Source organism: Mesorhizobium sp. M0676 (assembly GCF_040320535.1).
Lineage (GTDB): Bacteria > Pseudomonadota > Alphaproteobacteria > Rhizobiales > Rhizobiaceae > Mesorhizobium.
The window spans coordinates 1-55,057 of record NZ_JAMYPU010000034.1; the positions used below are offsets into that span (position 1 = coordinate 1).

Here is a 55,057-nt window from a genome sequence, read left to right on the forward strand (position 1 = left end):
CAACTACGCCCTCAAGCGCGGTCGCCGGTAATGTCCGCTGTCAGGTGGTGGCACAAGTCAACTTTAACGGCCGACATGGGGCGCATTACGGTCGGCAACTTCTGGGCCGAAAGCGGACTAGCTGCTTTGAAGGAAACTTAAGCGATTCAGGTCGCTCAGCTGGCTTGCGTAAGCCGCTCTGTGGGGTTGATCTTTCATTCGAACCGACTGTCGTGATCACGATATTTCGTCGCCTGATACTTGCCTCGGCACTTAAGAAAAAGCACTTTAACTAAGACTAACCAAAGTCGTTAACATAGTTATTTTTCAGTGTATGCTAGCTCCGATCAAGGCGTAAAGTTGCTTGGTCGGGGGCGAGTAGAATGCGAACTGTGATGAGCCAAAAGCTGGCCAGCTATGGCCAGTGGACCTACCGTGGCGCCTGGGCCCTTGAGGTCGCGGCCGCAGCGATTGGGCTCACGACCGGCGTAGCCTTGGGTGTTCAGGCCTTTTCTGCCAGCGAATCCGTGACCGCCATGGATTTAACACTCGCAAGCGCACCCTTTCTCATGGTGGCAATCGCTGAGCTTACCAAAATACCCATAGCCACGCTGCTCTTCAGTGCGTCGTGGCTCTGGAAGCCCATAATATTGGTCTTCCTCCTCGTTCTGGCGGGCATCACTTTCGAGACTGTGTTCATGGGAATGGAGAGAGCGGGTGCGTTGCGCCAGCTCCGGTATGAGGAACTTGTGAACAAGATTGATGCCCTTGAACAGGAAGCGACAAAGTTGGCCTCTGCCGACGAACTTGGTAGAAAAGCCGATCAGGTCGATCAGGCCCGTTCCGAAATTGAGCAACTGACGTCTCTTGCAGGAAAATCCCGTGCGACCTTTCAGTCGCAGATCGCCGAGATCAATACGGAATTGGAGGTAACGACAGCCCTTACTCCAGAGGCCTCGCGCGTTCGCGACCAAGTCGACGAAAAAAGCGCGGTTCGATCGGCACTAATTCAACAGCGCGATGGTGAAGTTAGAGACGCCGTCGATCAGTTCGAGCGCCAGCGCGACAGCTTTGTTGAACGTATCAAAATGGCTCGGGATTCCGGCGATAGTGACTCAGCGAGAAGGCTGGAATCGGAAGTGGCGAAACTTGCCAATCCCCGCATTAAAATTATCGCCAAGTTCGACACACAAATTGAGCCACTCGATGAAGAGATTGCCGCACTGCGCGAAAATTTCGATCGTCTACGGGCAAACAGCCCTCCTATGACTACTGATCAGAGGCAGAAGCTTGTCGATAGGCGTTCGTCTCTGGAACAAACGCGCGAAAGTGATGCCGAGGCTTGGCAGCGTCGATTGGACGAAGCGGGCAAACGGCTCGCAGATGCCCAGGCGGCAGAAGCCAACAAGGCAAACACGGCGGCGCAAAACCAGGTCAGACAGGACCAGATCGCCAAAGATCTCAGCGCCTTGGCGAAGGAGCGGATTCCAATGGCTCGGACCGATCAGGTTCGCCGCATTGCCTCACGGTGGTACGGCAGCAAGCCTGAGCTGGTGACCGAGGCACAGGCCGGAATAATCTCTGTCATTTGGTTTGGTTCGCTGGCGCTCATCGCCGCGCTCGCGGGACCAATTACGGCAATGGTCGCTCTAGCGCTCCAGCGCATTGCCGCCCGAGAAGAGGACCATTCGGAAAGCAAGACTTCCAGGCTGCTCCGCAGAGCACTGCTGAGTTGGCGTTGGCGCCGAGTTCGAACGGTTAAGGTACCAGTCGAAGTTATGATCGAGAAACAGGTTGAGAAGCGGGTTGAGGTGCCCGTGGAAAAGGTGGTCAAGGAGATCCTCTATGTTCCGCTGTTCACCGATGATCCCGAAGTCCTTCGCAAGGCTCTCGATCAGGATTTGCCCCCCGAGGTCGCTGACCTGGTGAAGGTATCAATGAAGGGTCGCAAAAGTGCTCGTCAGGCATAATACGTCCCTGCTGGAGCAAGCAGTCGATCTCGCCGTCAAGAGATCGGCAATTCCGACCCTGCAGGCTCAGGCCGCGGCTCAAGAGAAAACGGCGCGAGCGACTGCCTTTCGCCGGATGGCGACTGGCGGGGCTATTGCAGTGGCTGCAGTTGGGATTGGTCTAGGGATTAAGCTTGGTCTCTGGGACAAGAACTTGTCGGAACCGGTGGCCTTGCCAAAGATAGAGAAGTCGAGCGCGCGCACTGTCACGAATGATGATCCCGCACCAATTCCTATTCCAACACCAAAACCCGTTCCGGAAGAGACGCCACAGGCTGAAGTGCCCACCAAGCCTGACGTCGTGACTGTCGACTTCAACAAGTTCGCTACCAAGAATGTGGAGTTCCAAGGCAGCACCTGGGAACTAATTACAGGTCATCACTTTAAGGATGAAAACGACGAAACCTGGGACCGGGCATGGTGCTACTCTCGCCGGAGTGTGAACGGCGTCGATGTCAATGTGTCATTGGCCGCTCGCTCTGCCCCAACCTCGTCACCAGCCGGGCCAGGCGCTGCTGCTCAAACGCTTCAATTGGTAGGCCTTAGTGATTCATCGGCTGTAGATCTTGCAACGAGATGCGCGTGGCTGGACGGTCGCACATTCGCGTCTTCAGACATCACCCCTGACCCGTCACGAGAACAGGCCACAACTGCCCCCCCAGAAACTCCTACGACAGAGGTCAATCCCGATAGTGGATTTGTTGTTGTGTCCGGGTGGGACGCGATCGGAAACGACCTGCCGAATATGCCAATTAAGAACGTGAGTTCTGAGCAGTGCCAAACCGCCTGCGACTCCGACTTCAGATGCTTGGCGGTTACCTACAACACAAAATTTCGAGCCTGCTTTATGAAAGGGGACGCATCCCTACTGGTCAAAAGCGAAGAGTCGATCATGGCTGCAAAGAAGGTGGTCGAGAGCAATTTACGTTACTCAAATTTGGTGTTCGCCACCAAAACGGAAATTTCTGGGAATGCCTATTGGAGCGCTCCGTTACGCTATCCCGACTGCATCTTACAATGCGCGAACGATAACTCGTGCTTAGGGTTCAATTTTCGCAAAAAAGAAAGTGCGTGCGTCCTTTTCAACAGCATTACCCAATCCGCCGACAATGCAGCGGTCGCATCTGGTATCAAGAGCGTCGCCAATTAACATTAACGTAACGCATGAAAAGATAAGGCTGTGTATACGTGGTGAGCTCGTTGCAGCGACACAGTTTTCCATAAACAACAATCGAATCGAATAGATCTTCTCTTTTTGGACGCCAATTGCTCTCTTTTACTTCTTAACTTAAGTAGTAGGTAGCCATGCTTTTCTCGCCTCAAGAACAAGGTATGAAAGCCCGGAACTATTTTAGCGGGAGAATCCAGAATGCTGATCCGTCACCAAAGCGGCAGGGGGCGTGCTTGAGTTTTCGTCGGCTAGGAGCGGTCACCCTTGGCTTCACGTCATTCCTCGGTTGCGCTCATGCCCAGGAACCCTGCGACCCTAACTACACGGGGGCCTGTGTCCCAATAGCCAGCGATGTGGATTGCTCCTCTGGAAAAGGCAATGGTCCCGCATATGTACACGGGCCGGTCACTGTCGTGGGCGAGGATATCTATGACCTCGACCGCGATCACGATGGGATAGGCTGCGAAAACGGCTAGAGCCGGCGCTCCACCCAACCGCAGAGATGGTTTCAATGGTGCACACGAGCCAATACGATGGCGGCTTTGAAGTGCGGAGCAGCCATGCCCGCTTTTGGGCCGCTTGTGGACTGGCAGCTTCTAGGTATTGAAATACCGTGAGAAGACATTGTGCTTATTTGCGAACGCCGCTGCCCAGTACCCTGCTAAGCTAGACGCCGGCACATTGGTCCGACCGAATTGGTCGGTCGCCACATGGTTCGGTCAACGACACTGAGGGAGACAGCCCGCCTCAGCTCGGCAGGCTATTGGGATGGGTTCGCGCCGAGTTCGATCGCCGATTTCCAGATGATGCGGAAACAGCCATCCGCGCGTCGGCGTACAGGGAAACGAAATAGGCGCGATCGAGTCCTCCTGCGCATTTTATTTGGGCGCGTTTGTCGTTACACATGCGCGGGGAGGTTTGCGAAAAATTATGGATGGCATCGATCTTCAAGCTGGCGTCGAAAAAGCGCTTGACGCCCTCTTTGCGGACCGTTTGGCACTTCTGTGCGGTGCAGGTCTCTCGATGGCGCCGCCAAGTTCTGTGCCGAGCGCAGCGGCCCTAGCTTGGAAAGCTAAGCAGAAATATGATTCGACTTATGGCGCATCGCGACCACCGCTCGCAGAGTCTATCGATGATCAAGCAGAATTCTTTTTCCAGCGGGGCGAACTGGTGGATGTATATCTTCGGACCTACATCGATCACGATGCGTTTGCCGGTACGCCCAATGACGGTCATCTCGCGGCCGCCGACCTGCTCCTTACCGGCGGAATCGGGACAGCAGTATCGACCAACGTCGACACCTTGATCGAAGCGGCCGGTAATCTGCTCTTCGGTCACGTCGGCGTCGGCGTGACCCGCGACAAGGTTGCGGCGCTGCCGCCGGGCAAGTCACCGTTGCTAAAGGTCCACGGCTGCTGGACCGATCCAGCGGGAACCGTCTGGGCCGCCGGGCAGGTGGTAGCGGAACCGATCCAGACGCGGTTGGCCGAAGGAGCTGCTTGGCTTACCCAGCGTCTCCTCGATCGAGACCTCGTCATCGTAGGCTATTGGACGGATTGGGATTACCTCAATGAGGTGCTCGAGCAATCGCTTGCCGCGGTCAGTCCGAGTAGGATCATCGTGGTCGATCCATGCAACACCGCAGTGTTCGAGACCAAGGCGAAGGCGCTATTCGAGCTTGGCCAGCGGGCAACCAGCGGCTTCTTCCACGTCCAGGAATCTGGCGCGGTCTTTCTGAATCAGCTTCGCGTCGAGTTTTCGCGCGCGCTGCTGCGACGCGTCTTGCACTCTGGGTCCGGAACCTACCAAGATCATATTGGAACGCCGCCCGACCCGGCGTGGCTTGAGCCCTCGACCGCAGATGCCCAGACGCTCTGGCGCATCCGGCGGGATCTTGAGGGCGCCATGCCCAACGAGCCAGCCAAGGGTCACCAACCCGTCGAAGAACCGTTATTGGGTATGACCTTCATCCAACTCCAGGCGAAGGGCGCGACACTCGAAGACATCTGCTGGAATTTAGGCGGCGCCCGGATACGTGTTCTGCGAGCGATCAACAGACCACTACATGAGGTCGAGGCAGCGTATGCACGAGAAACCGCGCCGATCGTCGCGCCAGAATATGTCATTGCTGTTGGCGCTGAGGCCTTAGCGCTGCCACCGAGCATTGCACGCGGCGCACCGACAGGATCGATCGCCCGGGGCGCGCCCATTAAATGGCGATCACGCCCAGACGCTATCGCGGAGTTGGGTCTGTGAACGGTTTGCAGTTCGTCTCGCAACAGCTGAGCGATGCCAACTATTCAGTGGCATCGCTCGACGACGTCCTCGGCAAGTATCTCGCATTTGAGGGCGATACAGTGCTCGGGTTCGTTCTGGCATTCCCAGATGCGGTCAGCCTCATCGTGAACTGGCGCACTCGCAGCCAGCAGGTGCTCAAGGCCTCACAGTTTGGGCTTCGTCGTTCAGAAGCGAAAGCTTGGAATGCATATCTCGTCCTTCTGGCGACTGAACCGGCAGATTATGGCGCGAGCATTACGCTGAGCGCAATCGAAGAGGACCTTACCGGAACGCGGAAGATCGCTCGCGCCGGTGTTGCGACTGAAGCTGACGCGCGCAGCGCGTTGTTGCCGTTGCTCGCAATGCAGAACGCCCCGCAGTTGGATGCGGTCGACATGGCTTCTGAGATCCGCCTTCGCACTTCGGAACTGCCGGTCGAACTAATCGACGCCTTCGTCAGCGGCGCGCCGGAGGCTACAATGCTGCAGATGCTGGAGGCCGGGCAGTGAAACTAAGCTACGTCCATCTCCACGGTTTCCGGGGCTATCGCAAGCCCGCCCGAATCGATTTCGCCGAAAGCTTCACGATCGTTGACGGGCGCAACGGCGTCGGTAAAAGCACTATCTTCGATGCAGTCGAATTTGCGCTTACCGGAACGATCAGCAAGTACCTGGACGCGAAAGCTGATGGGGAATCCGTCGAAGACTATCTTTGGTGGACAGGCCCAGAAGGCCGGGACGGGGAGTTGGCTAAGCATTTCGTGGAGGTTGGCTTTCGTGACGGCGACCGGCATTTCGAAATCCGGCGAACACCGCTCGATCCCAAGGACTTTGATGTTCGAGCGAAGGTTGAGAACCTCTTCCAGTTAGACGCCGCACCGCGCGAGGCGATCGCGCAGCTCTGCAACTCGACGATCATCCGTGACGAGCACATCGCCCGACTCAGTCTCGATCTGAAGGAAGGCGACCGCTTTACCCTGCTGCGCGATGCAATCGGAGCAGTCGATGCAGAAGATTGGATCAAGCGCGCGCAGGCTCTCCACTCTGCTGCTGCTGGCCGAACGAAAGCTGCCCAGGCCGAGGTCGAGGGTGCGACCGCCGCTCTAGCGACGGCGGCGCGACAGTTGGATCAGGCACGCGCCTCGCTGCCGAGTGCCGATCTCCTGGGTCAGGCAGGTGCCCGCCTTCAGCGGTCGCTTGGCATTTCCGCATCCAGTGCGCAGCTGCCCGACCTCGCTCGCCAGCGTCTCGCTGACATAACGGCGAAAATCGAGCGTCTGCGTCCCTTGATTGCCGACTTCTCGCAATATGATCGTGCCCGCGGGGACCTGCCGGCCATTAGCGGGCGCGCGTCCGACGCGGCTATGGCTGCCAACCTGGCGCAGCTTCGATATGAGGAAAGCTTAAAGCCATTGTTGGCCGCTCCCATTGCGACTGATCTTTCGGGGCAGGCTCGCCAGCTGGAGAATTTGGTTGAACTCGGACGCCAGCTTGCTCTGCGTGATGGTCATTGTCCTCTATGTGCGAGCCGTGTCAGTCACGATGACTTCTATCGGGGGCTCGACCAAGCACTAACGATCGCCCGAAACCTCGATGAGGAAGCAGTCGAACAGGCGCGGAGGGAGCGCGAACGGGATGCCGCGCTGCGAGAAGCTAGGCTGGCAGAGCAGGCTCTGAGTGAGGTCAAAGCAGAGCGCGATCGTGTCTCGAAATATGTCCAAGACTATGAGGAGCGCCTCGCCAACGCTTCACTGACTAGCGCCGACCTTGCCGACCTCGAGCAGGGGCTTGTCACGGTCGAGGCTGAGCAACTGACAATTGCAGCAGACTTGCGGCTGCTCGACACCCTTTCGTTCGATAGAGTGATAACCCGTGCGAGCGGAGATCAGTCGGCGGCCGCCGAAGGGATCCGTCAGGCCGAAATCCGCCTCGGCCGCGCGCGCACCGCCGAGACCCGCGCCAAGGCGATCCACGATGCGGCGCGTCGGGCGGCGGCTGAGACGCTGCAGCAGCGCCTTGATCGCGTCATTCCACTGATGTCGGAACTCTACAAGCGGCTACGGCCGCATCCGATCTGGGGTGACATCGAATATAGCGTCCGCGGCGACGTTAAGCGCTTCCTGACCTTGAGGGTGGGTGGCGATGTCAATCCGCAGTTCGTCTTCTCCAGCGGTCAACGGAGGGCTACCGGGCTGGCCTTCCTGCTATCGGTCAACCTCTCGATTGCCTGGAGCAACTGGCAGAGCATACTACTCGACGACCCTGTGCAGCACGTCGATGACTTCCGAACCGTGCATCTGGCAGAGGTGTTAGCGCAACTTTGTGCGTCGGGTCGCCAAATCATATGCGCCGTCGAGGACAGCGCACTTGCTGATCTCATGTGCCGCCGCCTGCCTTCCTCGGTTGCTGCGCCCGGAAAGCGCGTGAGCTTGGGGACGGACGAAAAGGGCGCCCTCGCGGTCGTTCACGAGCAGACGATCGCGACGCTGAGCCGTCGTTCGCTCGTGCTGCCAGACAATCCGGTCAGCGCATGAAGCACCAATTTGCGCCATAGGGCCGCGCAATCACCCATTTGAACTAACGGCGGCTTTCAAACATGAGGTCGATGCCAATCGAGGGCCGGAATGATGGCGATAAGACCGCGTAGCTTGTCTGACATGGAAGCGAATACCGATGCCCATTTACTTCATCCTCGAGGAGAATAACGCCGATTGGCGGATGAAGATCGGGCGCGCGACGAACCTTAGAGGCCGTCGAGGTGCCTTGCAGACCGGCAACTCGCGCCCACTAAAAGTCGTGGGGTGGATCGAAGCGGAGAATGAGACCGAATTGGAAGGGCGGCTCCATACGAAATATGCAGCGCATAACATCGGCCGGCATGGCGGGAGTAGCGCCAGAGAGTGGTTCTACCTTCAACCCGCCGACATTCTTGAGGATCTAAAACGCGCGGGCATCGAGGGGTTCGTGGAAAAGAATGCAGATGTCTTTGAAGTCGTGGGTCACGATGGTGACGGCGTGCCCGAATATCTCGGCGTCTGGGACTGGAGCAGCCTCGAGCTTGAAGAGTGCTGCCCGTTTTGTGGCTGCTTGTGCGGCATGCACTTTCAGGACGCATCGCAAATGTTTCACTGTTCCAGCTGCGATGAACTCACTGATTTCTCGCAGCCCGATTTTGACAACAAGGAAGACTATCTGGCTTGGAAGCACGAGGAGCGCTTGAAAAGAGGCCGTGCAACCAAGGCGCGACGTAGCAGTTAGCTTAAGCCACGGCGGCTTTCGGGATCGTTTGCACAGCGACTGAATGACCGACATGAGAAGCAGCCGTTCGTATTCTGGCCCACACTTGCCAGCTGCTAGATGGTATAAAACATTTTAGGAAAAAGCCCATTCCTCATCGGCCGGCGTGACCAGCCCGTTCCGCAGCCGGCTGTGAAGTTCATGCCACGACGGGTCAGTTACGAAGCCTTTCATGCTTCCGCATGCCTCGGCGAAGGAAATGTCGCCCAAACGGTCGATAAGATCACTCATGGCGCCGTTCCTGCCATTTAGGAATAGCTCAAATGGATCATCATCACACTCGATTACCCTATGTCCCCAAGCTCCCGGCACGTCGTCGGTTGCGAGAGCCTGCCGAAGATCTTCATCCACGCCTGCGGCCTCGAGCGCCCGGCAGACGACATAGCGCATCAGGGGGTAGTAGATCGGCTGATAGCTGCCTCCAAGCGCGCGCACGCCGGGCAGGATCGACAAAACCAGAAACATCAGCAGGAGATTCGGGACAAGGCTGCGGTTTGCCAGCCGCTCGAGGATGTCGGGGGCTGTGAAGCACGCCACCTTCATACCGGTCGCAGGATCGATGAGTTCTCCGGCGATCAGACGCAGCGGAAGGCGTTTGCCATTTTCATAGAACCAGAAGAAATCAGTACCGCGCGCGAGCCAGACACTCCAGGGGCCGGACGCGAGCCGGTCGAGGCCGGCAAGAATATTGGAGGCGAACTTCGGGTCTTCCAGCAGTCTCATGCGTAGCCAGGAATTTTCGTCCGATAGATGGTCGGCCACCAGGTCGGCAATATCCTCGTCGTCGATCTGCAGGAAGGCAAAGCGGCCTCCGAACATTTTTGGCCAAAGGATGAGATTGGCTGCCTTGATGGCGTGCGCGGGCCGCTCGAATTGCGTCTTCGGCAGAAGGCTACGAAGCAGCGAGAGCGCGTCTGCCTCAGTGTTCGGCTCCCTCGGTAACAACTCGAACCTATAGGGTCCCGGCCCGGCTAGCAGGCTGTATCCGATCATCCGGCTTCGGCTCAGGCCGAAGACGTTGACCGGCTTCCCCTCAACGGTGAGCCAGCCTGGTCCCTTGCGTGGCTTTTCGACGAGATTCACCGTCGAGACGGCGTAGGAAACATAGGTCGAACAGCCATGCGCCGAGAGACCAAGGAGGCTGAAGATATGCGTGTAGTACGCTTCCGGCTCCAGGAGCAGAAACAGATGGGGGCCTGTCTGCAACACGCGGCGCCTTTCGAAATCCCTGCAGATTTCCGAGGCGGTATCGGCAGACAACCCGTTTCGTGTCGCTGCCTTTCTGATGATGTCGAGTAGTTTGGTGAAAGCTCGGAGCCGGATTTCTGGCATGGGAACCGAAGCCGGCGCTGTAAACAGACGAAACGCATAATCGCGGATCGGCCGGGAATAATATGGGCTCATCCAGGGGTAGAGTGCCGTCAGCGACCCCAGGACTGCCTGTTTCGCATCAACGCCTGCTGTTAGCTCTTCCACCTCACGATTCACCTTTTTCTTGTGTCTGAATTACACCGAGGCTCAAACACGAAATACTGATGAGGAGCACCACTCCGAAGCTGAAGAAAATCGTCGAAGGAAATGCTCGATCTCCTACGGCGGCGGCGATGCCGAAGACGAGCAGTCCGAAGGCCACGGCCACACTATGCATGATGCCTTTTGCCCGGCCCAACAGATAGACCGATATAAGCGACTGCAATGTGACTTCAACGCTGACGCGTCCAAGATTGTATGAAAATCCGAGCGCGGCAAAAAGGATTGCCGTCCAGGGCGTGGGCACAGATGTCAACGCCATGAGGACCAGCGCCGTTAAGCCCAAAAGCATGAGATGCCGCGCGTCGGTACTCATCGCTCTTTCAATCCGGAATAGAGAGACCGCGCCGATCAGTGAGCCCGCCGACCATGCAGCCTCGAGGCAGCCGAAATCCACGGCAGTACCCCTCTGCTCCTGGAAGACGAAGCTAGATCCCATGACGCTGACAAGCACCGCGCTTGTATAGAGAAGCGCGTAGACGACAATGAGACGACGCAGGCTCGGATCGAATTGTGCTGCCGCGATTTTGGCGATGCGGACATCGCGCGAAACCGGTTCCAGCCGCATCAAGGCCAGGCAGCCGGCTGAAAACAGGAAGAAGGCAGATAGGACGGTGAATGGCAGGGCTGGGGAGCGCTCAAGCAGCAAAGGCCCTGCAAGCAGAGCTGCGCCGAGATTGCCGAACTGCATGACGAAGAAGACGGCAGAATTCGTGGCTACAAGATTGCGGCCGTCCGCTATCACGGGGATCAATGATTGAGAGCTCGTAAGCGCGACACGATCGCAAAACGAAAATAGGGCCGCTGACAGACAGATAATCAGAAACACGTCCACGTAGAGAAGCGCGCAAGCGGTAGCCAGCGTAACGACGAAGCGGCTGAGGTCTGCCGCAACGTTCAAGCATCGCCTGTCAAATCGATCCGCCGCTACGCCGGCCAAAGGGCTCGCGATGAATTCGACAACGCTGACGATTGCAAGGAACGTCGCCACGCCCGCGGTTCCGTATCCTCGCTCGACGAGAATCCAGGCGGAGGCGATGTAATAGCCGTTTCGGGCAACGGCCGCCGATAGCGTGCTGGCCAGGAATCCCAGGGAGGGATTGGATCGGCTGGCCCGTCCTTTCGCAGGATGATTTCGAACCAGGTTTGACATGAGCGGCGTATCCCGGGCTGACTGCCGATGGATACCTGCTTCCGCCAAGCCTGCTTTACTGTGATGTTGGGGATTTCCGATAGTTGCTGAGAACCGACACGCGGCGACTTAGATCCTGCTCTTACGACGAAATTCCGTCGGGCCCGCACCGAAAGCCCGCTTAAAAGCGGTCGCGAAATGGCTCGAGCTGCCGAAACCACATTCCATCGCGATTTCCGTCGCCGACAGATTGGTCGATCGCAGCATGTCCGCGGCCTGCTCCAGCCGTCGCTGCGCAATGAATGCGTGCGGCGTCATGCCTGTGGACTGCTTGAAGGCCCTCCAGAAATGGAACCGGCTAACCCCAATTTCTTTTGCCAAATCGGCGAGCGTAGGTCTGCCGTCCGACAACGTCTCGATCATGTCCACCGCCCGCTTGAGATCGAACGATGACAAACCGCCTTTTGCCGGCTCCTGATGGAAGCCGTTCAACCTCAACATTTGGCCGAGCAATTGCGTGGCCTGGCACTCCACCATCGTTGCGCTGATGGGGTCAGGCTGCTTGAGCTCCAAGGCAATCCTCTGCAACGCCAACTCTACAGTGCCGTCCCGAAACCCGATCGACGGCGGCAGCACTGCCGGGCGATGGCGAGCCATTCCCGCAAACACATCGTCGGCGAACTCTTTTGCAATCGAGACCAGGAGGTAGGAAGCGGTCGCGTCCCCCTCGTCCCACCCATTCCAATCACTGCCGGCGGGCATGAAGATTATCGAACCGGCCCGGCGCGGCAAAAAGGCAATCCGGCGCCCATCCACGATGTCTTCTCCGCGGCACGCCGTGCCCATCAGGTTCATCAGGAACAAATGGTTTGGCTGGAGGATTCTTGTCTCCTGGCGCTCAAGCCCGGTTCTTTTGACCACGTCCGCCCTCACACTCCCCCAATTCTCATACTTGTGGGCAAGCGATTGGTGCCGTGAACGGCGGTTCTCGGTCGGGTCGAGCGCAAGAGTATTCACGTATCCACAGCCTCCTTACTGGCGAGTGGCCAGTCGTCGCATGATGTGGCGAACCATGGGTTGCTGAACAACACGCAAATAACTCTGGATTGGTAGAAGATGTGACTTTAGCGAAAAAATGGCAAACGAGTGAAAGCCGCCTGTATCCGGCAGGCCTACGAGTTGGCTCAGCCAATACTTGAGCCCGGTGAAATATTAGACCACACTTATCTTAGTGGAATTTCCCCCATCGACGTATCGGCATCTCACCAATGGAACGGTGCTGGAGGCATACTGCGATGCGTGGACTCGAGGACTTCCTGGCTGAGTGCGACCATGGCCCACGGATCAACGGACTAGCCGGCTTTTTCGCTGCGACCGCCGCTGGCAAGAGCGGGATGCCAATCCGCAAGCCCGTGGCCGACGCCCGCCTTCTGCCGAGCGATGAACTGCTGCGCGGTCTGGTCAGCCTGCACGCGGCCCGCCAAGGCTTTTTCGACCAGCACTATCACGGCAGCATCCCCTACAGATTGGAAGAGGAGTGCCGGATGGCCTACGCAGTGCTGAAATACGCACGGCAGCGTGGCGCCCCGCTTGCGCTATACAGCCTTGGAACAGCGGAAGGCACGATGGCGAGGACACTGTCGGAACTGTCCGATGGGCAGGTACGCTCACTGTCGTGCAGCCCGAACGCGGAGAATTACAAATGCTTCATGGCCTATGGCCAACCACCGCACGCCGACTTTTTCATTGGTCCCTTCCATCATTTGACAAAGGACGTCCTGAGCTCGGATCCGCGACTGGCAAATTTCGCTCACGGGTTCGATATTATTCTCGAAGATACGACCTTTCAGATGTACTCGCCAAACAGGGCAAGCCAGATCGAGTTCGTGACCCAGCACCTCAAGCCGGACGGAATCTTCGTCTTCGTCGAGAAGTTCCGGGCTACAGAGGAGCCGGACTACAGGCGTCGCGAATACCAGAAGGATTTCGGGTTCAAGGCGCGCTATTTTCCCCCAGACGAAATCGAGAAAAAGCAAACCCTCGTTCTGAATACGATGTTTGGCAATGAGGTGACTTTGGCACAGATGGCCGACGCAATACGCGCGCATTTCAGGTACTGCGCCCTGACGTGGAACAGCGGAAACTTCTGCAGCCTCGCGGCGAGCAATAGCGAGGAAAACCTGAACCGGTACCTTTCCCAGATGGCCACTCCGGCCATTCCGCACGAGTACGTCTACGAAACCAGCTTGTATCCGGCCCTGCCCGCTAGCGTCGCCGCCGCGCAGGAATAGGCTCCCTGTGCCTTGAGACAGGTCAACAACACGTTGCGCCGTTTGGACCATGTCTTCGCAGCTGTCGACCATGGTAGCCTCAGGCAGGCCGCAAAAGTTCTCAGAGTGAGGGAATCCTGTGTCAGCCGCAACATCGTTGCTCTTGAGCAATTGCTGGACATGCAGTTGTTTGACCGCGACGTTCATGGCGTTCGGCTGACCGAAGCAGGCCGGGCCTGGACTAACCTCGTCCGGGCTCACTATGAAGGCTTGCACGATGCCCTAGCCGAAGGTGGTCGCGGCGACCAGGATGATGCCAAAACAGTCAAGATTGGGTTGTGCGGCCAGATAGGCCGGGCGTTCGTGGCGCGTCTGGTCGATCGATTTCGCAGCTTACATCCGGACGTGAGCATCGCCATCGAGGACGTTCCCCATGAACAGTGTCTGGCGGCAATACGTCGCCGGCGCCTAGACATCGTCTTCACGCACGGGCTCGAGAACGGGGCCTTATGCCGCAGCGAGCTATTTGGGCACGAGCGCTTGTTCGTTCTCCTGCCCGGCGGCCATCCGCTCGCAGAAAGGCCGGCAGTCAGATGGAGGGATCTTGCAGATACGTGCCTGCTGGTTTCGGTCGGATCGCCGCAGGATCCGGTTTTGCTGGAAAAGATTGCCGCGGATGGTGGCCCCGCTATTCAAATCTGTCGCGCCAGCGAAGCAACGGTCATCCTCAAGGTGCAACTCGGCCAAGGCGTCGCTCTGGCGGGCGAGGGTTTTGCCGGGACTGTCGCCGTCGACGCCACGGTGTGGAAACCGATCAGTGGCCAGAGCAGTGTCAGTTCTATCAAGGCAGTGTGGCTGGAATCGAACCCAAAGCGTGCGCTTCTGCGGCTGGTTGGGACCGCAAGAAACCTGGTGGCCGCAACGCGACCTGGGCATTCCCCCGTCAAGCGCGAAAATTGAAATCTCTCCATTAAAGGGGGCGCGACTGACCCGGTTCGACTTCAGTCGCCCGGCCTTCAACCACCCTCCGAGCGCTTTGCTCTGGCAAAGCCCCGTCGCAATGAACCGCTCCAACATCGCAACGATGAGACGCGGCGCGTCAGCTGGCCGTTGCCCCGCATCGCGGCCGAGTATCTCCGCATAAGCGGTCAGGTCACGGTGCAGTGCCGCGGGGAGTTCCACCGTGACCTTGACAGGTTTGTCGTCGGCGATCGGCCCCAGTTTCAGCTTGGCCATTTCAGCCTCCATACGGTTCGAGCACGAGATCGCGCGTGACGATGACGCGCACCGGGAATCCCGGTCGGATGGTGAGCGTCGGCGCTATGTTGAGCTGCCGCTGGACGATCTGCTGGCCGGTCTGGCTGATGCTGTCCGAGGCGCCCTGGCGCAGAGCGCGCATGAGGTCGCTCTCCTGGCCCGATGAGCCTGCTTGCGCCCCGATGCTCAGAACCGTGGAAAGTGCTGCAGCCTTGAACAGCTCGCCCCAGTGATAGTCGACGCCGTCCTCGACACCAGCATAGCCCTCGGCGTCCGCGCCGGGCTCACGTTCCAGCACGATGGAGCAGCCGTCTGGAAAAATCAGCCTGGTCCAGACCAGCAACACGCGGCGCTGGCCGAAGCCGACGCCATTGTCATACTGGCCGATGAGGCGCGTCCCCTGCGGAATGAGAAGGATGTGGCCGGTTGGGCTGTCATAGACATTCTCCGTTACCTGCGCGGTAATCTGACCCGGCAGGTCGGAGCGAATGCCGGTGATGATGGCGGCGGCGATGACGGCGCCCGCCTGCAACACGTTTTTCGACGCCGGCGCCGCGACGCGATCAGGCGAGACGGTGCGCTTGTCCGGCGGCTGATCAAGGAACGCGCGCTGCCGGTCCTGCGCCGAGGGTGTGGCCGGCTGCGGCGCGAGGCCAAGGCTGGCGAGGTCGGTCTGTGGCGGGGTCCCTGTCGTGCCAGTTCCAGGCTGAGCGTCGGTCGCCTCACCTGAGGGCCGTGTTTGCGTCGACACAAACACACGCGCGGTCCTCGCCGCATCCAGTTCCTGCTCCCGGCGCTGCTCCTCCTGGTCCGGTCCAACGGGACCAGTCGATAGCGCGGGGCCGCCACTCTGCGCGGCGAGCATCGGGCGGCCAAGATCGCCGGGAAGCGGTGGGCCAAGCTTCGGGACGCCTGCATAGTCCTTTGGCAAGTCGGCGAGCCCATCCGGAGTCGAACGATTATCGGTTGAATAGAGCTCCTGACCCTGGCCTTGTTGACGGTTCTGCAGCGCATAAATCAACGCACTGCCGACAGTGAGGCTTGCGGCGAGCCCTAACCCGGCCAGCGCCTTGCGGGACAGACGCGTCACCCGCGGCGGCTCGGCGCGCAGCCGCATCGCCGCGGCCGGCTCGCCTGTGAGCGGCCGGGCGTCATCCGTCGGCCCACGGCCTTCCTTCCCGGGATCCAATCTGTCGCTCATCGTGACGACCCTCCCCTGTCTGTTCGGAGGGACGTAGCTTTCGGGGTCTCGCCAGGGCCACGCATCCATGAAAATCGACTGCTTCTTACCCCATCGGTGCGGGAGATGCGGATGCGCTGCTGGTTCTTGCCGGCGCCGAAGCGCAACTCGGCGGCGGCAAACAGCCGGTCGACGATCATATAGTTGCCGCGCACGCGATAGTTGACCAACTCGGACGTGTCGCCTTCTGGACCGACCACGAAGAGGGGCGGCATCTCGCCCTGGCCAATGCCCCGCGGGAACTCGATGAACACCTGCTTGCCATCGTCGAAGGCGCGCAGCGGCCGCCACGGTGCGCGATCGCCCGTCACGTCGTAGCGGAAATTGACGCGAGAAAGATCGATGCCTGTCGAGACCGGCTGTGCAGCCTCAGCCTGCTGGTTCTGCCTGCGCAACGCGATGAGCTGGTCCTGCGGGTATTGCCAGGAAACCGACGCCATATAGGTCGACGGGGTCGAGCGCAGTTCCATGTGATAGGTACGCCGATCTGTATTGATGACGAGATTGGTGAGAAGGTCGGCGCGCGTCGGTTTGACGAGGATGTGGACCTGCTTGGCTGCGCCCGTACCGCTCTCGGTATCGCCGATGATCCAGCGCACGGTGTCGCCGGCGGCGACGGGACCGGAGCCGACGAGCTGCTCGCCGGGCTGCAGCGCGATGTCGGTGATCTGCCCCGGCGAGGCATAGACCTGATAGAGCGCGCCATCGACGAAAGGGTAGACCTGCATCGAGTTGATGAAGCCGTTTCGCACAGGCTGGACGCGCGCGGCCGCATTGGCCAGGTTCACCCGCGCGGCCGGATCGGTCGGTTCCGGCTCGGGCCTTGCGGTCTTGCCGACCGGCTTCAACTGACCTGGAAGCGGCAGCGGCCTTGACAGCTCCACCACCTTGACGGGCAGGGGCGGATCGACCGCCTGCACGGCCGGGACCGGATCGTCATAGGAAATCTGCGGCGGCTTCTGCCTGGTGGCACAGCCCGCAAGCGCCGAAGTGCAAAGCAGAAGTGCTGGAAACACCATTTTGCGGAAAGCCGGCATTGAGTGGATGAGGAAAGCCGGACGCCTCCAGGGGGCGGCTTTGCAGGGTGCGGGCGTCATTGTCCAAGCTCCTTCGACCAATTGATGGCGTTGATGTAGATGCCGAGCGGATTCTTCCTCAGCGCGTCGGCTTCGCGCGGGGGCTGTACGACAATGGTGAGAATGGCCGACCAGCGCTCGGTGGAAGCGAGTGAGCCGTCCTGATAGCGGCGTTCGACCCAGGCGATGCGGAAGCTCACCGGCGATGCGCGGATCACCGAGGACACGTCGACGGCGACCTGCTGCTTTCCGACCTTGGTGAACGGGTCATTGGCGCGCGCAAAGTCGTTGAGAGCCAGCGCCCCGCCCTGCGTCGCGAAGTCATAGGCGCGCAGCCAGTTCTGCCGCACGATGACCGGATCGGCGGGGATCGACCTCACCTGTTCGATGAAGTGTGCCAGGTAGAAGGCGATCTGCGGATCGTTCGGCTGATAGTCGCCGACTGCGGGTCCCACGGCCTGCGCCTGGCCGAGACGATCGACCTGCACCACCCAGGGCACGATCGAGCCTTTGGCGGATTGCCAGACGAGTGCTGTGGAGAACCCCGCGGCGAGCGCCAGGCAACCGAAAGCCATATACCGCCAGTTGCGCGCCTGCACGCGAGCGGAACCGATGCGCTCGTCCCAGACCTGCGCAGCGCGCTGGTAGGGCGTCTCGGGTTGTGGGGATCTGCCGTAGTGCGTGGACGGTCGTTTGAACATGCTCAGTCTCTTTCAGAGAGGTTGATCGAGGAGCCGCCGCCATGGCTGTCGCCACTGCGAACAGCGTGGGCGGCGGCCTGGACGCCATGGGACATCCGTTGCGAGCGCTTCATGCGCTTCGCCCAGGCGGGCTGACTTTCAGTGGCGGAGGACGCAACGGGAGCGGAGCCGGCTTCGGCAGCGTTCGCGCTGATCGTGCCGGCGGTGGAGGATCCGCCCGTCGTCTCGAAGGCAGCACGAGAGCCGGACTGGAAGCTGTGCTTCATGCTGCCTGCCGCATTATTGGCCGCGCGCTTGAGCGGTGAGACGGCGCCTTGGGCACCGGCACTGATGACACCGCCGAGCCCTGATGCGACGCCGGTGAAGCCTGACTGTCCGGCGGCGCCGAGGCCGTAGGCTGTGGATGCCCTGCCCGCGGTTGCGGCGCCACCACGAGCTGCTGCTGCAGCACCGCCGCTTACAGCCGCGCCGCCGGAAACGACTGCGCCGGCGGCCGCCGCACCCACTGCTGCCATGCCGCCAGCGGCGAGCCCGGTGCCGACCGCCGCGCCCGCGCCGAGCTGCGGGCCGCCGGAGACGAGGCCGTTGGCAATGCCAGGTCCAAAGATGCCAAGGCCGAGCAGCGACAGCGCGGCCAGCACGATCGCCATGGCGTCGTCGATCGACGGCGGGGTCCCGCCGAACCCCGTGGTGAACTCGGAAAAGAGCGTCGAGCCGATGCCGATGATGACGGCGAGCACGAGCACCTTGATGCCGGACGAGATGACGTTGCCGAGCACCCGCTCGGCCATAAACGCGGATTTGCCGAACAGACCGAAGGGGATCAGCACGAACCCGGCGAGCGTCGTCAGCTTGAACTCGATCAGCGTGACGAAAAGCTGGATTGCAAGGATGAAGAAGGCGAGCAGCACCAGCGCCCAGGCGAAGAACATGCAGGCGATCTGGATGAAGTTTTCGAAGAAGGACCAATAGCCCATCAGGTTCGAGATCGAGTCCAGCAACGGCCGGCCGGCATCGAGCCCGGTCTGCGCCACCTTGCCCGGGCGCATGAGATCGTCGACGGTAAACCCCGTTCCCGAGGCCTTCAGGCCAAGCCCGGCGAAGCTTTCGAAGACGATGCGGGCGAGATTGTTCCAGTTGGAGATGAGATAGGAGAAGACGCCGACGAACAGCGTCTTCTTGACGAGGCGCGCCAGGATGTCGTCGTCCGAGCCCCAGGACCAGAAGAGCGCCGCCAACGTCACGTCGATGACGATAAGCGTCGTGGCGATGAAGCTGACCTCGCCGCCGAGCAGGCCGAAGCCGCCGTCGATGTAGCGCGTGAAGACTTCGAGGAAATGGTCGATGACGCCCATGCCGCCCATATCAGCGAATCTCCAGCCGAGGCGGCTCGACCTGCATCGCGGGAGCGGTCACATCCGTCCGCTCCCGTTCTTGCCGGTCGCCTGACGCCGGCACATTCGGAAACAGCGTTGCCGGCCCTACCGGAGCAGGCGCGGTTGCCGCGTTACTTTGACCGAAAAACCGGCGCCGGCTCTCTGCCCACGCTTTCAGACAACCGGGATCGCGGGGGCCGGCCTCGCCGATCTCGGAACAGCGGCGCAATTCGAACGCGAGCGGGTCTTGTGACGCGATGGAACGGTCCCGTGCCCCAAGGGCATCAGGCTGATCGTCCTTGCTGTCCATCTCGATTGCGGTCACCATCAAAGCGACACCGATGAAGACGACCGCACTGACACGAGCGAGGATCTTGGCATCCATCGCGCCGGCCTCAGTTCTTGCCATAGAACATCTGCGCACTGCCGGGCTGGTAGCCCGAGCCCTGCGTCAGGAAGCGGCGGCGCTGCTCCCGGCCCTGGTCGGCGGCGGTGGCCTGTTCGGCCGATTGCAACGCCTGCGCCCGACCGTTCGCGGCGACGACCGCGGTGAGATCGGCGAGCTGCTGCACTTGGAGCGCGAGGAGCTGGTTGCCGGCCTGTGTTGCCTGAAGCGCTCCGGTCGCACCCTGGCTCTGGCCGACCAGCGCCGACATCTGCGTTCGATTGGTGTCAATGTTGCCGACGACGCCCGCCTGCACACGCATGGCATCCTGAAGGCCACCGACCGTGTTGCCCCAGCGCGAGCGCGCTTCGGCGACAAGTTCTTGGTCCGAAGCCGATAGCGAGACGTTGCCGTATTTCTGCTGGAAGGCCTGATCGATCTGCTGCACGTCATAGGCAACGTTCTGCGCCTGACTGAGCAGTTGCTGCGTGCGCTGCACGGACTGCTGAAGCTGTTGCAGCGAGGAGAACGGCAGGCTTGCGAGATTGCGCGCCTGGTTGATGAGCATCTGCGCCTGGTTCTGAAGCGAGGTGATCTGGTTGGTGATCTGCTGGAGCGAGCGCGCTGCCGTGAGGACGTTTTGCGAATAGTTCGACGGATCGAAAACGATCAAGGCCTGTGCCGGTGTCGTCAGGAAGGGCGAGAATGCGGCGGGCGCGACAAGCAGTGCGGCGGCGAACCGCATGCCAAGGCAACGGCGCATGTTCATGGGGACTTCTCCTTGTTGGTGGGGGCGGGGCTGGTTAGGGCGGGAACGAGTTCAGCGGCCCAGCCGACGCCACGGTGGCTAAGCCAGGCCGCGAGGAATCCGTCGCGGCCGTGCTCGGCGAAGATGCGGGCGATCGCGGCCTGGTCGGTCTTCGAGGACACAGCGCAGAGCGCGAGCGCCACATCCGACAGACCGAGCTCGAACAGCCGGTTGCCGCGTCGGGACTGGCAGTAATAGTCGCGCTTTGGCATCGCCCGCGCGATGATCTCGATCTGCCGATCGTTGAGGCCGAAGCGGCGATAGATCGCCGTGATCTGCGGCTCGATGGCGCGCTCGTTTGGCAGCAGAAGCCGGGTCTGGCAGCTCTCGATGATCGCGGGCGCGATTGCCGAGCCGTCAATGTCGCTGAGCGACTGCGTGGCGAAGATGACGCTGGCGTTCTTCTTGCGCAGTGTCTTTAGCCATTCGCGGAGCTGGCCGGCAAAGCCCTCATCGTCCAGCGCAAGCCAGCCTTCGTCGATGATGAGAAGGGTTGGCGAGCCATCGAGCCGGTCCTCGATGCGATGGAAGAGATAGGACAGGACGGCGGGCGCGGCACCTGTTCCGATCAGCCCCTCGGTTTCGAATGCCTGGACCGACGCCGATCCGAGGTGTTCGCGCTCGGCATCGAGCAACCGGCCATAGGGACCACCGACGCAATAGGGGCGCAGTGCCTGCTTGAGATCTTTTGATTGCAGCAGCACGACCAGGCCGGTGATGGTGCGCTCCTCGACAGGCGCTGAGGCCAGAGAGCTCAACGCCGTCCAGATATGCTCCTTGATCTCAGGCGTGATCGTCACATTCTCACGCGTCAGGATCGCCACGACCCAGTCGGCGGCCCAGGCGCGTTCGGGGACATCATGAACACGCGCGAACGGCTGAAGGCTGACGCTGTCGATTGCCCCATCGCTGAGGTCGCCGCCGAGATCATGCCAGTCGCCGCCCATGGCGAATGCGGCGGCGCGGATCGAGCCGCCGAAATCGAAAGCGAAAACCTGAGACCCTGGATAGCGGCGGAACTGCAGCGCCATAAGTGCCAAGAGCACGGACTTGCCGGCGCCGGTCGGGCCGACGATCAGCGTATGGCCGACGTCGCCGACGTGAAGCGAAAGCCGGAACGGGGTCGAGCCTTCGGTCTTGCCGAAGAGCAGAGGGGGCGCTGCAAAATGCTCGTCCCGCACCTCGCCCGCCCACACCGCGGAAAGCGGAATGATGTGGGCGAGATTGAGGGTGGAGATGGGAGGTTGACGGACGTTGGCGTAGACATGACCCGGCAGGCTGCCGAGCCAGGCGTCGACGGCGTTGATGGTTTCGACGATCGCTGTGAAATCGCGGCCCTGGATCACCTTTTCGACCCGGCGCAGTTTTTCGTCGGCGATGCCGGGATCATCGTCCCAAACGGTCACCGTCGCGGTGACATAGGCCATGCCCGCATAGTCGGCGCCGAGTTCCTGCAGCGCCATGTCGGCATCGGCGGCCTTGTTTGCGGCGTCGGTGTCGACGAGGACGGACGCCTCGTTGGTCAACACCTCCTTGAGGATCGCGGCGACCGATTTGCGCTTGGCGAACCATTGACGCCGGATCTTTGTCAGCAGCCTGGTGGCATCGGTCTTGTCGAGCAGGATCGCGCGTGTCGACCAGCGATAAGGGAAGGCCAGCCGGTTCAGTTCGTCGAGCAGACCCGGTGTGGTCGCGGTCGGGAAACCCGTGACCGTGAGAATCCGGAGGTACGACGCGCCAAGCCGCGGCTCGAGCCCGCCGGTCAGCGGCTGGTCGGCCAGCATGGCATCGAGATACATCGGCGTTTCGGGAACGCGGACACGGTGGCTGTTGGTCGAGACGCAGCCATGCAGATAGGTCAGCGTCTCGGCGTCATCGAGCCAACTGCACTCCGGCATGAAGGCTTCGACAAGGCGCAGGACGCGGTCGCTGCGATCGGCGAACCCGGTCAGCACCTCGTGGGGGTCGAGGCCCTTCTTCTCGCGGCCTTCGTAGAGCCAGCTTTCCGCTCGCGCGGTGTCTTCGGCGGGCGCAAGATAGGTGAGCGTCAGGAAGTAGCTGGACTCGAAATGCGCGCCGGCCTCCTCGAAGCCCGCTTTTCGTTCCGCATCGACCAGCGTCGAGGCCGCATCCGGAAAGCTGCTGTCGGGATAACGGGTCGAGGCATGGCGCTGCGCCTCGACGAAGATCGCCCAACCGGAGCCGAGACGGCGGAAGGCATTGTTGAGGCGGCCGGCGACGGCGACCAGTTCAGCCGGCACGGCGCTGTCGAGATCGGGGCCGCGAAAGCGCGCGGTCCGTTGGAAGCTGCCGTCCTTGTTGAGGACGATGCCGGCGCCGACCAATGCCACCCAGGGCAGGAAGTCGGCCAGCCGGCTGCTGCGATTGCGATATTCGGCAAGGTTCATCATCGGCGCGACCTCGATTAGACCGTGAGATGCGCCGGGATGCGCAGATGCCGGCGAACTACGTCGACGAAAAGCGGATCGCGCTTGGCGGCCCAGACCGCGGCAACATGGCCGATCGCCCAGATTGCAAGGCCGACGAGCCACAGACGCAGTCCCAGCCCCACGGCGCCGGCGAGCGTCCCGTTCATGATGGCAATGGCGCGCGGGGCGCCACCGAGCAGGATCGGCTCGGTCAGCGCCCGGTGCACGAGGACCGCATAACCCGGCACTGCGTAGTCCGGCATTGATCCCCTCTGTTCGACCGAACCCTCCATCAGACCAGCGCTCCGCCGCCGAACGAGAAGAACGACAGGAAGAAGCTCGACGCCGCGAAAGCGATGGACAGGCCGAACACGATCTGGATGAGCCGGCGGAATCCGCCCGACGTGTCGCCGAAGGCGAGCGTCAGGCCGGTAACGATGATGATGATCACTGCCATGATCTTGGCGACCGGGCCTTCGATCGACTGCAGGATCTGTTGCAGTGGCTGTTCCCACGGCATTGATGAGCCGGAGGCATAAGCGGGCGCGGCCATCACCAGGATGAGCGTGGGAACGGAAACGGTCATGGCGAGACGATGGCGCGCGAGGCGCAGGCGTTGGATCACGGATTTTCTCCTTCGGAGTTTTGGATGAACAAGGTCAGGCTGTCGTCGCCCTCGATGACGGCTGGCGCGACCTGGTAATCACCGTCGAGGCGGAGGCCATCGACACTGGCGAGTTCGGACAGTCGGCGCGCGGAACCGCGGCCGGAAAGGACGGCAACCAGGTCGATCGTTTCGGCGATCAGCGCGCGGGGAACCGTGACGACGGCTTCCTGGATGAGCTGTTCCATCCGTCGCAGCGCGCCAATAGCGCTGCCGGCGTGGATCGTGCCGAGGCCGCCGGGGTGGCCGGTGCCCCAGGCCTTGAGGAGTTCGAGCGCCTCGGCGCCGCGCACCTCGCCGACCGGAATGCGGTCGGGGCGCAGGCGCAGCGATGAACGAACGAGATCGGAAAGCGACGCGACGCCGTCTTTCGTGCGCATCGCCACGAGATTCGGCGCGGCGCATTGCAGCTCGCGCGTATCCTCGATGATGACGACGCGATCGGCGGTCTTGGCCACCTCAGCGAGCAGCGCGTTGATCAGCGTGGTCTTGCCCGTGGATGTGCCGCCTGCAACGAGAATGTTCGCGCGGTTGGCAACGCCCTGGCGCAGCGCGTCCGCCTGCTGCGCCGACATGATTCCGGTTGCGACATAATCTTCGAGAGTGAAGATGGCGACGGCGGGCTTGCGGATCGCGAAGGCGGGCGCCGCGACGACGGGAGGAAGAAGCCCCTCGAACCGCTCCCCCGTCTCGGGAAGCTCGGCCGAGACGCGTGGGGCGCCGGCGTGGACTTCGGCACCGACATGATGAGCGACGAGGCGAACGATGCGCTCGCCGTCCGCCGCCGACAGGCGCTCTCCTGTGTCGGACAACCCCTCGGACAGGCGATCGATCCACAAGCGCCCATCGGGGTTGAGCATCACTTCAACGACGCCCGCGTCGTCGAGATAGCTCGCGATCGCAGGTCCGAGCGCTGTGCGCAACATACGTGCGCCGCGCGCCAGACCTTCTGAATTGTGATGGGAAGCTGCCATCCTGTCCCCGTTTCGATCCGGGGGAAAATGGACGGCCCCAGGACGGGGATGATTAAGAGAGCCGTATCTCGAGTGGTTTCAACACCTATGTCGAGGCGTAGTGGCGTAGCGTGCAAATACAGGAGATTGGCGGTGCCGACCGGCAATCAAGGCTGACGATCTTCAGGCAAGGTGCGGCGCTCGCCGTTAGAGAACTCCGCGCCAACCTTCTCCAAACACCGGATGATGCAACTTTACAAAAGCTTCGGAGCTGCCTTGCCAATCCGGCATCCCTCTCCAATCCGCATGACCACTTGGGCGCATAGCGGGCTTAGCCGTCCGCGGGCGAGAACCGCTATTCGGATGACGATGTTGGTGACTATAGATGGCGAGCCCACTGAAACGCGGACCTATGTAGCCGAGCTGCAGAAAATCCCGCTCGCCCAAATGCCGAGTATTTAGCATTGATGCGCGAGGACGGCCGGCACCATGGGTTGCCCGGCCCCTATCTCGCCATGCTCGACGCGCTGGGTGAGGATAACAGGATCGTATCTGGTGGATCGGCAAACGACAAAAAAGGCGCTCGGGAGCGCCTTTCTCATGGATGAGGTGAGTTACTGTATCCACCACTGTGGTCGTAGCGATTGCCAGGATAGCTTTAGTCAGGCCGGACGCTAAACGTTTGAGCGTTGAATATGCTTAGACTTTACGTGCCGTTGTTCTTTTCATCGGGTTATTCCTTTCCGTTGGTAATCGCGAAAATCGCTACGATCAGAAGAAAGGCAACCACAACGAGCCAAGTGGTGGGAGTCGCACCCACACCCATCCCCGAAACCGGATGATGAACCGGTAAATGGTGACCCCTAAGCCAGATTCAAGGACTCTTTCGGGGAAATGTAGCGATACCGCTACCGGCACCGTAAACGGCGCAAGGCGTCGATTATTTGTTCTGCTTTAGGTGCCGGCTTAGAGAGCCGTCGCCAGCGCGCAAAGCCGTCTGATCAAGCGGCTTCAGCACGAGTTGACCGTCGAGGCTTGTGGCGAACCACCACGTCGACCTTGTAGTCGAGCCGGTCCAGACAGCGAACCAGCCTGTCTATTGAAAACTTACCCGTGCGCCCGGTGACGATCGCGGAGACGTCGGGCTGTTTCATTCCAAGCAGTTCAGCCGACTTCGCCTGGGTCAGGCGCCGGCGCTTGATAATGGCGCGGATCTCGCGGGCCAGCTTGGCCTTGAGCAATTCCTCTTCGGGATTGTCAAAGCCGAGGTCCGCAAACACGTTGCCGCTGCTCACTTCGGCGGTGATGTCTTCAGTCATGACTTTGTTCCTTTGCCATAGTTTTCGCGATAGTGCGCCTCGGCCGCTTTCAATCGCACTGTCACGAGATCGATTTCATGCTTGGGTGTCTCCCTGCCCTTCTTCGACTTCTTCTGGAAGCAATGAAGGACGTAGATCACACCGGCAAAGCGCACCGTATAGACGGCCCGGTAGGTATCCCCGTCGAAGTCGTCGACCACCTCAAGGATGCTGCGGCCCCCAAACCCTTTCAGGGCTTTGACAGCCGGGTGCTCCTCACCATTCTGAGCGTCGTTGATTGCTACACCCATCAACCGGCGAACATCGACCGGAAACTCGCGCAGATCGTCCTTCGACGATCCCATCCATATCGTGGGCTTTTGAGTTTTCATTCGCTCTTACCTTATAGCATACAGACTATAATTTTCAACGAAAAATCCTGACATCGCTCAAGGCCATTTAGCCCACGGGCCTGCCGGGCTGGTGTGTGTCCAGACCGCCATCGATGTCCTCGGAGATCTCCTGCCGAAGCTTTGGACCTCTCGCCAGGCGCCGGCCGAGTGCGGTGACAAAGGCATCATAGCGCTCGCCCGCCTTGGCATGGGCGGCCTGTGCCGCTGGCTCGGGCAAAGCCGGTGTTGTCGCCAGCCAGAAGCGGACGAAAACAGCGAGCGTCTCCACGGCAATCGCGACATCGCGCTCCTGGCGCGTCATACGGCGATCCAGCTGGTCAAGCCGCTTGGTGATCGCCGCCTCCTGCCGCTCGGCGGCATCGGGTGAGAGGAACGACTCGATCGCCGCCTCGGCGACGAGCGACCGTGAAAAATCACGGCGCGCCGCATGTTCGGCCAGCCTGCTCATGACCTTCGGATCGAGATAGACGGACAGGCGTTGCTTGCGAGGTGGCTTTACCATGGGAGCCTCACATATCCACGCCGTCGCCGGGGTCGAGCGACGCCTGCCGCGCAACGCCTTGCATCAGGCGCGTCAGTCGACGGTTGCGGGCAACCTCGTCCTCCACGTCATCCAGGTGATCGATCTCGAATTCGTTCTCGGTCGAAGGCTTCACGACCTGCTCGACGCGACTGAGCTCGGGTTGCCGACGACGCTCGGAATCAGTTGTGTCGTCATCCGTGGCCAACGGCGCCGACATGGCTTCAGCAATCTGCGGACGAGAAGGCAGAGGCAGGTTCGTCCAGTCGTCCGGCCTCCCCTCCTCCGCCGCCGCCCTCAGCAGCGGCGGCGGCAGGATACGTTCCCGGAAGCGAGCATCCTCATGATAGCGCGCCTTTTTGGCGCGGATCGGCGGAGCACCCGCGACCATGACGATCTCGTCGGTGGCCGGCAGCTGCATGACTTCACCCGGCGTGAGCAGCGGGCGAGCCGTCTCCGAGCGGGAGACCATGAGATGACCGAGCCACGGAGACAGCCGGTGGCCGGCATAGTTCCTCATGGCCCTCATCTCGGTCGCTGTTCCCAGCGCGTCGGACACGCGCTTGGCGGTGCGCTCGTCATTGGTGGCAAAGCTTACCCGGACATGACAGTTGTCGAGGATCGAGTTGTTGGCGCCGTACGCCCTCTCGATCTGGTTGAGGGATTGAGCGATCAGGAAGCTTTTCAGCCCGTAGCCGGCCATGAAGGCGAGCGCCGATTCAAAAAAATCGAGGCGGCCAAGCGCCGGGAACTCGTCCAGCATCAGGAGCAGCCGGTGCCCTTTCGCCCTGACCTGCAGATCTTCAGTCAAGCGGCGGCCGATCTGATTGAGGATCAGGCGAATGAGCGGCTTGGTCCGATTGATGTCGGACGGCGGCACGACGAGGTAGAGTGTCGTCGGATGCTCGTCGTCGATAAGGTCGCTGATGCGCCAGTCGCAGCGGCGCGTGACCTCTGCCACGACAGGATCGCGATAGAGGCCAAGAAATGACATGGCGGTGGACAGCACGCCGGAGCGTTCGTTGTCTGATTTGTTCAAGAGCTCTCGCGCGGCGCTGGCGATGACCGGGTGCGGACCAGCCTGCCCCAGATGCGCGGTTTTCATCATCGCTGACAGCGTCGATTCGATCGGACGCTTCGGATCGGAAAGGAAACCGGCCACGCCGGCAAGCGTCTTGTCCGGCTCGGCGTAGAGGACATGCAAGGTCGCGCCGACCAGCAGGGCGTGGCTGGTCTTCTCCCAATGGTTTCGCCTCTCGAGCGAGCCTTCGGGATCGACCAGGATGTCGGCGATGTTTTGAACGTCGCGGACTTCCCATTCGCCGCGACGCACCTCGAGCAGCGGGTTGTAGGATGAGGATTTGGGATTGGTGGGATCGAACAGCAGGACCCGCCCATGCATGGCGCGGAAGCCCGCGGTGAGTTGCCAGTTTTCGCCCTTGATATCGTGAACGACGGCGGAGCTCGGCCAGGTCAGCAGCGACGGGACGACCAGGCCGACACCCTTGCCCGAACGTGTGGGCGCAAAGCACAGCACATGCTCCGGTCCATCGTGGCGCAGATAGGCGCCGTCAAAGCGCCCAAGCACCACCCCATCGGAGCCGAGAAGGCCCGTTGCCTTGACCTCCTGCTTGTCGGCCCAGCGGGCGGAGCCGTAGGTCTCGACCTTCTTGGCCTCTCGAGCCCGCCAGACCGACATGCCGATGGCGACGGCGACGCAGGCGAAACCGCCGAAAGCCGCGATAAAGGCTCCCTCTACGAAGATCGACGGCGCGTAGGCATCGAAGCCATACCACCACCAGAAGAATGACGGCGGAAGGTAGAACGGAAAGCCCAGGACACGGAACCATGGCCTGCCCAGCTCGGGCTGGAATGCCAGGCGCCAGGCCACCCACTCCGTCGCGCCCCAGGTCGTGAACAGTACGATCATCAAGACGGCGAGGATCTGGCCCCAGAGAATTTTGGTGGCGGACATGCTGCAGTCCTTTCTTCAAATTGAGACTAGATGCCGAGGCCTCGCTTGCGGCCAAAACTCCAGTCGATGCCGTCGTCATTGCGAGCGACGCCAGAGACGTGGCTGCCAAGATGTTTTTCCAGGGACGGCGTCCAAGGCACCAGTTGGAAACCGAGGCCGTCATCGATCATGGCGAAGCGGCCGGAGGCGAGCGTGAAACGTTGCCGGTAGGAACCGGCCACAAACTCACCACTGTGAACGCGGTTGAACGGCTGGCCGGCTTCGGCCGAGAGCTTTTCGCCGAGCGCCTCCAACTCGCAGCGACGCAGCGTGTCTATCAGGTTGCGGGTGAAGGTTGTGCGTTGGCCATGCCGCTCGCCGAGGCCCCGTTGGACGAGGTGGTCGGCACGGCGCTGCATCGCCTGCCGCACCTCGGCGCCGAAGCCGCCTTCCGACAACGCAGTCGGTTCGCGGGCGATGTTCTGGCGATCGAGCCAGGTGGCGCCGGCGGCGGTAACCTGCCGCTCAATATCGAGATCGGAACGGACAGCGAGTGCTGCGCGCCCATGTCCCTGCGCGTCATGGAACTTGCGCAGCTCAACGATGGAACCCGGAGCGCTGTCGCCGGCGGCATCGAGATCGGACAGCTTGATGTGATGGGTGCGGCCGTCGGTGCCATCGATCACGGCGTAGGCACTGCCCTTCAACTCGTCATCGAGACCACGGTCGACCAGCCGACCGACGATTGGCGTGTCGAGGCGCTCCGCCGCGAGCACATAGGTCGCCGACCCGCGCTCGATGCCCTGTTCTGTCAGGGCGCGGTGCATCCGCTTGATGATGTCACCGCGTTCGCCAAGCTCGCGCAGCGTCGCCTCGGCCTTTTCGTCGATCCTCCATTGGCCTGGGCCGACCTGTTCGGCAAGGCCAAGGGTTTCGAGCTTGCGCGCCCGCCCGACCTTCAGCACGTGATACTCATCGGGCTGAGCGCTCGCCGGGGACGCAAGATCGACAACGCCTGTGTCGCGGCAATCGCGAACAAGCTGCCGGTCAAGCTGGGTCCAACGTTCGGCCTCGACCTGACGCTGCAGATTGCGGCGGATGTCGAGATCGGTGCGCGGGCCGAGCTCCTGGGTAACGAGGTCGGCGGCGCGGGCGCGCATTCCCTCCTTGATGTAATCGCGGGAGATCACGAGATCCTGCCCGTCATCAGTGCGGCCGCGCAGGATGATGTGAAGGTGCGGGTTGTCGGTGTTCCAGTGATCGACGCCAGCCCAATCCAGTTTCGTGCCGAGGTCCTTTTCCATCTGACCCATCAGATCGCGGGCGAAGGATTTGAGGTCCGCCATGTCGACGGCATCTTCCGGCGAGACGATGAAACGGAAGTGGTGCCGATCATCGCCGCACCGCTCGGCAAAAGCACCGCCATCCACCTCCCCGTCCTCCGGCCCGAACAGCCTTGCCTTCTCCCCGTCCCGGGTGACGCCCTCGCGGCGCAGATAGGTGAGATGAGCGGCAAGCGGGGCGCCGCGCGCGTGATGGCGCACCAGCCGTGTCTTGATGATCACGGCTCGCGAGCGGCCGGTGAGGAGACGATTGGCGCGCACGCTCGCCGAGCGGCCACGCCCGAAGGTCGAGCGATTGCCCGGACTGATCCGGCCGGAGCGAGAGATGCGGGCGCCGGCCTTCCGGGCGGCGGCAAGCGCCTGCGCGATGAAGGGCCTGGCGCGCCGGGCACTGGGCGAGCGGATACGGCCGGGCCGGATGCGGAAACCATCCTCGTCAGTCATCGTGAAGATCCGCACATCGTCTCAAGGCACCGAAATCACAGGTGAAACGGTGTTCCGGCGAGGTGCGCCACATGTTCGCACCTCGCGGAAATGCCACATAACCTCTTGAAACAGCACAACCGATCGACGCCGCACCTCGCGGCCTTTTATCTCGCCATCTTCCGGTTGTTCTGCACACCTTCCGCCTCCATCCACGCCACGGTGCGCTGGAGCTTGCGGTTGCGCGAAGACGCCCATGTGCGCTCATGGCTGTATCCCTTCGCCCGCTCGCGCCACGAAGAGGCCTTCGGACAGCGGCACGATGGCGGACACATCGCGCACGGTGGGCGCAGAGCTCGCGTCATTTGGTGGCCGTTCGGTCGGCACGAGAGCGACAGCTTGCATGCGATCCGGCTGGCCGACGAAGAGCGAGCCATGCTTCCACGGAATGGCCTCGACAGACGTAACGGCGAAAGGGCGCATACCCTCGCTTTCACCGATCAGGGGCGCAAATGCTGCGACATAGGCGCGGGTCTCGGCCGGTAACGGACGCCCAGTGAGGTAGGCTTGATAGCGTGCAGGTCCCGCGTTGTAGGCGGCCAGAAACCCTGGTGAGCCGAAGCGATCGTGCAGTTCGCGCAGGTACGCCGTTCCAGCCAGGATATTGTCCCGGGCATCGAACGGATCGCGGCCGAGCGACCAACGGGCACGCAGTTCATCCCATGTGCCGGGCATGATCTGCATCAAGCCGCGGGCGCCTGCGCTGGACACGGCGCGCACAGCCCCCGCACTTTCCTTGCGCATGATGGCGCGTATCAACGCGGTCGGAACGCCGAAGCGGCGCGAGGCTTCTGCGATATGCGCGCCGAACGGATCGCGTTGCGACGATCGTGTGAGAGGTGTTTCCTGCGCCAAGGTCGCCGCCGGCATGACGGTCGCAACGGACAGGCCGCAAAGGAGGAGCAGAGCCATGCGCCGGGCAGCGCGAAGCGGCCCGGGCGCACCGCGATGGCTCGTCGACGGACGGCGAGCGCGCATCGTTCAATCCTTCTCGCTACGGTCGCGCGGTCGCGCCCAGTGCAGCGACCAGGAGGTTTTGTCGTCGCCATTGCGAAAGAGGTTCGCGCGTATCGGCTGCGCGAAGGTCGGGTCGTCGAGCTGGATCGAGACATAGTCTCCGGCCTTTTCGCTGGAGCGTTTCCAGCCGGCGCCGATCTCGGGGCCGTCCTCGCTTGCGGCGTGAATGCGGTAGTCAGGCGCATTCTCCGTTTCGCTCGCCTCTGCCGCCACAATCGTAATATCCAGGTTGAGGCTGAGCGTGCGGATGCGCCCGCTATAGCCAGTCTTCTGGCGCGTGAATTCTCCGATCTGTTGCATGTCAGGCTCCTGTTTTCAGTTGTGCGGTGATGAAGACTGGTGGCACGAAAACGCGCGCCGCCGGTCGCGCGCTCACCGCGTTGGCGCGCGCCATTCGAAGCGGCCGTTGCCGTCCTCGTCTGTCCACAGCGGAACGGCGCGGCCGATAATCCGTCTGGTGGAGAGGAGGCCGAAGTAGCGGCCGTCGAAGCTGTCGCGGACATGCCGGTTCATCAGGAAGACTTCGCCGCTCGCGATGCGGCGGCAACCCTGCCAGACCGGCAGGTCACGGCCGGCCCGGTCACGCGTCAACGCCATCCCCGCCTCGATTCCATCGACCGTGATGGTGAGGTTCGAGCGACAGACCCGTTGCCCCGATACGCCAAGGATGCGCTTCAGGAGTGGCACGACCCTCGGCAGATAGCCGCGATCGGCGAGGAACGCCGCGAGCGGCTCGGGCGCGTCGACGGCCACAAGATCGGTGACCTCGAAGGGTCCGTCGAAGTCGATCGTGTAGAAGCCGATCGGTGCGCTGGCTGACGCATTCCAGATGAGCTTCGCGGGCATCGAAGTGAGGCCGGGATAACCGACCCCCATGGTTGCGATAACGCTGGCTAAGATGATCCCGGCGCGCGTCACGGCTCGGTCCTCTTGCGCAGCAGGAAGGCACGATGTTGGTCGAGTGTGTAGCTGCGCGGCGCATGGCCGGCGGTTATCCGGTTGTGGATGTGCCGCCAATGATCAGGCGACACCAACTCAGGCTCGATGCCGAGGCGCTGGATGGCGTCAATCGCCTGCAGCACGCGTTCGACCTTGGGCCAGCTCTCGACCTTCAGCAGGATGTCGCCGCCGGGTCGCACGAAGGGCAGTGTCTGATAGGCTTCGCCAGACGCGACCGCACGCACGATATCGATGCGTGAGAAGATCGTTCCGAAGTCGTTCGCGGCCCAGCGCACGAACGCGAAGACCGTGCCGGGGCGAAAGGACAGGATGCGCCGGCGACGATCAACGATCTGTTCGCGGGCGTGCGTGCCGAAACGGATCCAGTTCTCCTGTCTCTTCTCGACCCAGGTCAGTTCGACATGGACGAGATCGTCGCGAGCGTGGTGCGTGGCCGGGAACGCGTCGCGCATGCGGGGAGCCGCGATGCCAATCATTTCGGTTCTCCTGATGTGGTGGGAAATTCGCGCGCAGCGTGTCGGCGACGATGATGTCGTGCTGGAGAGCGGCGATGCGGTCGCGCTCCTGAGTCGTCATCTCGGTGGTCGGGCGCACGACGAAGGTCGCGAACTTATTTCCCTTGCAGGTCAATTCACCGGCGAGATGCAGCGTCAAAGTTGCCTTGCCGACACGGCTCTTTCGATTGAGGGGTGCGGCGCTCATCGGGTGGCTCCCGAGCGCGGATCAAGCGGCGGAGTCGGACCTTCGGAAGCGCTGGTTGCCGTGATGCGACCGCCAGAAACCGATGGCGCATTGGAGGTCTTGTCGGTCTCTATCCCGAGTGCGTCGCTGGTTCGGCGGATCAGCCTCTGCACATTGCGCGCGCGCTCTTCAAAGTTAGAATCTGGGTTAGAGTCTAAGTTAAGGGCGCCATTTCGGCTTTGCTTTCCTGGGGTTAGGCCCCGTTTCGGTTCCTGATAGCACGAGCCTGCGGTTCCCGATGGCACGAGAGGTCCGGTTCCCGATAGCACGAGGCCGTCCACAGGCCTTCCACAGGAGCCGATCCGCTCGAAGGCAAGCAGAACCCGGCCGCCAATCTCCACTTCCAGCGCAAGGGTGTAGCCGGGCAGAGGCTGGCGGCGGATGATGTCGCGCAGCTCGAAGGCAAAGCGCTTGTAGGGCGACAGGCTGCCGGATTTCTGGTGAAGGTGACGGAAGTCGAAGCGCCAGCCGTCGCGCTGGCGTCCGCCATGCTTGCGCACCAGCCGATAGAGCCAGCGCTCCAGCCCCCCAGTCAGGTCGAAATAGGCCCGATTGATCGTCAGCACGAGCGCGTCATCGAGGACCGCCTGGTAGAACCAGTCGGGGACGATCAACTCGATCCCCGCGGGCTGACCATGGCGGTCGATGCGCTCCTGCCACTCATTGATCCATGAGAAGCGGTGACGCCGGCCTTCAGCGGGCTGACGGATGGTCGTCGAGACGGTGGTCGACTGCAGCCGGTCAAGCCCCGCCTTCAAGCGCTGATAGTCGCGCAGGCTCTTGCCGCGGCCGACGAAGGTAAGGATCTCATACGGCGTTGCAGCCATAAGGCGCGAGGTGCGAAGCCCGGTGTCACGGGCCTCGACGATCTGGCTCGCGGCCCAGATCAGGATGTCGGCGTCCCAGATGGTCGCCATGCCATGATCGGGTACGGCCTCGACCCGGATCTTGACGTCGCCGGCGGCAGAATCGATCGGGGTGATGCGATGGGTCTTGGAAAGGGAGAAGAACGGATAGGCCATGAGATCCTGCGCGTCTCGTGGGGCGAAGTCGCCAGGCAGCGCCCGGAAAAGGTCGAGCTGCCCGCGGTCCGAAAGGGACTGGTTTCGCGCCACCATCTGGAAATCCGCGCGCGGTCAGCGTGCGTATCGTCCGCCATGCGCCGGCGGCGTCGGTGTGTGACGCTTGGCGGGCAGGACCGACCCACGCGGATCGGATGTCGAAGTGACAGCGCCGCGTTCGGCCCAGGCCTGAAGGTCGTCGACGGCATAGACGACGCGGCCGCCGAGCTTTCGGTAGGAAGGACCAGTGCCATAGGTCCGGTGCTTTTCGAGCGTGCGGGCGGACAGGCTGAGGAAATCCGCAGCTTCCTTGGTGCGCAGGAAGCGCGGCGGCAAAACGGCGATATCGGGTCGCATGGGTCGAACCTCCGTGGGTTTTTGGGCGGCCGCTGGCGTTCAGCGGTGGACGGAGACCACGGTGGCGGAGAGTAAGCTTCGTCAGGGATGGGGAAATTGAGGGGGGCTAAAACTCCACCCCTTTTGCGCGGCCAGACCCCGCTAGGATCGGCGGCGATGACGCAGGATTTGCAAATAGCCGCCGCCGATCATGGCGGTGGCGCCTTCAACGAGACCGATCACCGCATCGCGCAGCGCGGAGGTCTTCCAGGGATCAGCGGCGACGCGCTTAGACCCGTAAAGGGCGACGCCAATGTCGCGGTAGCTCGCGCCGTTGGCACGGGCGTCTGCGGCCTGCATCATCAGACGAAACCGGCGGCGCTGCTGTACTGTCATACGGGTGTCCGAAGATGTGGGGCGCCCCTGCAAGGAGCGCCAGAAACGGGTGAGTGCTTCGATCCGTCCCAACGTTTCTGCATCCAATGGGATCAGCGCCGCCAGGTGGCCGTGCGGGTCACTGCCGGGCAGAAGGAGAAGTTGGGTCGCGACACCTGCACTGTGGACAGTGTGACGTCCTTCCGGGCTGTCATGGAGCACGCCCAGGGCGGTCAACGGCGCCGATCGCAAGGAAGACAGGAATTCCGGCGCCGGCACGAGAGAAACCACAGCTGGATCGACGTCGGGCGACCACAGAATGTCTTGCGCCAAGGCGGACAAATCCGGCCTGGCCGGGAAATCGTAACCCCCACAGCCGCTGTGTCTCAGGCTGGAAGGGTGCTTTTTCGGCTCTTGTGGTCAGGAGCGCTTGGTAGTGCCGTTGATAGGGTTCGTGACGCCGCAGACACTCCCAGGCGAGCCCCTCGATGGGCAACGTATCGAAATAATCATAGCTGTCATTGTCTCGCCAATGCGACGTATCCGGCCTCATCCAAAGAGCTCCTCGCAAACAAGGCATAGACCCCGCCTGCAAACGATTCCGGGTTGTAGCGATTGGCGGAAGACCCTCGCCGGGCATCGGGTGATGCCGTTCCGGCATCACCCGGGAAACGCAGGCGCTGTGGTGCTAGTTGCCGGGCCGACGCAAGAGATGACGGTAGCCTGCACGCGCCATCCAGCGCGCTCGCGCCAGATGGCTGTCATGGATGCGCCGGGCGCGTTGCGGCTCCTTCGTCAGATCAATGCCGAAGAGAATTTCGACCACCTCGCGCCAGTCCGCGCCGTCATCGGCGGCGTCAAGCAGGCGCATATAGAGCTTGACGTGTTCCCGATCGTATTCGGTGAGTTCGTCACTGGTCGGCGCGGTTTCGTCAAACGGCTCGATCATCGCTTGCCTCGTCTTCCCAGAGTGAAAGCCTGCATTTTACAGAACAATTCTGCCAACGGAGGCCGGTTGATCAGCATCAGGCGATGCGGGTTCGGCATCGCTCTCGGCTTGAGTGAACCGAACCGGACCGTCCGCGGAAGAGGCCCCGGCCTTCCGGCCGGGGCCTGCGCGGGTCCTCAGTCGCTCCGCCGCGCGTTCGGGCGGGACCAGATGAGCGAGAAACCCTCACCTTCCTCGTCGTCGAAGAGGTTGGCGTAGATCGGGGCGTTGAAGCTTGGATCGTCGAGCTTGAGGCCCAGGTAGTCGCGGCCCTCGTTGGAGGTCTTCGACCATGCGGCGCCGATCTCGGCGCGGCCGACCAGCACCCGGTGGCTGGGAGCGTTCTCGCCAGTGGCGCGAGTGTCTGGGACGATGCGCACGTTCTTGGCCTGGACGCTGAGGGTGACGATTTCACCGGTGAATTCGTTCGAGGCGGACTTCTTGAAGGTGCCGATGGTAGCCATTGTAAGTCTCCGTTTTCTGTTCCCGAGCCCGCACCATGCGGCCTCGATGGCGATCACTTGGCCGGAGGCGACCGACGACGCATCGCTTGCGACCGGAGCAAAGCGGAGGACGGCGCAAGAACGGCTTTCTTGTCTCGCGAGGAATGGCGGCGCTCGGGGTCCCCATGCGCGTGCGGCATGGGGTGGGAGCCGGCAGGGGAAGAAAGTCGGGACGCGCCGTTGCGGCCCAGGCGGTCGAGGCTTCAGCCGTCCTTCGGCCAGATCAGCCCATTGAAGACGCCGTTGGAGCGCTCTTGGGACAGATTGGCACGGAGACGTTGGCGCGCAACGCGCCTCGGGCAGATCGCTACAGGCTTCACCGCATCGCCCTCGCATTCCAGGCACAGATTCCGCGCACCTGCAACGCCGCCGCCACCGCCCGCTGCCGTCCTGCCACCGACTGGTCGGTCTGCCATGGGCATCGACTGAAGAAAGTCCAAGGCCATAGACGAGGCCGCGCCGGCACGTGGCCGTTGCTCGATTCTGGCCTGGAACCCGATTGCTCCAGCCACCGATAATGAGGTGGCTAGGCCTTCCTCGGTCTGGTCCATCCGCCTCGTCCGCGCGGGTCTAGGCGCGAACCACGTTCCTGCCGGATCAGTCGGCGGCTGTCATGCCCACCACCCGGAGATATGCCGTGACGCCGACGACGGCGGTCGCGCCAATGACGGAAAAGACGATCTGCCAGGTTTCCGAAGTCATTATGTGCTTCGCGATGCCATGGGAGGCATGGCAGCCGGTAACGATCGCAGGCGCGATGAAGACCAGAGTGATCGCCACCTTGGCCCACATGGGGCTGACAACGCCGAGGAGGATTGGCCGACGCCGAGCGTCAACCCGGCTGCGAGGCTTCCGACGAGGATCGCGTCAAGCCAGCCGGCACAGCAATATCAATGGTTTAGCGCCAAACTTCGGTCAGTTCTGCGGTTCGCTATCTCTGATCAGCGGCGCAGGCCAATACGCAGTCGGGATAGCCACTCCGGACATTCGCGCGCAGCGGCCAGCGCCCGATCGCTATCTTCTAATCGATGGACAGGTGGCCGCGTTCTGGGCATAGGCCTCGAAAGCGACCCGGGGATTAAAGCGGTGCCGACACTGTTCCGAAAACCGCCGGAACGTCTAATATGCCCAGATGCAGGGGACACGCATCGCTTTTGGTCCGTTCGTACTCGATCCCGACATCGGGACGCTCCTGAAAGAGCAGATCCCGATCGTTGTTGGGCATCGTGGGCTGACGCTGCTTGCTGCGCTTACGACCCGGCCCGGCGAGATCCTGACCAAGGCCGAACTGATGGACGCTGCCTGGCCGGGAACCGCCGTTGAGGAAGGCAACCTTACGGTCCAAATAGCGACACTGAGAAAGGCACTCGGTCCGGCTGACAACGGCGGCGAGTGGATCGCCACGGTGCCTCGCGTCGGCTACCGCTTCACCGGGACTGTCGAGCCGGTGGCGAGCGCATCCCGCAGACCGATACCAGGGTCCGGCAAGCCGTCGATTGCGGTCCTGCCTTTTGCCAATTTGAGCGGCGATCAGGACCAGCAGTATCTCAGCGATGGCATAACCGAGGACATAATTACGGAGCTGGCCAGGTTCCGCTCCCTCCTTGTCATCGCGCGGAATTCATCTTTTCAGTTTCGCTGTCCGGCATTGGACATTGCCGAAGTCCATCGCAAACTCGGAGTTCGCTACCTCGTCGAAGGCAGCATACGAAAGCTCGGTGATCGCATTCGGATCACCGCACAGTTGATTGACGCTACCACCGGTACCCACCTGTGGGCCCAACGGTACGACAGGGCCCTCGACGACATCTTCGCATTGCAAGACGAGGTTGCGGCTCTCATCGCCTCGATGGTCGAAGGCCAAGCGGAGGCCGATTCGACGAGCAGGACCAGACGCAAGCCTCCGGCCGATTGGGATGCATACGACTGCTACCTGCAGGGGCGCGCACAGTTCTACCGGTATGAACTGGACATGGCCGAGCCCCTATTCGTCCGGTGTGTCGAGCTCGATGCAATGTTCGCTCAAGGCCACGCCTTCCTCGCGCAGGCGCTCGTCGGCAGATTTTGGTACGACAACGATCCGCGGACGCTACAGAACGCCTGGGACTCGGCACGAACGGCGCTCGCTCTCGACAGGAGCGATGGCGTCTGTCACCAGAGCATGGGCCTGGTGCTTACGCACATGCGCCAGCACAGCGACGCGGGAGTGCATTTCGAGCAAGCGCGCTCATTAAACCCGTTGGACGTGAACATAGCGGGGGACTACGCAAGCTGGCTCAACTACGGCGGCCGGGCCGAGAGCGCGCTGAACGTGCTTGAATCTGCGCTGCTGCGCGACCCGTTACCTCCAATATGGTTCTGGGAGGTGAAGGGCAGCTCCCTCTTCCTGCTAAGAAGGTACTCGGAGGCCGTCGGTTCGTATCAGAAGGCCGGCGACCAATTCTTCATTCATGCCTTTCTCGCAGCGGCGTACGCTCATTTGGGCGAGACGCAGAAGGCGCGTGCTGAAGTTCAGGAAGCACTGATGAGGAAACACGACCTGACTATCCGGCTGATTTCACGTCTCCCGTTCGCCCACCAAGTCGACCTCGAGCTTTTCACGTCAGGCTTCAGAAAGGCCGGTTTTCCCGCGTGAACGCACCTTCGGCGCGCGCCGGTCAGGCCCGACAGCCGAATGCACCCCAAGAGATCATCGAACCCCCTTAACCGAGATCGAAGTCGAGGGCGTCGGCACGCATCGGCTTCCGGGCTAGCATTCCGCGCGTCTCGTCTTCTGGACTCTTCGTTGAAACAGTCGCATCCTCTCTGCGGGGATGAGGGCGTGGACAAATACCGATACGACAATCGATCTGATCGCTGGCGAAAGCGAGCCGGTGCCAAGCATAGCCGTGCGCACCGATGGGCGAATGTGCCGCGGCGCCTGATTTTGGTGACTGCGGTAGCGGCTGGCGCTCTGGTCGCGCAAACCGCCATCCAGCACAGTGAAAGTTTGCCAGAGATCAATGCATCGAATTGGTTCGGCTCGAAGCCGGCGCCGATCGCCGGTGTCGCGTCTGTGATCGACGGCGACACGATCGAGATCCACGGACAGCGCATCCGCTTCAACGGCATCGATGCGCCCGAGAGTAAGCAATATTGCGAAGACGCTAAGGGCTTCGAATACGCCTGCGGGCGCCATGCTGCCCAAGCCTTGGACGAGTTCCTCGCTGCATCGCGTCCGTTGCATTGCAGCTTTGTTAACCGAGACCGGTACGGCCGGCTTGTTGGGGATTGCGATCGCGCCGACGGTCGCAACGTCCAGAGCTGGCTTGTCGAGCGGGGCTTGGCACTAGATTGGCCGCGCTACAGCCACGGAGCCTACGCAAGACAGCAGGCGAAGGCCCAGGCGGCGAAGGTCGGTCTGTGGGCTGGAGCGTTTCAGGCGCCATGGGGTTGGCGCGCAGAGCATGCGAATGGCACCACCAGGCCGTCAGCAAAACAACCACTCGGCATCATGCGTAATGGGCAGGTGGCGCAGAGCTATTCTTGTCAGCCACGGCGAACCTGTCCCCAGATCAGCTCATGCAACGAGGCGAACTGGTATTTGGCCAACTGCTCTTGGGGCGGCAAGCTCGACCGCGACAAGGACGGCATTCCTTGCGAGAGCCTTTGCTAAGTCCGCAGTGAGAGGGGACATGGGATGATCGTCGTCGACTTTGCCCTTTTTGCCTCCACAGCGCACACCAAGGGGAACTCTGTGGTCGCCCAGAGCCTTCCGCAAGGCTACTGGCGAAGGCAATCAATCGGTCACCGCCGCCAAGATACGCGGCGTCTGGCGCCGCAGCGACGAGTATAGGAGAATTCCGACCTTGGCCCGCTCAGCGTGCCTGAACTCCTGCGCAACTGAGGCAGAGCGATGTGCGGACGTTACACCAAATATCTGTCGTGGTCGGAAATCCACCGGCTCTACCCCCTGACTGCGCCGGCGGAGACGGGCCGCAACGACGAGCCCCGGTACAACATCGCGCCGACTCAGGATGTCCCATTCGTCACTGCCGGTGAAGATGGCAATCACAGGCTCCGTGAAGGGCGCTGGTGGCTGGTTCCCTTCTGGGCAAAGGAAATGCCCAAGGCGGCTATGTTCAATGCGAGGATTGAGGGCATCGATACAGCGCCCGCCTTCCGCGACGCCTACAAGTCCAAGCGCTGCCTGATCCCTGCCGATGGCTTCTACGAGTGGACGATATCGCCAGCCGACGGCAAGAAAGACCCTTGGCACATCTACCAGCCAGGCCACGCGCCTTTCTCGTTCGCGGGGCTTTGGGCTTACAATTCCAATCTCGACATAACCAGCTGCACCATCATCACCGAGCCTGCCGCAGAACCGATGAAGCAGTTGCATGATCGGCAGCCTCTCATTCTCGACCCGGCCTACTATGACGCCTGGCTGGACCCGGCGACACCCAAGGACAGCCTCAAGGACGTTCTCAGCCACGACATCGACGGTCAGCTGCAGTTCAACCGCGTTGGACGTGAGGTGAACACGAGCGCCGTCAACAAGTTGCCCAACGACCATCCCGGCCTGGTCGGGCCGATCAACCCGTTATGAGCGACGAACCGAGCCGGCTTGCCGATGGGATGACAGCGATTCCGCGCGGCCGAGAGCCGATCGAAAATCGCTTTGCGAGCATTCTGGCTGCGGCAAGCTCGGCGGGTTTGGCTTTTCGAGGCCTGGACAGAAGTCACATTGGTTCTGTTGTTTGCATCCCGGCGACGGCGATCGGTTTCTATAGGAGTTGACGTCCGACCATCTAGCGCCCCTGTTCGAGGCATGGCATCGAGAAGCTGTGAAACTCTTCAAAATGCCCCGGAAAGGTCCGGGCGAGATACCGCACCACTCTGGAATTATCCATCAACCGGTCGAAAAAGCGGTTGGCTGCGACAAGCTCCAGGCCCACCTGGCCATGACGTTCCGCGGCGCTGAGAACCGCAAGGCTTACCGCGCCGACATCGAGCACCATCGCGCCGCGCTGGTCTTCCGCTTGTGTGGTGATCGTTGAGAGATTAAAACCCTCGACCAGCAGGGCTTGCGGTGTCAGAGCGACGAGTAGTCTCGCGTAGGTGATCCTGACCCGGTCCATCGCCACCATCAGCCGGGCAATCTCCAATTGCCTGGCTGGCAGCACCTTCTGGAGCAACCCGAAGATTTTTGTTTTTACCGGCGCGTCCCGAAGCAGGTCGAGGACATCAGGGCAAATTCCGTTAACGGCTTTCCGGTTCTCGCCTGTCTCGGAAGCGGGTTTTCCGGGAGAGCAGAACATTTGCGGCTCGCGGGTCGCGCCACGCAACCTATGTGCCAGTAGGCTTGGCATTGTCCTGAAGCCCTCGGACACCAGCGTGGCGCAGAATTGCTTGTCGCGCATCATCAGGTGGAGCGCCGCTACTATCCGGTCTAGGCTCTGTTCAGACTTTGCCGCTTGCGTGACGAAATCGCGCATGCGTTTGCATTCCGTATCGTAGGTCGCCAAAAATTCGTGTGAACGAAGCCTCTTCTTGGACCCTAATGCGCCAGCAACAATATTGCTCGCATGTCTGTCGCCACCGTTTTCCAACGCACGGTAGGCGGCGTCCTTGGCTAAGCGCTTGACTACCAAGCCACGCCTCCGACAGGCTCTCGCTCTGCCAACCTGATAATCGGGTCGAGCGTGGGAAAAATATAGCTGTCCAGCGGTATTCCATTGATGGCATGCAGTTCCGATTTACCCGCGATCTCGTGGGCAGGCGCAATCAAATAGTCCCGAATGGTCAGGTCGCCGGGATTCATACGGATCAGGACGAAAATGTCGGGTAGTGGCCGTTTATCGGCCTTGGAAAACCAGCGTGGATAGCCGAAGCCGGAAACCCTGCATCGGCCCATTGTAATCGCCACCGTGATCTCCTCGTTTATCCGCAGGAGGTCCATCGCCATGTCATGGGCAGCAACCCCGCCCTGCTTATCAATCGCGCCCACAAGATCCCGGATAATCTGCAGCCTCATTGATTCCAGGTGCCGGTTCACGCCGATGAAGCGGTAGTTTTTGGATGGCTCGTATCCGATCAGTTCATAGGCTTTGACAATGGTTCCAAAACGCCACTGGTAGCGTTGGGCCGGCGGGCACCCGGGATCCGCGTCGATCATGGCCAACGACAAGGCGCCACGGCGAGCCAGAAGTGCCCTAAGAGCGGCCAGCATCTCGTCGTTGGTCATGTGGCGATAGATGGTCTTGAGCACGATCTGCGCCCGGTCGAACAGTTTGCGGTCGACGATCGGCTCCAGGACGTTTTCCACCCGCACCCACTGTTCCGGGGGATTTCGGACTTGATGGCTTCTCAGCCGGGCCGAATGCTTGTTCCAGACGCTGTTGCCAATGTAGTTTTCGTTGGTCAGCACCGAGTGGACGGATTCCCGCGTCCATGGTCGCCGCAAATCGCTGAGCACGCCGCGCTTGTTCAGCAGTCTTGCCATCTCCAGCTCTGTCTTGCGTGTTCTGACAAAGTGACTGAAGATCCACTTCACTGTCGCAACCTCGTCAGGCGGGCCGAGCACCAGAACTATTCGATCCGTCTGCTGGCTCTTGTATTCGTGGGATGAAAGGATGCCTTTTGAACGGCCGTGTTGATCGACAAGCAGGCGCCGCAGGCCAAAGGCGGCCTTCCCGCCCTGCCGGAAGCCCAGCCGGATCAACCTAGCCTGGCCGATGAAGACTTTTTGCGAGAGCATTCTGCTCTGCTCGGCAGCCATGCTCCGTTTGATTGCTTTGAGGACGTCTGACCCGATGCTGCCGTCGTTTGCGAATTGCTCGGCGCAAAATTCGATACGGACGCCGGCCATCTGGCATCGGTATTCGTAGGCTGCGCTTTCATCAATGTTCTGAAAACGCCCCCAACGGCTTACATCATAGACCACAACCGTCTCAAAATCGGCTCGCCCACTTTCGACATCGGCCAACAGCTTCTGAAGACCGGGGCGCCCTCCAAGGTTTAAGCCGCTGCGACCGAGGTCCTCGTAAGTGGCGACAATCTCGTAAGCCATGAGATCGGCATAGTCGCGAATGGCATCCGCTTGGTTGTCGATCGAGTAGGTCTGGTGTTCCGTCGACATGCGCACGTACTGCGCGGCGCGAACTCTAGGCACAGTCTGGTTCCCGCCATCTAACTTTGGCACTTTCCCCACACTCTCGACCGTTGCCCAGGCAATGTCTGCCTGGGGCATGCCCAACTTACTAGGCAGCTTCCTACGGTCCCATTAGGAATACCTCGACAGTTTGTGTCGAATGGCTCGATAGTCTGATCGAGCCTCGAAGCCGCTCCTTGGGGGAACCGACCCGTGCGTCACTATATCGGACTGATCCACAAGCAAGCGGACAGCGACTTCGGCGTATCCTTTCCCGATTTTCCGGGCGTGGTCACCGCCGGCACCAGCCTGGACGACGCCCGCGCCATGGCCGAAGAGGCCCTGGCCTTCCATCTCGAAGGCCTTGTCGAGGATGGCGAAGCCATTCCCGAGCCATCATCCCTGGAAGATGTCGTGTCGAACAATGACAATTTCAGCCCGGTCGCCGTCCTGGTAGCGCTCAAAGCCGAGACCACAAAGGTGGTGCGCGTCAACGTCACCATTCCCGAAGATGTCCTCGACCAGATAGATCGATATGCGGAACGCCATGGCTATAGCCGGTCCGGATTCCTAACCGCCGCCGCGAAAAAAGGCGATTACGCGACGAGCCAGCCTAGCTGCTCATCAACGGATTCAAACCGATGCGCTATTGACCTGTTCGCGCAGGCCGTTTCCGCTTTGGCAACCATTGTCTTCAAGGCCCGAGAAACCACGTCTCATTTCGTGAGCGGGCGTGCCGCCGTTTGGCCGCAATGCGCCAGCAACTGGCAACCATTCGCCCCGATCCGCGTTTGGGGCTCCAAAGGAGTTCCAAGATGATCATCAGACAAACCATTGCCGCCGTGCTCATGACTGCAGCACTTGCAGGGTGCGCGACTCAGACGGAACAGCAGCAGAGGGCAACCACAGGCGCACTCATCGGCGGCGGTGTCGGCGCCCTCGCCGGCCAGGCACTGGGCGGCAACACCGAAAGCACGGTCGTGGGTGCCGCCGGCGGCGCCTTGCTCGGCGCAGTCATCGGCCAGTCGACCACGCCGCAGCGCCGCGGCGAACAGCTTTGCCGCTACCAGGACCGCCGCGGCCGGATCTACACGGCGCCTTGCGATGATCGCTATTACAACAACGACTATTGATCCAGCCTCCCTGGAAGTGCGGCTCTCTTACCTTTGCTGCCGCCCTTCCAGGGACCCGGGATCCGTTCGGCGTTTCACAATATGAGAACGCCCGCTCAGTCCATTTACACCCTCTGCCTCATGAGCTTGCGCTCGGTGCTTGCAAGGATCCCATTTCGCGGAAGCGAAGTGAAGCGGTGGTTTTTGGCGCCAACAATGACATCGCATTGCGTCTGAAAGTGTCGACAGCGACCATCGGCTGCGGCCGAAGAGCCGGGGTGATGGTCACGCTGCCAAGCAGCATCAAGGCGCCAAGCGCGCCTTGGCCAAGCGAACGGCTTGCGCTGCATGCACAAAATGTGCATAATTTGTTAGGTGGAGATTCTCGCTCACACCATCCAAAGGCCTCCTTCGGAGGCCTTTTTCATGTCATGTTGCTTGGCAACTGAGTGCCACAACGAATGGGTGGCAGTCCTCGCCTAAACTAGCGAAGGAGCACTGCCGCCCCGGTCCTTCGACCGCTTTCACGTCGTAAGCTTGGAGAACAATCCCGATGCTCAAAAGCATTGCGGGCTGGCTCGATGCTGCAACTGCGATTGCCATTGTTCGGCTCCTGATTGACCTCATGAACCTGTACCGCTCCGCCGCCGCCAAGAAGGCGCCGGACGGCAGGCGCGCGAGTACAAAGCCGATACGCAAGCGCCGTCCGCGTCGCCGCTGAACCGCGTCTTTCGCAACTCAAACTGTGACCCTCATGGTTTGACCAACCAGCGCACTGTCGACCGTATCCAGCTCGCGTGCCCTGCTCGGTGATGCGGTCGGCGCCGATGGGTGATGTGGCGAAGCCCCGGCCGGTGCGCCGCGCGCCTAGTCGATTTGGTGGTTAGTGGCATGTGTTGCAGTCAAGCACTGTGAAGCACAGCATCCAGATCGGACCTGCTGCCGTGTCGAATGGAATAGGCGCGAGTGATTTCCGCACCAAAAAGAAAAATTTCTGCCGAGTAGTAAGCCCACAGCAGGATGACGAGCAGCCCACCGGCGGCCCCATATGAGGCCGCGACCGCGCTGGAGCCTATATACCAACCGATAAGCGATTTCCCGAGCGTGAACAGGGCAGCGGTTACAACAGCGCCAATCCAGACATCCCGCCATTCCAGGGTTCGATCAGGCAAGATCTTGAAGATGGCGGCGAAAATAGCTGCGAGGAGGACAAAAGAAACGACCGCGTTGATAACGGCCAGGACAAGTGTCCCGAACGGCAACTGTGCGTTGATGAGGTTGCCTAGGGCCGAAATCGCCGTGCTCGCGACTAGAGAGACGAGCAACATGAAGCCAAGTGCGGTGACCAGTCCCAGACTTACCGCACGTGCGCGCACCAGGCGCGACAACGAACTGCCCTGCGCTTCGACCTTCCATATTATGTTCAAAGACTGCTGTATTTCGCCGAAGACCCCGGAAGCGCTCACAAGCAAGGTGATGATGCCAATCACCGCCGCCCAGGTGCCGCCGGATGGCTTTTCGGATGCGCTCTTCAGTGCGGTTTGCAGGATATTTGCGCTTTCTGTACCCATCATCCCTGTGATTTGGGCGGACAATGCCGCTTGGGCTGCCTCGTGACCGAATGCGAGACCCGCAATTGCAACCACGATGAGCAGAATTGGCGCCAACGATGTTGTGGCATAAAAAGCGATTGCCGCGCCATGGCTGAGAGCATTGTCGTTGACGAACCCAACGATGGCTTCTCGCACCATTGCCCATGCATTTGTGATCGCGCGATGCATTTTGCGCCCCAGTCGAATTGGCGTTCACTAGCAATGCACCAGCACATGTGATGTTCCGGTTGCGGGCTACTAACGCCCTCAGGGGGAGCAGGCAACGTCAGTGATGCGGCCTATGACGGTCCGCGACCGTGCCAGCCAAACGCGAGCACCCCGGCCGAGCACGAACTTGAACGCCTCGTCCTGCTTCTCGAAGGTCTGGAGGATCGCGCTGCCGTCGAGGACCTGAAAGCCGCGTTGATAGGCGAAGCGGACGGTAAGGCGATCTGCTGCTGGCATGGCTCCGATATAGCGTTCAATCTTCCTCGCGGAAATCCTGCAGTGAGGCATGACGCAGGTCATCCTCGCCGCGCAGGTGCTTCACGCGTCCAATGACGCCCGGCTTTACCCATTGCGTGGCCGGCCGCTTCATGATGCCCTTGGGCGCCGTGCCTGAGTGCTCCTGGACGCGTTTCCATAGCCGGCTTGCCCGCTTCACGCTCGACGCCGAGCAGATCGAAGTCGTCGATCGCATAGCACTTTGCCTTCAGCCAGTTGGTCGACGGACCGCTGCGGTATTTGCTGTCGCGGCGCTTCGAGAAAAGCATGCCAACAAGACCGCGCATCTCGTCATGTGCCACGATACGGGTTTCAGCAGGGCCGTCATTTACCCGAGAGGCGACGCGGGTGCTGAGGGTCACCACGTTCGGGGATGTCTTCCCGAAACATCACAACCGCGCTCGTAATCTTTCGGTCAGGTAAATCCGAGAATGTGTCACTGCGGGAGTGGTGGCGATCCTGCAAAGACCTCAAGAATGGTGCAGTCCTTAGTGGTCAATTGGCAACGATCGAAAGTGGGCACGGCACGTTTCCAGCCGGCCTCTGAAACAATCCGGCGTCAAGCAGTTGAGCGGGCGGGAAACCTACCTGCGCCGGGCAAGGACACCCGGCACAGGGTTACACTCCCGCGACCGGGCTGCCCGCGTGAGTGAGCAGACGGATCGAAACGCCCATGTCTAGCCCGCCGCAATGGTCGAAGGCGGCCGGCGCGCGCCGATCGGCTACATCGATTTCCGGAGGGGGCTGGCCCACCTCAAGCACCAGCAATTCGTGCCGACGCCCGTCCCGGGCGGTCCACATGATGGACTGCCCAGCCGAAAGGCCGATCAGAGCCGTGCCGATCGGCGTGAGTATCGAAACCTTGCCTTCGGAGATGTCCGCATCGCCAGGGAAAACCAGCGTCACCGTTTTCGGATCGCTGGTGTCGGGCTTGAACGTTACAGTCGAGCCCATCCGGACCGCGCCGGCGGAGACCCAGCCGTCGGCCACGATGCGAGCCCGCTCGAGTTCGGCGAGCAACTCATCCGACGCCTCCGGGGTTCGTGCGGCAACGGTGTTCGCGAGGGCCGACAAACGTGCGTGATCCGACTGCGTGATTCGGATGTTCGGCTTGCGCCGGATTTTCTTGGTAACTTGCATTTGAATACTCATGTTTCTGCCTGGCGTCGGACCTGCCAAGGGATCGCCAACGATTTTCAGTGCGACGGAAATCTATCCTGAACGCGCCGATGTTGCAGGGCCGATGCGGCCCTGCGCCAATGTCACATGTCGATTTTACATGTTCACCCCTCGGCTGGGGGCGCGCATGGCAGCCGAGCCGAGGGTTACGATCCCGCTATGGGGCAAACCCGGAAAAGGAAATCCCGACGGATTTGGCAGCGGCGCACATAGCCCTATAGTTGGTAAAGTAATCTGCGGAGTCAAGGCGGTCACGCGAGCCTGAACCCAGATGCCGGCAGATCGATCTTGATCTGGGGGAGTACGACACCGTTCACCGCTAACAACGGCAGGAGTCCGCACCCCCCTTCTGAGAGGAGGCGAAATCAGCAGCGTCAATCCACTAGCGCGGCGGTTGATGTCTCGAGCGCCGCTCTTCCGGCCAAAGCGCTGGGGCAGCACCACGAGCACGACGGCCGCGAAGCGGAAAGGTCGCCTAAACGTAGCCGAACTCGCTGATGTGAAGACCGCGACAGGTGCAGCACCAGAAAGGCGCGTGAGCGCAAGGCTCAGGCGCCTGAACCAGAATGTTTCAAGGTCGAGTGGTCGCTAGCGTCTAACCATTCGGCCCACGGCAATCAAAATACATGCACCGATGAAGCCGGCGGCAAGATAGCCAAGCCAGCCGGTCAACGATATCCCCACAAGTCCGAGAAGGACGTTGGCGAGGATGGCGCCGACGATCCCCAAAATGATGTTCATGAGCACGCCCATATTGCTTTTCATGAACATCTCGGCGAGCCAGCCGGCGATACCGCCGATGACGATCGCAGCTATCCAACCGACACCTGGATTTTCCATAGTTCCCCCTTTTCCTTGAACCTAAATTGGTTCGGCGGGGAAACGTCCCATAAGTCAATAAAGTTCCGCGACTGTCTGAGCTAGACTCAGCAGTCGCGTCGCCGGGCCGCTGCGCGCGATTTGCGGGCTATCGCCACTGCCGCCCCAGCAGACGGCAGCTCTTGCATCGGTTCCGTGATCATTGCCCCGGCCTCGCATTCGAGACCCAAGACTGGTGCACATGGATCATGACATTCAATTCCGCTCTCTACACGAACAAGTGCCTTTCCTCGAGATTAGGGTTCGACGCCGCAACGGCGTCGAACCCCAAAGGAGACTCACATGAAACGTAAGATTTTGACAGCTACAGCGATCTCTCTCTGTCTCGCCACCGCGGCCTTGGCGCAGTCGTCGGGAACATCCAGCGGCACGAACGGAACGTCCGGCTCATCGGCCGGGTCGGGTATGAGTTCTACGTCCGGCTCAGGCCAAAGCGGTATCCCGAGCGGCTGGGACAGCAAGCTCTCGGGCTCATTCTTCAGCGACGCCAATTCGGGAAGACTTCTGTCGCAGGATGAGATCCGCAAGAACTGGTCGTCCCTGAGCTCTGAACAGCAGGCACAGGTTCGCTCCGACTGCTCGAGAATGACGGCCAGTAACGGCACTGGCTCTGGCACAATGACCGGCACGTCAGGTAGCTCGGCTTCGACCGGCAGTGATACAACGGCGAGTGTCGGCACCGGCTCTGGCACAGCCACCGGCACTTCAGGCAGCTCTGGTTCGACCGGCAGTAACACCACGGCCAGCAACAGCACTGGTTCGGGTACAACCACCGGCACGTCGGGATCCTCGAATACAGCTGGCGATACGACCGCCAGCACCAGCACGGGTTCGGGCGCGAACTCGGCTGCTCAAATGGCTTCGATGCAGCAGCTCTGCACCCAAGTCCAAGGGATGTGACTGAATGCGGGCTCCGGGCCGGCTTGGCCGAAATAAGAAGAGGCCTTGAAGGCCCCGACATCGCTTTGGCTTTGGCTTGGTAGCAATTTCGGCGCTGAAGTCGGTCGGTGATCGGTGTCAGAACTTCGCGTTAGCCGGGCGACAAGTGCCTGAACGCCCTCGCTAGGAGTAATGCCGAGACTCTGGAATTGCCTTCCGAACTTGGAGAAGGTTAGCTGCGAGTTCCCTTCCCTCTCGGCTAACGCCAGATGGACAATCTGTGCGCCGCTGGTGCCGTCTGTCGCATGGCCTCCAGTCATCTTTTTTCGCTGTCCGGGAATAAAACGCCGCCCGCCCTGGTCTTCCATGCATACGCTGCTGATTGACCTTGAAGGAACGCCGCACTGCAAACCCACACATTGCCGAGCACTACGGTATCGGTCGACACGTTCCAGGACCTCTGGAAGGCGATAGGTCGGCCGCCTGCGGCCGGCTGGCTCACCTGTCTGCCGAAGGTGCTGCCGCGGTCGGGATCGGGAAAGCTCAGGTGCCGCGGATGCGAAATGGGTCGTGAATTCGGCAATGCTTGTGCTCGAGAAGCATCCATCTGGATGCATGTTTGCGGTCCAGTGTGTGATTGACATCGATGCGACGTTTGCCCTCACATTCAACGCAGTTGGCGACCCGGGATGTTTGCGCTGGGTTCCATCGCAAGGCAGAACCATTCTCGCCAAATGAGGACACGAGCTCCAGGCGAGGCGCATGTGACGGTGTACCGATGCTGAGCAGCAATGCGCAGGCCGACCGCTTCGGCGAAGTGGTAATGCCCCATCTCGCCGACGCGCTTTCGCTGGCCCGCTGGCTGACCGGCAATGCCACCGACGCCGAGGATGTCGTGCAGGACGCCTGCATGAAGGCACACGCCAACATCGCAAGCTATGCAGGCGGCAATGCACGTGCCTGGCTGCTCACCATCGTTGGCAACTCGTGCTACACATGGCTGACGCGCAATCGACCGCGCAGCATCGTCTCGGTGGGCGACCTCGGTGATCTCGACGAGGTGAGCGCCGCTCACGCAGTCGATCTGATTGAGAGCGAAAGCCCGTAGGCGAGCCTGATCGCCAAGGCAGACGTGGCGGCCCTGGAGGCGGCGATCGCCGCTCTGCCGCAACCCTTTCGAGAAACGCTCGCGACGCCAAGCGGTCGGCAAGTGCTACGATATCCTTCAGCACCGCCTCCCTGCGGCGATGCGATACGATGTCGCGGGCCGCCTCGTCCGCGAGCACCTTGGCAGGCGCTTTCTTTTCGCGCGATATTGCCATCGTTTTCCTTTCCATTCGAGGGGGCTCAGCGTGTGAGGCGCAAGCGGGAGGGTCGGGATGCAGATTTTCGATCACATCGAGGCGCTGCTGGATGCGGGTGAAGCCTCGACGGCACTTAAGGAAGTGCGGGCGCTGGTGCATCAATTTGGGCCCGGGTCCAATGTCTTGGCGGGCGCCGTCGGTGACCTCATTATTGACCTGTCGACGCTATCATTCGTCGCCGATGCTTACGGAGGCCGCATCGCAGAGGCGGCGCGCATGTTGGCCCGAAAAAGACTATTAAAAATCAAGTTGCTCGCACCTCGTCAAAGCGTTGAAGTGGTCAGCTAGAGATTGGTGGTCGCTACGAAAAACGTGTAGACCTGCTCGGTGCTCCGACCGCATCGAAACCTCTCGCCATCATCGGTTCCGTACGGACGGAAGAGCCGCCTGACCCTGCGACCAGATGAAAGCTTGGACTTGCGGCAGACCGCAAGCAGTTGGAGCTTGAATTGCCGACACACTCTCAGGAACCGTTGCCGGGATCGCACTCCATTGGTCGTCGGCCCAGATCCGGCGCGCCTCGCTTAAGGTGCCGGTCGAATATGGCCAGCTTCTCTTCGTAGCCGAGCCGCACTCTGGACCTGCAGCTATCGCATTTGAAACCGGCAATCGTTTTCAGCCAGGATCCCCTTCTCACCATAGGGCGTGAACAGGAGGGGCATTGGAATTCTAAAGGTACGTCGCGCAGTTCATTTGATAGAGGCACTGTGCATGTTCTCCTCAGCGGCACGGCCACTGCAACAAAGTAGAAGGAGAAATGTTTCCGGCTTCGGCCATTTGCGCGAAAGAATCGGACCTAAGTCTAAATGGTGAGCGGCCTGAAACCCATTCGCCTTGCTATCGGCCTTTGCGTCGGAAATTGAAATAGCGAGGGTGATCGAAGGGGCCCCGGGCGTGAGGCTGGCAAGTGGGGCCAAGACGGCGGCGGTAAAGCGGAGCCTGTGGCGATCAAATAACCGGTTCGCCCAGAATCTCGTTCACCCAGCTCATAGTTCTCAGCCCGTATGCCATTCCGGCGCAGTCGGCAAACCAGTCGAAGACACTCATGTCACGCCCTGTGACGCATTGAAGGATTTCGATCGCTGCGCCCGTTAAAGCAAGTAGAACCGCCAGCCGGACCACCTGTTGGGGCCAGCCGAGGCTACCCAAAGCCGACAAGGTGGCGAACGCGGCGGCGTGGTTGAGCTTGTCGTGATGAGACGTAAAGGCCAATCCGAGGGCGTGCAGCAAGTGGTCTGGCAATAGCGCGAGCAACAGGACGACCGCCAACGTGGAGAGAAAGGCAGCCCTTGCCATGCTCTGATAAAAGCTCGACTGCGGCAATCTATCCGCAGCACTCCCGGTTCCTAGTTCTCGCTTCCGATACTGGTGCACTAGGCAGAGCTCCAACCTGCATCTGAGCTACGAGCGCGAACAACTGGCATGCTTAACAGGCCTCCTGATGTCATCAAGAAGTTCCATGAAACAGCCTATGTCACTCTGGATGGTTCCATAGGGCGCTGCGAATGTCGCCCTCCATTGTGATGAGGCCGAGGGTTTCCTGCCGAAAAGGCGCGGCGGAATAGGCGAGCCATTGGTACCGCTTGCGCCCAGGTGCGATGCGTATCGTGCTGGGCGGGAGCGGAACTCTTCCAGCCTTGGCCCGGCTGTGCAGCCGGGCCGACGCCCTTCTGAATTCAATTATCGCCGGCGTCGCGGCTAACAGACGAAACCGCTGTTTAGTCTGGTCATTCCTGCCTTGGTGATCTCGCCTTTACATATTCCAATCCTAGACGCTAGGCCAGCAGCGGCCACTCGCGGCTGTCCATCAACAATCCCAAACATCAGGTCGCGGTTATATACAAAAAAGCCGGCCACCTTTCGGCAGCCGGCCAGTGCAAACAAGGAAGGGAACGTTGCACTGATGGGGCAGTGCACCGTCCGAAGCGTTTCCAGGCGACAATGTTCCACCGATGAGAGAACAAAGAAGGCTTCACCGCCAGCGCACATTCCCCTTAGCCGCGCTGTATTGCCATCGGCTAGTCTCTAAAGGCCTTTAACCAGCCACGGATTGGTGTCGTATCCGAGGCGCGGCTTTTCCGGCGTTCCATCGGCCGGCAATTTGGCGGTTCCGGTCGGCCTGCAGTCCAGCTCGAGCACCTGCTTCTTGGCCGACTGCTTCGTAGAGCAAAGGTCCGTGGCGTCACTCACCACCACCTTCTTCTCCTTGGCAACAGCGACACCAGTCCCAGCGATCACGATCGCCGCACAAAACGCAGCAACTCTCATCATACTTCCCCACCGTTGCGCCTCCGCAAAAGGCTGAGCATGACGTAACGGCACTTTTAAATTAGCGCAAGCGAATATTAGCTGCCTAGTCCCTTCACATCGGCTCTGGTCGCCTCCCCTTGCTGCCGGCGCCTTGCGATACCGGCAGCGCGATATGCTAGGATGGGCGCATGCCTGCTCATGACCGGGCGGCCGCTGTTAATGACTTGAGCTTGACATGGCAGAAGGCTGCAACCGTCAAGTTTCCCAAGTCGTCGTGGCGATGAACGATCGCGTCGAGGATCGCTTACCAAGCGGCGTTTACTAAGTTCCGCTGGTGCAGCCCTGCGCGATCACACCATAACCATGTGATGACAAATCAGCCATGTGTGTGGTGCGGCGGGCTTGTTCCGCTTGTGGCCGGCGCCTACCCACCCGGGTTCCCCAACCATGGCGTCGGCCATTTTCGTTCTCTCAGCGATTATAGGCCTTTGCTATCGGCCTATGTGTTGGCCTTGGATGGCGAGATCGCGGTTAGATCGCCTCGTTCGTTTGGATGTTTCGCTGGCGTTGGCAGGAGGCGCATATGTTCGCCAGCCGGCGGATACCACACCGCCCCACCGGTCAGGCCCAGCGCGTCCGCTGCAAAGTCCCCGCAGACCGCTGCTGGGCCGCTGGCGGGCAGCGGCTACTTGCTGACGATCCAATCCACCAAGCCAGTTTCGATCAGCTCGCACCCAGTGAAATCGCGCACCAGGGCCTTGGCTAAATCGCGCCATTGACACTCAGGCGTACCCGTTTCCCCTACTAGGGCTCGGAATGCAGAGCGGAGAACGTCGGCTTGAAATGCGGAGACGGCAACAGTAGACGGGTCGCCATCTTCCCAGCCTAGCGCCGCGTCGTGACGACGTTGACCAAGGCGCTTCAGAAGCTCGCGTGAGGCTCGGATGGCCCTGCGCGATTGATCCATGTCCCGGCGAAATGTGGCGGGTTCCGCCATGGACTTCTGGCGCATCAGCAAGGTGGCCGTAGTGGCCGCTCGAGCGATATCTATGGGCGTTGCAACCATCGCAGCCTCCCAGAAAAGGCAATGGCAAACGACACATCAATAAGCTCGCCGAAACTCTCTCCGCAATGAAAAGAGTTGTACGAATTTTACCAACCCGCACCCTTTCAGTGATGCCGGGCCGCTGCTGTCCTCGCTCTTGTTCTGTCATCGTAATGAAGGACGACATCTCCGAGCACCCGTAGCACACCTGTTGCATGGAAAAAGCTGTAGGCGTTTATAGGTGCCCGGGCACTCCGCCATTTGTTTGCGTTGTGGAGCGGGACAAAGCAGGCTTCCTCACTCAGGCCGCCTACCGTGAAGCGGGGCACAAGCCCGACTTCGACGCATTGCCTTGGGAAGCTGAATACAGGGCCGCCAACTCAACCAAGCCGGCCGTATCCTAGCTGGCAACCAGGGGCACCGTGACGGTAGTGGCGTAATTTATCGGATACTGGTCGAAATACGGGAAAGCGATGACGAAGGCATAGCTCGCGGTCAGATGCGCCATCTTGAAACCGCCGCTGGCAGGGTCGGTCGCGATCGTCACAATGACGTTCTTCAGACCCAGGTTCACCA

General features: G+C 61.1%; 56 protein-coding genes and 2 pseudogenes. 16 read left to right on the forward strand and 42 right to left on the reverse strand.

From position 1 onward, the window contains the following. Window positions 1-374 precede the first annotated feature (374 nt). The 6 genes from NKI35_RS27035 to NKI35_RS27060 all read left to right on the forward strand — a co-directional run bounded on the left by NKI35_RS27035 (window position 375) and on the right by NKI35_RS27060 (window position 8,693). Window positions 375-1,949: a hypothetical protein gene (locus NKI35_RS27035; protein WP_352741860.1), complete on the forward strand. Its 1,575-nt coding sequence runs from the start codon at window positions 375-377 to the stop codon at window positions 1,947-1,949. Beyond that, on the forward strand, window positions 1,933-3,138 hold the full coding sequence (locus tag NKI35_RS27040) for a PAN domain-containing protein (protein ID WP_352741861.1): 1,206 nt from the start codon (window positions 1,933-1,935) through the stop codon (window positions 3,136-3,138). The genes NKI35_RS27035 and NKI35_RS27040 overlap by 17 nt, the downstream gene beginning before the upstream one ends. 951 nt (window positions 3,139-4,089) lie before the next feature. After that, on the forward strand, window positions 4,090-5,415 hold the full coding sequence (locus tag NKI35_RS27045; RefSeq protein ID WP_352741862.1) for an SIR2 family protein: 1,326 nt from the start codon (window positions 4,090-4,092) through the stop codon (window positions 5,413-5,415). Beyond that, complete coding sequence (locus NKI35_RS27050; protein ID WP_352741863.1) at window positions 5,412-5,945, forward strand: hypothetical protein; 534 nt, start codon at window positions 5,412-5,414, stop codon at window positions 5,943-5,945. Before NKI35_RS27045 ends, NKI35_RS27050 begins: the two co-directional genes overlap by 4 nt. Continuing rightward, window positions 5,942-7,969: an AAA family ATPase gene (locus NKI35_RS27055; protein ID WP_352741864.1), complete on the forward strand. Its 2,028-nt coding sequence runs from the start codon at window positions 5,942-5,944 to the stop codon at window positions 7,967-7,969. The genes NKI35_RS27050 and NKI35_RS27055 overlap by 4 nt, the downstream gene beginning before the upstream one ends. A gap of 139 nt (window positions 7,970-8,108) precedes the next feature. Then, complete coding sequence (locus NKI35_RS27060) at window positions 8,109-8,693, forward strand: GIY-YIG nuclease family protein (RefSeq protein ID WP_352741865.1); 585 nt, start codon at window positions 8,109-8,111, stop codon at window positions 8,691-8,693. A gap of 114 nt (window positions 8,694-8,807) precedes the next feature. Here the strand turns inward: NKI35_RS27060 and NKI35_RS27065 are convergent, their stop codons facing one another. The 3 genes from NKI35_RS27065 to NKI35_RS27075 form a co-directional block, all read right to left on the reverse strand. Further along, complete coding sequence (locus NKI35_RS27065; protein WP_352741866.1) at window positions 8,808-10,208, reverse strand: hypothetical protein; 1,401 nt, start codon at window positions 10,206-10,208, stop codon at window positions 8,808-8,810. Between the two features lies 1 nt (window position 10,209). Then, window positions 10,210-11,415, reverse strand: coding sequence for an MFS transporter (locus tag NKI35_RS27070; RefSeq protein WP_352741867.1), 1,206 nt, complete (start codon window positions 11,413-11,415; stop codon window positions 10,210-10,212). Window positions 11,416-11,523: 108 nt separating this feature from the next. Further along, window positions 11,524-12,411, reverse strand: coding sequence for a helix-turn-helix transcriptional regulator (locus NKI35_RS27075; protein WP_352741868.1), 888 nt, complete (start codon window positions 12,409-12,411; stop codon window positions 11,524-11,526). 278 nt (window positions 12,412-12,689) lie between these two features. Here NKI35_RS27075 and NKI35_RS27080 point away from each other — a divergent pair, with 278 nt between their 5' ends. Both NKI35_RS27080 and NKI35_RS27085 read left to right on the forward strand, forming a co-directional pair. Next, window positions 12,690-13,685: a class I SAM-dependent methyltransferase gene (locus NKI35_RS27080; RefSeq protein ID WP_352741869.1), complete on the forward strand. Its 996-nt coding sequence runs from the start codon at window positions 12,690-12,692 to the stop codon at window positions 13,683-13,685. 12 nt (window positions 13,686-13,697) lie between these two features. Then, window positions 13,698-14,624, forward strand: a complete 927-nt coding sequence (locus NKI35_RS27085; RefSeq protein WP_352741870.1) for a LysR family transcriptional regulator — start codon at window positions 13,698-13,700, stop codon at window positions 14,622-14,624. A 72-nt stretch (window positions 14,625-14,696) separates the two neighbouring features. Here NKI35_RS27085 and NKI35_RS27090 read toward each other — a convergent pair. From NKI35_RS27090 to NKI35_RS27220, 27 genes and pseudogenes are all read right to left on the reverse strand, one after another. Beyond that, a pseudogene (locus NKI35_RS27090) lies at window positions 14,697-14,900 on the reverse strand (DUF2274 domain-containing protein); the annotation flags it as partial. 1 nt (window position 14,901) lies between these two features. Beyond that, on the reverse strand, window positions 14,902-16,122 hold the full coding sequence (locus NKI35_RS27095; protein ID WP_352741871.1) for a TraB/TrbI/VirB10 family type IV secretion system protein: 1,221 nt from the start codon (window positions 16,120-16,122) through the stop codon (window positions 14,902-14,904). Beyond that, complete coding sequence (gene trbG / locus NKI35_RS27100) at window positions 16,119-17,258, reverse strand: P-type conjugative transfer protein TrbG (protein WP_352741873.1); 1,140 nt, start codon at window positions 17,256-17,258, stop codon at window positions 16,119-16,121. The genes NKI35_RS27095 and trbG overlap by 4 nt, the downstream gene beginning before the upstream one ends. After that, window positions 17,255-17,938: a conjugal transfer protein TrbF gene (gene trbF, locus NKI35_RS27105; protein ID WP_352741875.1), complete on the reverse strand. Its 684-nt coding sequence runs from the start codon at window positions 17,936-17,938 to the stop codon at window positions 17,255-17,257. Before trbF ends, trbG begins: the two co-directional genes overlap by 4 nt. Window positions 17,939-17,940: 2 nt before the next feature. Next, window positions 17,941-19,302 (reverse strand): P-type conjugative transfer protein TrbL, encoded by a 1,362-nt coding sequence (gene trbL / locus NKI35_RS27110; RefSeq protein WP_352741876.1) that lies wholly within the window; start codon window positions 19,300-19,302, stop codon window positions 17,941-17,943. Between the two features lies 1 nt (window position 19,303). After that, the gene (gene trbK-alt, locus NKI35_RS27115; protein ID WP_352741878.1) at window positions 19,304-19,699 is read right to left on the reverse strand and encodes a putative entry exclusion protein TrbK-alt; all 396 of its coding nucleotides are present in this window, start codon (window positions 19,697-19,699) and stop codon (window positions 19,304-19,306) included. A 10-nt stretch (window positions 19,700-19,709) separates the two neighbouring features. Continuing rightward, window positions 19,710-20,468, reverse strand: a complete 759-nt coding sequence (gene trbJ, locus NKI35_RS27120; RefSeq protein ID WP_352741880.1) for a P-type conjugative transfer protein TrbJ — start codon at window positions 20,466-20,468, stop codon at window positions 19,710-19,712. Further along, complete coding sequence (gene trbE / locus NKI35_RS27125) at window positions 20,465-22,918, reverse strand: conjugal transfer protein TrbE (RefSeq protein WP_352741882.1); 2,454 nt, start codon at window positions 22,916-22,918, stop codon at window positions 20,465-20,467. Before trbE ends, trbJ begins: the two co-directional genes overlap by 4 nt. Window positions 22,919-22,932: 14 nt before the next feature. After that, a complete protein-coding gene (locus tag NKI35_RS27130; RefSeq protein ID WP_269906768.1) occupies window positions 22,933-23,199 on the reverse strand; it encodes a VirB3 family type IV secretion system protein in 267 nt (88 codons plus the stop codon). Window positions 23,200-23,228: 29 nt separating this feature from the next. After that, complete coding sequence (locus NKI35_RS27135; RefSeq protein WP_245466354.1) at window positions 23,229-23,522, reverse strand: TrbC/VirB2 family type IV secretion system protein; 294 nt, start codon at window positions 23,520-23,522, stop codon at window positions 23,229-23,231. A 35-nt stretch (window positions 23,523-23,557) separates the two neighbouring features. Continuing rightward, a complete protein-coding gene (trbB, locus tag NKI35_RS27140) occupies window positions 23,558-24,574 on the reverse strand; it encodes a P-type conjugative transfer ATPase TrbB (RefSeq protein WP_352741885.1) in 1,017 nt (338 codons plus the stop codon). 980 nt (window positions 24,575-25,554) lie between these two features. Beyond that, window positions 25,555-25,872 carry a helix-turn-helix domain-containing protein gene (locus tag NKI35_RS27145; RefSeq protein WP_023707464.1) on the reverse strand — a complete coding sequence of 106 codons (318 nt, stop codon included), beginning with the start codon at window positions 25,870-25,872 and terminating at the stop codon, window positions 25,555-25,557. Continuing rightward, window positions 25,869-26,243, reverse strand: coding sequence for a type II toxin-antitoxin system RelE/ParE family toxin (locus tag NKI35_RS27150; RefSeq protein ID WP_502897176.1), 375 nt, complete (start codon window positions 26,241-26,243; stop codon window positions 25,869-25,871). Before NKI35_RS27150 ends, NKI35_RS27145 begins: the two co-directional genes overlap by 4 nt. 67 nt (window positions 26,244-26,310) lie before the next feature. After that, window positions 26,311-26,766: a ribbon-helix-helix domain-containing protein gene (locus NKI35_RS27155; RefSeq protein ID WP_352741887.1), complete on the reverse strand. Its 456-nt coding sequence runs from the start codon at window positions 26,764-26,766 to the stop codon at window positions 26,311-26,313. 7 nt (window positions 26,767-26,773) lie between these two features. Continuing rightward, complete coding sequence (locus NKI35_RS27160) at window positions 26,774-28,759, reverse strand: conjugal transfer protein TraG (protein ID WP_352741889.1); 1,986 nt, start codon at window positions 28,757-28,759, stop codon at window positions 26,774-26,776. Window positions 28,760-28,785: 26 nt separating this feature from the next. Further along, complete coding sequence (locus NKI35_RS27165; RefSeq protein ID WP_352741890.1) at window positions 28,786-30,525, reverse strand: relaxase/mobilization nuclease domain-containing protein; 1,740 nt, start codon at window positions 30,523-30,525, stop codon at window positions 28,786-28,788. 243 nt (window positions 30,526-30,768) lie between these two features. Beyond that, window positions 30,769-31,542, reverse strand: coding sequence for a lytic transglycosylase domain-containing protein (locus NKI35_RS27170; protein WP_352741892.1), 774 nt, complete (start codon window positions 31,540-31,542; stop codon window positions 30,769-30,771). 3 nt (window positions 31,543-31,545) lie between these two features. Next, window positions 31,546-31,881 (reverse strand): DUF736 domain-containing protein, encoded by a 336-nt coding sequence (locus NKI35_RS27175; protein ID WP_352741894.1) that lies wholly within the window; start codon window positions 31,879-31,881, stop codon window positions 31,546-31,548. Between the two features lie 72 nt (window positions 31,882-31,953). Next, the gene (locus NKI35_RS27180) at window positions 31,954-32,499 is read right to left on the reverse strand and encodes a S26 family signal peptidase (protein WP_352741896.1); all 546 of its coding nucleotides are present in this window, start codon (window positions 32,497-32,499) and stop codon (window positions 31,954-31,956) included. After that, window positions 32,496-33,017, reverse strand: a complete 522-nt coding sequence (locus NKI35_RS27185; RefSeq protein ID WP_352741898.1) for a DUF2840 domain-containing protein — start codon at window positions 33,015-33,017, stop codon at window positions 32,496-32,498. Before NKI35_RS27185 ends, NKI35_RS27180 begins: the two co-directional genes overlap by 4 nt. 222 nt (window positions 33,018-33,239) lie before the next feature. Beyond that, window positions 33,240-34,400, reverse strand: a complete 1,161-nt coding sequence (locus NKI35_RS27190; RefSeq protein ID WP_352741900.1) for a replication initiator protein A — start codon at window positions 34,398-34,400, stop codon at window positions 33,240-33,242. An 18-nt stretch (window positions 34,401-34,418) separates the two neighbouring features. Next, complete coding sequence (locus NKI35_RS27195) at window positions 34,419-34,700, reverse strand: helix-turn-helix transcriptional regulator (protein ID WP_023808373.1); 282 nt, start codon at window positions 34,698-34,700, stop codon at window positions 34,419-34,421. Between the two features lie 141 nt (window positions 34,701-34,841). Next, window positions 34,842-35,345, reverse strand: a complete 504-nt coding sequence (locus tag NKI35_RS27200) for a DUF2285 domain-containing protein (RefSeq protein ID WP_352741919.1) — start codon at window positions 35,343-35,345, stop codon at window positions 34,842-34,844. After that, complete coding sequence (locus tag NKI35_RS27205) at window positions 35,266-35,715, reverse strand: transcriptional regulator domain-containing protein (RefSeq protein ID WP_352741902.1); 450 nt, start codon at window positions 35,713-35,715, stop codon at window positions 35,266-35,268. The genes NKI35_RS27200 and NKI35_RS27205 overlap by 80 nt, the downstream gene beginning before the upstream one ends. Before the next feature lie 27 nt (window positions 35,716-35,742). After that, complete coding sequence (locus NKI35_RS27210; protein ID WP_023715497.1) at window positions 35,743-36,003, reverse strand: DNA -binding domain-containing protein; 261 nt, start codon at window positions 36,001-36,003, stop codon at window positions 35,743-35,745. Window positions 36,004-36,179: 176 nt separating this feature from the next. Next, window positions 36,180-36,506, reverse strand: coding sequence for a DUF736 domain-containing protein (locus NKI35_RS27215; RefSeq protein WP_023816712.1), 327 nt, complete (start codon window positions 36,504-36,506; stop codon window positions 36,180-36,182). Between the two features lie 636 nt (window positions 36,507-37,142). Beyond that, the gene (locus NKI35_RS27220; RefSeq protein WP_502897177.1) at window positions 37,143-37,337 is read right to left on the reverse strand and encodes a hypothetical protein; all 195 of its coding nucleotides are present in this window, start codon (window positions 37,335-37,337) and stop codon (window positions 37,143-37,145) included. A 340-nt stretch (window positions 37,338-37,677) separates the two neighbouring features. On the opposite strand from NKI35_RS27220, the gene NKI35_RS27225 reads away from it, so the two are divergent. The 3 genes from NKI35_RS27225 (at window position 37,678) to NKI35_RS27235 (ending at window position 41,133) form a co-directional block, all read left to right on the forward strand. Next, on the forward strand, window positions 37,678-39,180 hold the full coding sequence (locus NKI35_RS27225; RefSeq protein ID WP_352741904.1) for a winged helix-turn-helix domain-containing tetratricopeptide repeat protein: 1,503 nt from the start codon (window positions 37,678-37,680) through the stop codon (window positions 39,178-39,180). Between the two features lie 186 nt (window positions 39,181-39,366). Then, complete coding sequence (locus NKI35_RS27230) at window positions 39,367-40,200, forward strand: thermonuclease family protein (protein ID WP_352741906.1); 834 nt, start codon at window positions 39,367-39,369, stop codon at window positions 40,198-40,200. 240 nt (window positions 40,201-40,440) lie between these two features. After that, window positions 40,441-41,133, forward strand: coding sequence for an SOS response-associated peptidase (locus NKI35_RS27235; RefSeq protein WP_352741908.1), 693 nt, complete (start codon window positions 40,441-40,443; stop codon window positions 41,131-41,133). Window positions 41,134-41,335: 202 nt separating this feature from the next. Here the strand turns inward: NKI35_RS27235 and NKI35_RS27240 are convergent, their stop codons facing one another. Both NKI35_RS27240 and NKI35_RS27245 read right to left on the reverse strand, forming a co-directional pair. Next, window positions 41,336-42,178, reverse strand: a complete 843-nt coding sequence (locus tag NKI35_RS27240; RefSeq protein ID WP_023731574.1) for a plasmid partitioning protein RepB C-terminal domain-containing protein — start codon at window positions 42,176-42,178, stop codon at window positions 41,336-41,338. Continuing rightward, a complete protein-coding gene (locus NKI35_RS27245; protein WP_502897178.1) occupies window positions 42,172-43,776 on the reverse strand; it encodes a recombinase family protein in 1,605 nt (534 codons plus the stop codon). Before NKI35_RS27245 ends, NKI35_RS27240 begins: the two co-directional genes overlap by 7 nt. A gap of 114 nt (window positions 43,777-43,890) precedes the next feature. On the opposite strand from NKI35_RS27245, the pseudogene NKI35_RS27250 reads away from it, so the two are divergent. The 3 genes and pseudogenes from NKI35_RS27250 to NKI35_RS27260 all read left to right on the forward strand — a co-directional run. Continuing rightward, a pseudogene (locus NKI35_RS27250) lies at window positions 43,891-44,262 on the forward strand (type II toxin-antitoxin system HicB family antitoxin); the annotation flags it as partial. Between the two features lie 230 nt (window positions 44,263-44,492). Further along, window positions 44,493-44,810, forward strand: coding sequence for a YMGG-like glycine zipper-containing protein (locus tag NKI35_RS27255; RefSeq protein WP_023690487.1), 318 nt, complete (start codon window positions 44,493-44,495; stop codon window positions 44,808-44,810). A gap of 532 nt (window positions 44,811-45,342) precedes the next feature. After that, window positions 45,343-45,510, forward strand: coding sequence for a hypothetical protein (locus tag NKI35_RS27260; protein ID WP_023834013.1), 168 nt, complete (start codon window positions 45,343-45,345; stop codon window positions 45,508-45,510). Window positions 45,511-45,691: 181 nt separating this feature from the next. Here the strand turns inward: NKI35_RS27260 and NKI35_RS27265 are convergent, their stop codons facing one another. The 7 genes from NKI35_RS27265 to NKI35_RS27295 form a co-directional block, all read right to left on the reverse strand. Beyond that, the gene (locus NKI35_RS27265; RefSeq protein ID WP_023834014.1) at window positions 45,692-46,570 is read right to left on the reverse strand and encodes a YihY/virulence factor BrkB family protein; all 879 of its coding nucleotides are present in this window, start codon (window positions 46,568-46,570) and stop codon (window positions 45,692-45,694) included. 78 nt (window positions 46,571-46,648) lie between these two features. Next, window positions 46,649-46,846, reverse strand: coding sequence for a hypothetical protein (locus NKI35_RS27270; protein WP_023753838.1), 198 nt, complete (start codon window positions 46,844-46,846; stop codon window positions 46,649-46,651). Window positions 46,847-46,905: 59 nt separating this feature from the next. Further along, window positions 46,906-47,187, reverse strand: coding sequence for a hypothetical protein (locus tag NKI35_RS27275; protein WP_352534721.1), 282 nt, complete (start codon window positions 47,185-47,187; stop codon window positions 46,906-46,908). Between the two features lie 316 nt (window positions 47,188-47,503). Beyond that, entirely contained in the window at window positions 47,504-48,025 is a 522-nt protein-coding gene (gene rnk, locus NKI35_RS27280) for a nucleoside diphosphate kinase regulator (RefSeq protein ID WP_352741911.1), read from the reverse strand. A gap of 627 nt (window positions 48,026-48,652) precedes the next feature. Next, window positions 48,653-48,904, reverse strand: coding sequence for a GlsB/YeaQ/YmgE family stress response membrane protein (locus NKI35_RS27285; protein WP_023699916.1), 252 nt, complete (start codon window positions 48,902-48,904; stop codon window positions 48,653-48,655). A gap of 317 nt (window positions 48,905-49,221) precedes the next feature. Further along, complete coding sequence (locus NKI35_RS27290) at window positions 49,222-49,770, reverse strand: hypothetical protein (protein WP_023738284.1); 549 nt, start codon at window positions 49,768-49,770, stop codon at window positions 49,222-49,224. Between the two features lie 24 nt (window positions 49,771-49,794). Beyond that, window positions 49,795-50,190: a hypothetical protein gene (locus NKI35_RS27295; protein ID WP_155923646.1), complete on the reverse strand. Its 396-nt coding sequence runs from the start codon at window positions 50,188-50,190 to the stop codon at window positions 49,795-49,797. A gap of 410 nt (window positions 50,191-50,600) precedes the next feature. Here NKI35_RS27295 and NKI35_RS27300 point away from each other — a divergent pair, with 410 nt between their 5' ends. Next, the gene (locus NKI35_RS27300) at window positions 50,601-50,930 is read left to right on the forward strand and encodes a sigma factor (protein ID WP_352741913.1); all 330 of its coding nucleotides are present in this window, start codon (window positions 50,601-50,603) and stop codon (window positions 50,928-50,930) included. A 271-nt stretch (window positions 50,931-51,201) separates the two neighbouring features. Then, a complete protein-coding gene (locus NKI35_RS27305) occupies window positions 51,202-51,474 on the forward strand; it encodes a hypothetical protein (RefSeq protein WP_023807793.1) in 273 nt (90 codons plus the stop codon). Between the two features lie 660 nt (window positions 51,475-52,134). On the opposite strand, the gene NKI35_RS27310 is transcribed toward NKI35_RS27305, so the two are convergent. The 3 genes from NKI35_RS27310 to NKI35_RS27320 form a co-directional block, all read right to left on the reverse strand. After that, window positions 52,135-52,509, reverse strand: a complete 375-nt coding sequence (locus NKI35_RS27310; protein WP_245260896.1) for a VanZ family protein — start codon at window positions 52,507-52,509, stop codon at window positions 52,135-52,137. Between the two features lie 702 nt (window positions 52,510-53,211). Next, window positions 53,212-53,454 (reverse strand): hypothetical protein, encoded by a 243-nt coding sequence (locus tag NKI35_RS27315; RefSeq protein ID WP_155923648.1) that lies wholly within the window; start codon window positions 53,452-53,454, stop codon window positions 53,212-53,214. A gap of 667 nt (window positions 53,455-54,121) precedes the next feature. After that, window positions 54,122-54,502 (reverse strand): hypothetical protein, encoded by a 381-nt coding sequence (locus tag NKI35_RS27320; RefSeq protein ID WP_352741915.1) that lies wholly within the window; start codon window positions 54,500-54,502, stop codon window positions 54,122-54,124. Window positions 54,503-55,057: the final 555 nt, after the last annotated feature.

Coding starts and splice junctions, on each gene's coding strand:
- NKI35_RS27045 (WP_352741862.1), top strand. CDS start 4,090: ATGGATGGCATCGATCTTCAAGCTGGCGTCGAAAAAGCGCTTGACGCC.
- trbL (WP_352741876.1), bottom strand. CDS start 19,302: ATGGGCGGCATGGGCGTCATCGACCATTTCCTCGAAGTCTTCACGCGC.
- NKI35_RS27155 (WP_352741887.1), bottom strand. CDS start 26,766: ATGGTAAAGCCACCTCGCAAGCAACGCCTGTCCGTCTATCTCGATCCG.
- NKI35_RS27320 (WP_352741915.1), bottom strand. CDS start 54,502: ATGGTTGCAACGCCCATAGATATCGCTCGAGCGGCCACTACGGCCACC.
- NKI35_RS27270 (WP_023753838.1), bottom strand. CDS start 46,846: ATGCCAGCAGCAGATCGCCTTACCGTCCGCTTCGCCTATCAACGCGGC.
- NKI35_RS27235 (WP_352741908.1), top strand. CDS start 40,441: ATGTGCGGACGTTACACCAAATATCTGTCGTGGTCGGAAATCCACCGG.
- NKI35_RS27130 (WP_269906768.1), bottom strand. CDS start 23,199: ATGCCGGACTACGCAGTGCCGGGTTATGCGGTCCTCGTGCACCGGGCG.
- trbK-alt (WP_352741878.1), bottom strand. CDS start 19,699: ATGGATGCCAAGATCCTCGCTCGTGTCAGTGCGGTCGTCTTCATCGGT.
- trbF (WP_352741875.1), bottom strand. CDS start 17,938: ATGTTCAAACGACCGTCCACGCACTACGGCAGATCCCCACAACCCGAG.
- NKI35_RS27170 (WP_352741892.1), bottom strand. CDS start 31,542: ATGCGCGCTCGCCGTCCGTCGACGAGCCATCGCGGTGCGCCCGGGCCG.
- NKI35_RS27265 (WP_023834014.1), bottom strand. CDS start 46,570: ATGCATCGCGCGATCACAAATGCATGGGCAATGGTGCGAGAAGCCATC.
- NKI35_RS27185 (WP_352741898.1), bottom strand. CDS start 33,017: ATGATTGGCATCGCGGCTCCCCGCATGCGCGACGCGTTCCCGGCCACG.
- trbB (WP_352741885.1), bottom strand. CDS start 24,574: ATGGCAGCTTCCCATCACAATTCAGAAGGTCTGGCGCGCGGCGCACGT.
- trbG (WP_352741873.1), bottom strand. CDS start 17,258: ATGACGCCCGCACCCTGCAAAGCCGCCCCCTGGAGGCGTCCGGCTTTC.
- NKI35_RS27225 (WP_352741904.1), top strand. CDS start 37,678: ATGCAGGGGACACGCATCGCTTTTGGTCCGTTCGTACTCGATCCCGAC.
- NKI35_RS27070 (WP_352741867.1), bottom strand. CDS start 11,415: ATGTCAAACCTGGTTCGAAATCATCCTGCGAAAGGACGGGCCAGCCGA.
- NKI35_RS27210 (WP_023715497.1), bottom strand. CDS start 36,003: ATGATCGAGCCGTTTGACGAAACCGCGCCGACCAGTGACGAACTCACC.
- NKI35_RS27080 (WP_352741869.1), top strand. CDS start 12,690: ATGCGTGGACTCGAGGACTTCCTGGCTGAGTGCGACCATGGCCCACGG.
- NKI35_RS27150 (WP_502897176.1), bottom strand. CDS start 26,243: ATGAAAACTCAAAAGCCCACGATATGGATGGGATCGTCGAAGGACGAT.
- trbE (WP_352741882.1), bottom strand. CDS start 22,918: ATGATGAACCTTGCCGAATATCGCAATCGCAGCAGCCGGCTGGCCGAC.
- NKI35_RS27215 (WP_023816712.1), bottom strand. CDS start 36,506: ATGGCTACCATCGGCACCTTCAAGAAGTCCGCCTCGAACGAATTCACC.
- NKI35_RS27165 (WP_352741890.1), bottom strand. CDS start 30,525: ATGACTGACGAGGATGGTTTCCGCATCCGGCCCGGCCGTATCCGCTCG.
- NKI35_RS27260 (WP_023834013.1), top strand. CDS start 45,343: ATGCTCAAAAGCATTGCGGGCTGGCTCGATGCTGCAACTGCGATTGCC.
- NKI35_RS27255 (WP_023690487.1), top strand. CDS start 44,493: ATGATCATCAGACAAACCATTGCCGCCGTGCTCATGACTGCAGCACTT.
- NKI35_RS27195 (WP_023808373.1), bottom strand. CDS start 34,700: ATGCGACCCGATATCGCCGTTTTGCCGCCGCGCTTCCTGCGCACCAAG.
- rnk (WP_352741911.1), bottom strand. CDS start 48,025: ATGCAAGTTACCAAGAAAATCCGGCGCAAGCCGAACATCCGAATCACG.
- NKI35_RS27205 (WP_352741902.1), bottom strand. CDS start 35,715: ATGCCGGAACGGCATCACCCGATGCCCGGCGAGGGTCTTCCGCCAATC.
- NKI35_RS27220 (WP_502897177.1), bottom strand. CDS start 37,337: ATGTGGGCCAAGGTGGCGATCACTCTGGTCTTCATCGCGCCTGCGATC.
- NKI35_RS27315 (WP_155923648.1), bottom strand. CDS start 53,454: ATGAGAGTTGCTGCGTTTTGTGCGGCGATCGTGATCGCTGGGACTGGT.
- NKI35_RS27145 (WP_023707464.1), bottom strand. CDS start 25,872: ATGACTGAAGACATCACCGCCGAAGTGAGCAGCGGCAACGTGTTTGCG.
- NKI35_RS27095 (WP_352741871.1), bottom strand. CDS start 16,122: ATGAGCGACAGATTGGATCCCGGGAAGGAAGGCCGTGGGCCGACGGAT.
- trbJ (WP_352741880.1), bottom strand. CDS start 20,468: ATGAACATGCGCCGTTGCCTTGGCATGCGGTTCGCCGCCGCACTGCTT.
- NKI35_RS27135 (WP_245466354.1), bottom strand. CDS start 23,522: ATGACCGTTTCCGTTCCCACGCTCATCCTGGTGATGGCCGCGCCCGCT.
- NKI35_RS27190 (WP_352741900.1), bottom strand. CDS start 34,400: ATGGTGGCGCGAAACCAGTCCCTTTCGGACCGCGGGCAGCTCGACCTT.
- NKI35_RS27035 (WP_352741860.1), top strand. CDS start 375: ATGAGCCAAAAGCTGGCCAGCTATGGCCAGTGGACCTACCGTGGCGCC.
- NKI35_RS27295 (WP_155923646.1), bottom strand. CDS start 50,190: ATGGAAGACCAGGGCGGGCGGCGTTTTATTCCCGGACAGCGAAAAAAG.
- NKI35_RS27305 (WP_023807793.1), top strand. CDS start 51,202: ATGCAGATTTTCGATCACATCGAGGCGCTGCTGGATGCGGGTGAAGCC.
- NKI35_RS27245 (WP_502897178.1), bottom strand. CDS start 43,776: ATGCCCCAGGCAGACATTGCCTGGGCAACGGTCGAGAGTGTGGGGAAA.
- NKI35_RS27285 (WP_023699916.1), bottom strand. CDS start 48,904: ATGGAAAATCCAGGTGTCGGTTGGATAGCTGCGATCGTCATCGGCGGT.
- NKI35_RS27175 (WP_352741894.1), bottom strand. CDS start 31,881: ATGCAACAGATCGGAGAATTCACGCGCCAGAAGACTGGCTATAGCGGG.
- NKI35_RS27300 (WP_352741913.1), top strand. CDS start 50,601: ATGCTGAGCAGCAATGCGCAGGCCGACCGCTTCGGCGAAGTGGTAATG.
- NKI35_RS27160 (WP_352741889.1), bottom strand. CDS start 28,759: ATGTCCGCCACCAAAATTCTCTGGGGCCAGATCCTCGCCGTCTTGATG.
- NKI35_RS27060 (WP_352741865.1), top strand. CDS start 8,109: ATGCCCATTTACTTCATCCTCGAGGAGAATAACGCCGATTGGCGGATG.